Source organism: Halobellus sp. H-GB7 (assembly GCF_030848585.1).
GTDB lineage: Archaea > Halobacteriota > Halobacteria > Halobacteriales > Haloferacaceae > Haloquadratum > Haloquadratum inordinatus.
Map to the genome: position 1 here is coordinate 107,142 of NZ_JAVDDW010000007.1, position 55,757 is coordinate 162,898.

At 64.3% G+C, this 55,757-nt stretch carries 56 protein-coding genes and 1 pseudogene (1 of these 57 only partly in view); 34 read left to right on the forward strand and 23 right to left on the reverse strand.

All coding sequences use genetic code 11. The features are described 5' to 3' along the window. The 4 genes from RBH22_RS12595 to RBH22_RS12610 all read right to left on the reverse strand — a co-directional run. A protein-coding gene (locus RBH22_RS12595) for a DNA polymerase sliding clamp (RefSeq protein WP_121568664.1) crosses the window boundary here: on the reverse strand, positions 1–418 show its 5' portion. It extends 326 nt beyond the left edge of the window; 418 of the gene's 744 nt are visible here — the first part of the coding sequence; the start codon lies at positions 416–418; its stop codon lies off the left edge, out of view. Positions 419–563: 145 nt separating this feature from the next. Next, on the reverse strand, positions 564–1,823 hold the full coding sequence (locus RBH22_RS12600; RefSeq protein WP_306677664.1) for a carboxypeptidase-like regulatory domain-containing protein: 1,260 nt from the start codon (positions 1,821–1,823) through the stop codon (positions 564–566). Further along, positions 1,823–4,270, reverse strand: a complete 2,448-nt coding sequence (ccsA, locus tag RBH22_RS12605; protein WP_306677665.1) for a cytochrome c biogenesis protein CcsA — start codon at positions 4,268–4,270, stop codon at positions 1,823–1,825. The genes RBH22_RS12600 and ccsA (RBH22_RS12605) overlap by 1 nt, the downstream gene beginning before the upstream one ends. Continuing rightward, on the reverse strand, positions 4,267–4,806 hold the full coding sequence (locus tag RBH22_RS12610) for a thioredoxin family protein (protein WP_256546046.1): 540 nt from the start codon (positions 4,804–4,806) through the stop codon (positions 4,267–4,269). The genes ccsA (RBH22_RS12605) and RBH22_RS12610 overlap by 4 nt, the downstream gene beginning before the upstream one ends. Positions 4,807–5,047: 241 nt before the next feature. Here RBH22_RS12610 and RBH22_RS12615 point away from each other — a divergent pair, with 241 nt between their 5' ends. From RBH22_RS12615 to RBH22_RS12635, 5 genes are all read left to right on the forward strand, one after another. After that, positions 5,048–6,412 carry a c-type cytochrome gene (locus RBH22_RS12615; protein ID WP_306677666.1) on the forward strand — a complete coding sequence of 455 codons (1,365 nt, stop codon included), beginning with the start codon at positions 5,048–5,050 and terminating at the stop codon, positions 6,410–6,412. 24 nt (positions 6,413–6,436) lie between these two features. After that, a complete protein-coding gene (locus tag RBH22_RS12620) occupies positions 6,437–7,129 on the forward strand; it encodes a cytochrome c biogenesis CcdA family protein (RefSeq protein ID WP_306677668.1) in 693 nt (230 codons plus the stop codon). A gap of 3 nt (positions 7,130–7,132) precedes the next feature. Further along, complete coding sequence (gene ccsA, locus RBH22_RS12625; RefSeq protein ID WP_256546044.1) at positions 7,133–7,906, forward strand: cytochrome c biogenesis protein CcsA; 774 nt, start codon at positions 7,133–7,135, stop codon at positions 7,904–7,906. A gap of 2 nt (positions 7,907–7,908) precedes the next feature. Beyond that, positions 7,909–8,028, forward strand: coding sequence for a CcmD family protein (locus RBH22_RS12630; protein WP_121568659.1), 120 nt, complete (start codon positions 7,909–7,911; stop codon positions 8,026–8,028). A gap of 63 nt (positions 8,029–8,091) precedes the next feature. Next, complete coding sequence (locus RBH22_RS12635) at positions 8,092–8,838, forward strand: halocyanin domain-containing protein (RefSeq protein ID WP_306677669.1); 747 nt, start codon at positions 8,092–8,094, stop codon at positions 8,836–8,838. Positions 8,839–9,081: 243 nt separating this feature from the next. Here RBH22_RS12635 and RBH22_RS12640 read toward each other — a convergent pair whose 3' ends face one another. From RBH22_RS12640 to RBH22_RS12650, 3 genes are read right to left on the reverse strand one after another with little or no spacing between them, the layout of a single operon-like run. Continuing rightward, positions 9,082–9,756, reverse strand: a complete 675-nt coding sequence (locus RBH22_RS12640; protein WP_256546042.1) for a heme exporter protein CcmB — start codon at positions 9,754–9,756, stop codon at positions 9,082–9,084. Next, positions 9,753–10,520 (reverse strand): heme ABC exporter ATP-binding protein CcmA, encoded by a 768-nt coding sequence (gene ccmA / locus RBH22_RS12645; RefSeq protein WP_306677670.1) that lies wholly within the window; start codon positions 10,518–10,520, stop codon positions 9,753–9,755. Before ccmA ends, RBH22_RS12640 begins: the two co-directional genes overlap by 4 nt. Continuing rightward, the gene (locus tag RBH22_RS12650) at positions 10,517–10,897 is read right to left on the reverse strand and encodes a cytochrome c maturation protein CcmE (RefSeq protein ID WP_306677672.1); all 381 of its coding nucleotides are present in this window, start codon (positions 10,895–10,897) and stop codon (positions 10,517–10,519) included. Before RBH22_RS12650 ends, ccmA begins: the two co-directional genes overlap by 4 nt. Before the next feature lie 309 nt (positions 10,898–11,206). On the opposite strand from RBH22_RS12650, the gene RBH22_RS12655 reads away from it, so the two are divergent. Continuing rightward, the gene (locus RBH22_RS12655) at positions 11,207–11,980 is read left to right on the forward strand and encodes a 23S rRNA (uridine(2552)-2'-O)-methyltransferase (RefSeq protein WP_256546039.1); all 774 of its coding nucleotides are present in this window, start codon (positions 11,207–11,209) and stop codon (positions 11,978–11,980) included. Between the two features lie 57 nt (positions 11,981–12,037). Here RBH22_RS12655 and RBH22_RS12660 read toward each other — a convergent pair whose 3' ends face one another. From RBH22_RS12660 to RBH22_RS12670, 3 genes are all read right to left on the reverse strand, one after another. Beyond that, positions 12,038–12,751, reverse strand: a complete 714-nt coding sequence (locus RBH22_RS12660; protein WP_256546038.1) for a queuosine precursor transporter — start codon at positions 12,749–12,751, stop codon at positions 12,038–12,040. Further along, positions 12,744–12,917 carry a ribbon-helix-helix domain-containing protein gene (locus tag RBH22_RS12665; protein WP_121568652.1) on the reverse strand — a complete coding sequence of 58 codons (174 nt, stop codon included), beginning with the start codon at positions 12,915–12,917 and terminating at the stop codon, positions 12,744–12,746. Before RBH22_RS12665 ends, RBH22_RS12660 begins: the two co-directional genes overlap by 8 nt. 103 nt (positions 12,918–13,020) lie before the next feature. Continuing rightward, positions 13,021–15,261 carry a twin-arginine translocase subunit TatC gene (locus RBH22_RS12670; RefSeq protein ID WP_256546037.1) on the reverse strand — a complete coding sequence of 747 codons (2,241 nt, stop codon included), beginning with the start codon at positions 15,259–15,261 and terminating at the stop codon, positions 13,021–13,023. Positions 15,262–15,424: 163 nt separating this feature from the next. Here RBH22_RS12670 and RBH22_RS12675 point away from each other — a divergent pair. Continuing rightward, positions 15,425–16,957, forward strand: a pseudogene (locus RBH22_RS12675) (twin-arginine translocase subunit TatC); the annotation flags it as partial. Between the two features lie 550 nt (positions 16,958–17,507). Here the strand turns inward: RBH22_RS12675 and larE are convergent. Continuing rightward, entirely contained in the window at positions 17,508–18,482 is a 975-nt protein-coding gene (gene larE / locus RBH22_RS12680) for an ATP-dependent sacrificial sulfur transferase LarE (protein WP_306677673.1), read from the reverse strand. Between the two features lie 122 nt (positions 18,483–18,604). On the opposite strand from larE, the gene RBH22_RS12685 reads away from it, so the two are divergent. The 4 genes from RBH22_RS12685 to rpiA all read left to right on the forward strand — a co-directional run bounded on the left by RBH22_RS12685 (position 18,605) and on the right by rpiA (position 23,036). Next, positions 18,605–20,629, forward strand: coding sequence for an endonuclease MutS2 (locus RBH22_RS12685; RefSeq protein WP_306677674.1), 2,025 nt, complete (start codon positions 18,605–18,607; stop codon positions 20,627–20,629). Between the two features lie 53 nt (positions 20,630–20,682). Continuing rightward, entirely contained in the window at positions 20,683–20,982 is a 300-nt protein-coding gene (locus RBH22_RS12690; protein WP_256546033.1) for a hypothetical protein, read from the forward strand. Between the two features lie 158 nt (positions 20,983–21,140). Continuing rightward, on the forward strand, positions 21,141–22,265 hold the full coding sequence (locus tag RBH22_RS12695) for an ORC1-type DNA replication protein (RefSeq protein WP_306677675.1): 1,125 nt from the start codon (positions 21,141–21,143) through the stop codon (positions 22,263–22,265). 78 nt (positions 22,266–22,343) lie between these two features. Beyond that, entirely contained in the window at positions 22,344–23,036 is a 693-nt protein-coding gene (gene rpiA / locus RBH22_RS12700) for a ribose-5-phosphate isomerase RpiA (RefSeq protein ID WP_306677676.1), read from the forward strand. Between the two features lie 144 nt (positions 23,037–23,180). Here rpiA and RBH22_RS12705 read toward each other — a convergent pair whose 3' ends face one another. Next, positions 23,181–23,348 carry a DUF1931 family protein gene (locus tag RBH22_RS12705; RefSeq protein WP_121568646.1) on the reverse strand — a complete coding sequence of 56 codons (168 nt, stop codon included), beginning with the start codon at positions 23,346–23,348 and terminating at the stop codon, positions 23,181–23,183. Positions 23,349–23,690: 342 nt separating this feature from the next. Between RBH22_RS12705 and larB the strand changes: the two genes are divergently transcribed. The 3 genes from larB to RBH22_RS12720 all read left to right on the forward strand — a co-directional run bounded on the left by larB (position 23,691) and on the right by RBH22_RS12720 (position 26,090). Further along, positions 23,691–24,449, forward strand: coding sequence for a nickel pincer cofactor biosynthesis protein LarB (gene larB / locus RBH22_RS12710; protein ID WP_256546031.1), 759 nt, complete (start codon positions 23,691–23,693; stop codon positions 24,447–24,449). A gap of 495 nt (positions 24,450–24,944) precedes the next feature. Continuing rightward, positions 24,945–25,796, forward strand: coding sequence for a 5'/3'-nucleotidase SurE (gene surE / locus RBH22_RS12715; protein WP_306677678.1), 852 nt, complete (start codon positions 24,945–24,947; stop codon positions 25,794–25,796). Between the two features lie 42 nt (positions 25,797–25,838). Continuing rightward, the gene (locus RBH22_RS12720; RefSeq protein ID WP_306677680.1) at positions 25,839–26,090 is read left to right on the forward strand and encodes a GIY-YIG nuclease family protein; all 252 of its coding nucleotides are present in this window, start codon (positions 25,839–25,841) and stop codon (positions 26,088–26,090) included. Between the two features lie 133 nt (positions 26,091–26,223). On the opposite strand, the gene RBH22_RS12725 is transcribed toward RBH22_RS12720, so the two are convergent. Continuing rightward, positions 26,224–26,790 (reverse strand): NAD(P)H-dependent oxidoreductase, encoded by a 567-nt coding sequence (locus RBH22_RS12725; RefSeq protein ID WP_256288668.1) that lies wholly within the window; start codon positions 26,788–26,790, stop codon positions 26,224–26,226. A 132-nt stretch (positions 26,791–26,922) separates the two neighbouring features. Between RBH22_RS12725 and RBH22_RS12730 the strand changes: the two genes are divergently transcribed. Continuing rightward, positions 26,923–28,296 (forward strand): phosphoglucomutase/phosphomannomutase family protein, encoded by a 1,374-nt coding sequence (locus tag RBH22_RS12730; RefSeq protein WP_306677682.1) that lies wholly within the window; start codon positions 26,923–26,925, stop codon positions 28,294–28,296. Here the strand turns inward: RBH22_RS12730 and RBH22_RS12735 are convergent. Beyond that, positions 28,289–28,945: a GNAT family N-acetyltransferase gene (locus RBH22_RS12735; protein ID WP_306677684.1), complete on the reverse strand. Its 657-nt coding sequence runs from the start codon at positions 28,943–28,945 to the stop codon at positions 28,289–28,291. The two genes, RBH22_RS12730 and RBH22_RS12735, sit on opposite strands and share 8 nt — an antisense overlap. 66 nt (positions 28,946–29,011) lie before the next feature. Continuing rightward, a complete protein-coding gene (locus tag RBH22_RS12740) occupies positions 29,012–29,212 on the reverse strand; it encodes a ubiquitin-like small modifier protein 2 (RefSeq protein ID WP_256546027.1) in 201 nt (66 codons plus the stop codon). Between the two features lie 125 nt (positions 29,213–29,337). On the opposite strand from RBH22_RS12740, the gene RBH22_RS12745 reads away from it, so the two are divergent. From RBH22_RS12745 to RBH22_RS12765, 5 genes are all read left to right on the forward strand, one after another. Continuing rightward, the gene (locus RBH22_RS12745) at positions 29,338–30,318 is read left to right on the forward strand and encodes a replication factor C small subunit (protein WP_121568639.1); all 981 of its coding nucleotides are present in this window, start codon (positions 29,338–29,340) and stop codon (positions 30,316–30,318) included. 103 nt (positions 30,319–30,421) lie between these two features. Then, positions 30,422–33,190, forward strand: coding sequence for an alanine--tRNA ligase (gene alaS, locus RBH22_RS12750; RefSeq protein WP_306677686.1), 2,769 nt, complete (start codon positions 30,422–30,424; stop codon positions 33,188–33,190). Positions 33,191–33,292: 102 nt separating this feature from the next. Next, positions 33,293–33,880 carry a hypothetical protein gene (locus RBH22_RS12755; protein WP_306677687.1) on the forward strand — a complete coding sequence of 196 codons (588 nt, stop codon included), beginning with the start codon at positions 33,293–33,295 and terminating at the stop codon, positions 33,878–33,880. A gap of 89 nt (positions 33,881–33,969) precedes the next feature. Continuing rightward, positions 33,970–34,740, forward strand: a complete 771-nt coding sequence (locus RBH22_RS12760; RefSeq protein ID WP_306677688.1) for an alpha/beta hydrolase — start codon at positions 33,970–33,972, stop codon at positions 34,738–34,740. A gap of 192 nt (positions 34,741–34,932) precedes the next feature. After that, positions 34,933–35,646, forward strand: a complete 714-nt coding sequence (locus tag RBH22_RS12765; protein ID WP_306677689.1) for a type 1 glutamine amidotransferase — start codon at positions 34,933–34,935, stop codon at positions 35,644–35,646. Between the two features lie 5 nt (positions 35,647–35,651). Here the strand turns inward: RBH22_RS12765 and RBH22_RS12770 are convergent, their stop codons facing one another. Next, a complete protein-coding gene (locus RBH22_RS12770; RefSeq protein WP_306677690.1) occupies positions 35,652–36,137 on the reverse strand; it encodes a cupin domain-containing protein in 486 nt (161 codons plus the stop codon). 96 nt (positions 36,138–36,233) lie between these two features. On the opposite strand from RBH22_RS12770, the gene RBH22_RS12775 reads away from it, so the two are divergent. Further along, entirely contained in the window at positions 36,234–36,554 is a 321-nt protein-coding gene (locus tag RBH22_RS12775) for a ferredoxin family protein (RefSeq protein ID WP_121568634.1), read from the forward strand. A 162-nt stretch (positions 36,555–36,716) separates the two neighbouring features. Further along, on the forward strand, positions 36,717–37,169 hold the full coding sequence (locus RBH22_RS12780; RefSeq protein WP_121568633.1) for a ferritin-like domain-containing protein: 453 nt from the start codon (positions 36,717–36,719) through the stop codon (positions 37,167–37,169). A 76-nt stretch (positions 37,170–37,245) separates the two neighbouring features. On the opposite strand, the gene RBH22_RS12785 is transcribed toward RBH22_RS12780, so the two are convergent. The 3 genes from RBH22_RS12785 to RBH22_RS12795 all read right to left on the reverse strand — a co-directional run bounded on the left by RBH22_RS12785 (position 37,246) and on the right by RBH22_RS12795 (position 39,379). Then, complete coding sequence (locus tag RBH22_RS12785; protein WP_306677691.1) at positions 37,246–37,962, reverse strand: energy-coupling factor transporter transmembrane protein EcfT; 717 nt, start codon at positions 37,960–37,962, stop codon at positions 37,246–37,248. Then, positions 37,956–38,714 (reverse strand): ABC transporter ATP-binding protein, encoded by a 759-nt coding sequence (locus tag RBH22_RS12790; protein WP_306677692.1) that lies wholly within the window; start codon positions 38,712–38,714, stop codon positions 37,956–37,958. Before RBH22_RS12790 ends, RBH22_RS12785 begins: the two co-directional genes overlap by 7 nt. 83 nt (positions 38,715–38,797) lie before the next feature. Continuing rightward, entirely contained in the window at positions 38,798–39,379 is a 582-nt protein-coding gene (locus tag RBH22_RS12795; RefSeq protein WP_306677693.1) for a biotin transporter BioY, read from the reverse strand. A gap of 85 nt (positions 39,380–39,464) precedes the next feature. On the opposite strand from RBH22_RS12795, the gene RBH22_RS12800 reads away from it, so the two are divergent. The 7 genes from RBH22_RS12800 to RBH22_RS12830 all read left to right on the forward strand — a co-directional run bounded on the left by RBH22_RS12800 (position 39,465) and on the right by RBH22_RS12830 (position 47,124). Beyond that, positions 39,465–40,178 carry a conditioned medium-induced protein 4 gene (locus RBH22_RS12800; RefSeq protein ID WP_306677694.1) on the forward strand — a complete coding sequence of 238 codons (714 nt, stop codon included), beginning with the start codon at positions 39,465–39,467 and terminating at the stop codon, positions 40,176–40,178. Positions 40,179–40,271: 93 nt separating this feature from the next. Beyond that, on the forward strand, positions 40,272–43,955 hold the full coding sequence (locus RBH22_RS12805) for an LAGLIDADG family homing endonuclease (protein ID WP_306677695.1): 3,684 nt from the start codon (positions 40,272–40,274) through the stop codon (positions 43,953–43,955). A 1-nt stretch (position 43,956) separates the two neighbouring features. Beyond that, positions 43,957–44,241, forward strand: a complete 285-nt coding sequence (locus RBH22_RS12810; RefSeq protein ID WP_306677696.1) for a hypothetical protein — start codon at positions 43,957–43,959, stop codon at positions 44,239–44,241. 38 nt (positions 44,242–44,279) lie between these two features. Next, entirely contained in the window at positions 44,280–44,618 is a 339-nt protein-coding gene (locus RBH22_RS12815) for a hypothetical protein (RefSeq protein WP_256288685.1), read from the forward strand. Beyond that, on the forward strand, positions 44,615–45,526 hold the full coding sequence (locus RBH22_RS12820; protein ID WP_306677697.1) for a hypothetical protein: 912 nt from the start codon (positions 44,615–44,617) through the stop codon (positions 45,524–45,526). Before RBH22_RS12815 ends, RBH22_RS12820 begins: the two co-directional genes overlap by 4 nt. Before the next feature lie 57 nt (positions 45,527–45,583). Continuing rightward, the gene (locus tag RBH22_RS12825) at positions 45,584–46,459 is read left to right on the forward strand and encodes a hypothetical protein (protein ID WP_256546015.1); all 876 of its coding nucleotides are present in this window, start codon (positions 45,584–45,586) and stop codon (positions 46,457–46,459) included. Further along, positions 46,456–47,124, forward strand: a complete 669-nt coding sequence (locus RBH22_RS12830) for a chromosome partitioning protein ParA (protein WP_256546014.1) — start codon at positions 46,456–46,458, stop codon at positions 47,122–47,124. The genes RBH22_RS12825 and RBH22_RS12830 overlap by 4 nt, the downstream gene beginning before the upstream one ends. Before the next feature lie 90 nt (positions 47,125–47,214). On the opposite strand, the gene RBH22_RS12835 is transcribed toward RBH22_RS12830, so the two are convergent. Then, positions 47,215–48,105, reverse strand: coding sequence for a transcription initiation factor IIB family protein (locus tag RBH22_RS12835; protein ID WP_306677698.1), 891 nt, complete (start codon positions 48,103–48,105; stop codon positions 47,215–47,217). Between the two features lie 163 nt (positions 48,106–48,268). Between RBH22_RS12835 and RBH22_RS12840 the strand changes: the two genes are divergently transcribed. After that, the gene (locus RBH22_RS12840; RefSeq protein ID WP_121568622.1) at positions 48,269–48,790 is read left to right on the forward strand and encodes a hypothetical protein; all 522 of its coding nucleotides are present in this window, start codon (positions 48,269–48,271) and stop codon (positions 48,788–48,790) included. 154 nt (positions 48,791–48,944) lie between these two features. Here RBH22_RS12840 and RBH22_RS12845 read toward each other — a convergent pair whose 3' ends face one another. Together RBH22_RS12845 and RBH22_RS12850 are read right to left on the reverse strand one after the other, a co-directional pair. After that, complete coding sequence (locus RBH22_RS12845) at positions 48,945–49,706, reverse strand: AAA family ATPase (RefSeq protein WP_306677699.1); 762 nt, start codon at positions 49,704–49,706, stop codon at positions 48,945–48,947. 78 nt (positions 49,707–49,784) lie between these two features. Continuing rightward, positions 49,785–50,213, reverse strand: a complete 429-nt coding sequence (locus tag RBH22_RS12850; RefSeq protein ID WP_306677700.1) for an HIT family protein — start codon at positions 50,211–50,213, stop codon at positions 49,785–49,787. Between the two features lie 192 nt (positions 50,214–50,405). Here RBH22_RS12850 and RBH22_RS12855 point away from each other — a divergent pair, with 192 nt between their 5' ends. Continuing rightward, positions 50,406–51,716, forward strand: a complete 1,311-nt coding sequence (locus RBH22_RS12855; RefSeq protein ID WP_306677702.1) for a tyrosine-type recombinase/integrase — start codon at positions 50,406–50,408, stop codon at positions 51,714–51,716. On the opposite strand, the gene RBH22_RS12860 is transcribed toward RBH22_RS12855, so the two are convergent. After that, positions 51,699–51,905 carry a hypothetical protein gene (locus tag RBH22_RS12860; protein ID WP_306677704.1) on the reverse strand — a complete coding sequence of 69 codons (207 nt, stop codon included), beginning with the start codon at positions 51,903–51,905 and terminating at the stop codon, positions 51,699–51,701. The genes RBH22_RS12855 and RBH22_RS12860 overlap by 18 nt on opposite strands. 2,101 nt (positions 51,906–54,006) lie before the next feature. On the opposite strand from RBH22_RS12860, the gene RBH22_RS12865 reads away from it, so the two are divergent. The 3 genes from RBH22_RS12865 to RBH22_RS12875 are packed head-to-tail and all read left to right on the forward strand — an operon-like array spanning position 54,007 to position 55,411. Continuing rightward, positions 54,007–54,387, forward strand: coding sequence for a hypothetical protein (locus tag RBH22_RS12865; RefSeq protein WP_256545078.1), 381 nt, complete (start codon positions 54,007–54,009; stop codon positions 54,385–54,387). Between the two features lie 53 nt (positions 54,388–54,440). After that, positions 54,441–54,944, forward strand: coding sequence for a hypothetical protein (locus RBH22_RS12870; protein ID WP_256545079.1), 504 nt, complete (start codon positions 54,441–54,443; stop codon positions 54,942–54,944). After that, the gene (locus tag RBH22_RS12875) at positions 54,944–55,411 is read left to right on the forward strand and encodes a hypothetical protein (protein WP_306677705.1); all 468 of its coding nucleotides are present in this window, start codon (positions 54,944–54,946) and stop codon (positions 55,409–55,411) included. The genes RBH22_RS12870 and RBH22_RS12875 overlap by 1 nt, the downstream gene beginning before the upstream one ends. Positions 55,412–55,757 lie beyond the last annotated feature (346 nt).

Sequence of the window (55,757 nt, forward strand, 5' to 3'; positions counted from 1 at the left end):
GGTCGAGCTGTGCGCCCTCGAGTACGATCTCCGCGGCGAGATCCAGGTCGGGGATGTCGGGCTCCTGACGGATCGAGTCGGGGTCGATGAGCGCGAGCGTCGAGGAGAGGCCGTCCATCCGAATGTTGAGCTTCCGGGTCTCCTCGTCGAGTTCGAGTTCGACGAGCTGATCACCGCTCGCCATCCCGACGAAGTCTTCGAGCTTCGCGAGGTTGACGCCGATGACGCCTCCGTCGGCCTCGTAGGACTCGAAAGCGGCGGCGTCGAGCGAGAGATCCACCATTCCGACGTTCGCGGGATCGACGGCGCGAATCGACAACTCGTCTTCGTTCAGCCGGATCTTGCACTCGTCCACCAACACGCTCACCGAGTCGAGCGCATCCTGGAGCGTAGACGCGCTCACGATGGCCTTGAACATATGAGCGGGGCTACGACAGCGGGCTTAAAAATACTCCTGATTTTTGTTCGCGCGCGCGATGACGAAAAGGTGCTGTCAGTCGTGGACGGCAGCCGTCAGTCGTAGATGCCGCCGTCCGTCGTCCTCGCAGAGCCTACGTGCTGGATCAGTCTTCGCCGGTATTTGACAGCCCAGCGTCGGCGACGCGGTACGCGCCGAGTCCGACGATCACTGTCCCGAAGATCCCGCCGAGGATCGGTACGCCGGGGAACGACGGGATCGATCCGCTCTCCGAAGAGGACGTCTCGACTTCCGAGGACGACGCGCCGGCGCTGGATCCGGAGTCGGACGTGGCGCCCGCTCCCGCCGCCGCCTCCATCTGCGCTCCCGAGACGTCGACGCTTATCGTCTCACCCGCGTCGAGCGACCCGGTTGTCGTGAGAAGCGAAATCGGCGAGGAGCCGACCCGGAGGTTCTCCGAGTGGCTCACCTTCGAGGTGTTGTAGCCCTGCAGGACGACCGCGAGCGACGACGTGTTGCGGACGACCTGCTTTTCGAACTGCCGTCCGGTGAGGTCGTAGGCCGCGCCGATCTGCGTGGTGCCGTTCGCCGGCACGCTGACGTTCAACTGGACGCCGGTATCGGTGCGTCTGTACTGCGCCTGCTCGCCGCCGACCATCGCGGCGTACGGCGACGCGTCGGCCGGGAGCCCGATGGTCACCGTGCCGACGAACGGCCGGTCGGTCGGGTTCTCGAAGGCGACCGTCTCCACGACGCTCGGGTTCGTCGAGGCGTTCTGCGCCGGAAGCATCTGCACGACGTGGCCCGTCGGCGAGCGGTTCGCGACGTTCAATATCGAGGTGTCGCTCGTCGGCGGCTGCGCCGTGATCGTCACGCTGTCGGTCGTCGACGGGTCCACCGTGCGTCGGTACTCGGCATCGCCGACGGCCGCCCGAATCTCGTAGGTCTCGTCCGATTCGAGCGGTCCGAACGCGAACGAACCGGTCGCGTTCGTCCGGTAGGTGTCGACGACGAACTCGTCTTCGTCGACGACTTCGATGACCGCTCCCTCGGTGCCGCTTCCGTCAGGATTGCGGATCGTTCCAGACACGCCCTCTGTGAGGTCCATCGACACCTGCGTCTGATTCTGTAGTATCTCGTAGTGCGTCGCGCCGCCGTAGCTGACGCGAACGGCGTAACTCGGCGCGTCCGGTGCGTCGACGCTGAACGACGAGCCGTCGATGGTCGTCGTGACCGAGCCGTCGGCGCGTTGTTGCTGCTGCGTGAGCGGGACGACTTCGACGCGAGCGCCGTCCGCATTTCCGTCCTCGGCGGTGACCGTTCCGCTGACCGTCGTCGTCGCGGAGGCCACGGGAACGAACGCCAGACAACTGACGACGACGAGGAGCGCGATGAGACGCCGCATCAGTCGCTCACCTCCTGGACGGCACCGGCGTCACTGCTCGTCTGCTGCGTCGATCTCCGATCGCTCGTTCCTGCGCTCGCACTCGTCCGCACGCCGTGTCGCGGATCGAAGAACAACACGAGTAACATTCCGACGAGCAGCGCGAGGATGCTCACGCGCATCAGCGTGACGAACGGCACGCGCTTGACCGAGATCGAGGCGGTTCCGTCGCTGACGCCCGCGATGACGTAGGTGTCGACGAGCGGTCCGCGGTCGATCAGCACGTCTCTGACCTGGAGGCCGCCCTGCTCGGGGTACTCGCGCTGTCCGGCGACGCCGGAGACGACGATGCCGTCCTCGTCGTAGACGGCGAGTGAGACGCCGTTGGCGACGACGCGCGTCGGGACAACCGACTCCGGCGGGTCGTCGGCCGGACCGATCGTCTGCGGGCCGGCGAGGACGATCGCGTCGGCGGTCGGGACGAACTCCCACATCACCTGGCCGCGTGCGACGACCTCCTGGCCGGTTTCGATGCCGACGGACCCGTTCCCGGCGACGCCGACCCAGACCTGGGAGTTGTCGAGTTGCACCACCGTCGCCTGTGGTCCCTCACGTATCGCCGTCACCGTCCCGTGGACGGCCTGTACCGAGGTGTTCAACGACTGCCCGCGGGTGAGGACCTGCGAGGACGACAGCGCGTACGTCTCGGGTTCGGGGTTGTTGGGGAACTCGTTCTGTTCGTAGCCCAGCACGCGGACGTCGTAGGGGGAGTCCCCGACGTCGCGCTGGGAAGTGTCGACCGCACCGCTGGCGACGCCCGTGGCCATCACCGATGCCTGACCGGCGAACAGGTACATAAACGGCAGCGAGAGCACGAGAAGCGCGGCGCCGACGTGAATGAGCGTGATCCCGCTTTCTTTCAGTTTCGCGTCTCGGCTCGTCGTCGCCGCGATCCGACTGCCCGTGCGCTTCACGGTCCCGAAGATGGCGTACGCCACCGGCGGCAGCACCGACAGCGCGCTCGCGTTGCCGACGAGCTGGTAGACGAAGGCGTCGCTCGGGCGAACGGACGCCAGCCGCCAGGTCTCGGAGGGCGCGACGGCAGCTCCGACGACCGTCGCGAGGCCGAACACGCCGAGGCTGATGAGACTCCGGCGCAGGCCGTCCCGCTCGTAGTCCATATAGAAGCCCAAGAGGAGAAGCACCGCGAGCACGAGCGGGAAACTCCAGAGGTTGTAGTAGCGCGACTCGACGGACACTTCGAGCCCGGTCATCGCGCTCCGCAGGACGGGGAAGGAGAGACCCCACAACGAGACGAACGTGAGGAGGCCGAACAGCAGGACGGCGAGGTGCAGCAGATTCGAGCGGTTGATCCAGCCAGCGAGGCCGGATTCGCCCGCCGCCGCTTCGGCGTCGTCGTCAGAGTCGTCGTTCTGCAACAGCCAGTAGGCGAACGGAGCGACCACGCCCAGTAGGGTCGTGATGCCCATCAGTATGAGGAAGGACGCGCCGATGCCGCCGTCGGCGAAGGAGTGGATGCTCCTGAAGACGCCGCTCCGAACGACCGAGGTCGTGTACACGGCGAGCGCGAAGACGCTCGCGGTCATCGCCGGCGCGAGGATCCGATAGCGGCCGCCGGGCCGGTAGTTCGTGACGGCGTGTAGCGTCGCCGTCAGGAACAGCCACGGGACCAAGATTGCCGTCTCGACGGGGTCCCACGCCCAGATGCCACCCCAGCCGAGGACCGTGTACGACCAGAGGCCGCCGAGCGCGACGGCGGCGGTGAGGAAGAGCCAGCTAAGCCGGAGCCAGCGCGTGACGCTCCCGATCCACGCCGAAAAGAGGCCGTCGTCGCCGCGGAACAGCGCGATGAAGTGCGCCGCTCCGATGGCGAACGGCATCGTCAGCAAGGCGTAGGAGATGAACATCACCGGCGGGTGGATCGCCATATACGGATCGACGAGGAGCGGGTTCAGGCCCTGCCCGCTCGTCGGTACGAACCCGGGCGGCGCGTTGGGGAACTCCGTTCGCACCGAGGCGAACGGGCTCTGCAGCAGCAACATCGCCGTGAAGTAGGTCACGAGACCGACGGTGAACGCGTGGATGAGCTTCCCGCGCCGGGTCGGGAACCCGCGTGAGAGGCTCGCGACCAGCGCGACGACGGCGACGATCGCCGCCCACAGGAGCACCGACCCCTCGTTGGCAGCGTACACGCCGGTCACCCGGTAGAGAAGCGAGAGGTACGAGGCCGTGTTCTCCCACACGTACGCGTTCGTGTAGTCCTGGCTGATGAACTGGTACGTGAGGTGTGCGAGTGCGGCAACTAGAAGCACCGCCGTCCCCGCGGTCAGTTTCGGGACGTACGAGAGGTACGCGTCGTCGTCGCGGAGGTACGACCGCGCGAGAATCGCCGTCCCCGACAGTCCCGAGAGGAACGCCAGCGCGAGCAGGATCGTTCCCGGATTCATACTGCGGCCTCCGTCAACCGGCCGGCCGTGTTCTCTGTGCTCTGCGACGTTCCGTTTGCTGTCTGTCCGGCCTGGTAGCGCTGCTTGGCCGTCTCCAGATACGACAGGAAGTCATCTTTCGCCGCGTAGCCAGGAATTCGGGTGAGTACCTCGCCCTCAGGCGTCACGATGACGTGCTGGGGCGGGTAGTTGATATTGTACCGTTGTTGTAGCCGGGTCGCGCTCTCGGAGTCGCTGTCGAGGTTCACTGCGACTTTGGTGAACTCGTCGAGCTCCGATTGCACTGTCGGGTCGCTGTAGACGTTCCGGTTGTAGTCCTCGCAGTAGGTACACCAGGTCGTCCAATAGTAGATCACGACCGGCTCGTCTTCCGCGGCGGCCGTCTCCACCGCGCTCGAATAGTTCGTCTGCCATTTGACCTCGCCGTGATACGAGTAGCCTTCGTCTGACAGGACCGGAGCTGCGTTCATAGAGAGGTACCCGATCCCGAGCAAGAGGGCGAAGAAGGCGATCGTCATCGCCTTTCGTGGGTTCATCGGTGTAGCCGCTTGTAGATTCCCGCAGTAAAATGTACCGTCGTAGACTTCTCTAGTCTAGCTGGGAAGTGGCAATATTCCGCACGTTTATGTCTTCTCAGTAACTCGATTTTCGCTGAGAGCCGGCGAGAAGTTGTGCAGAAGGGAATCTTTATTACTCGGCTATATTCATACGCAGATACCGTCGTAACTGAGGAATATACGAAATGATTGTAGAAAGTACGGTCACGGTGACCGAGCGATGAGTCAAGGAGATTCCACCCTCCTGCTCAAACCCGTCCTGCTCGTCTTCGGGACGGTTCTCGCGGCAATCCTCGTCGTGTTCGCCGTCAACGGCGCTATCGCCTTTATGGGCGGCCCGTCGGACGCGCCGGCGGCCGCCAGCGGTGGCGGTGGCGAGGTGCGAGAACTCCCCGGGACGTGGAACGGGAGCAAGTGGTACAGCGAGGAGCTTCGCGAACAGGAGTTCCAGTACAAGAACGCAACGGCGGGCGAAGAAGTGAACTTCGTCCCCAAGGAGATGAACAACTCGACGCTTCCGGAGAACGAAAACCGGCGCGAACTCATCCGTGAGGGCCGTGCAATCTTCGCGAACACGTCGAACGAGATGCCCGAACACGTCGGGAACGACCTCTCCTGTGCGAACTGTCACGGCGGAGGCGACCTCCCGACGACGACCGGAATGGTCGGGCAGGACATCGATATGATTCCGCTCGTCGGGACCGCGGCCGGCTACCCCGAATGGACCGGCCGAACCCAGCGGATGCGAGATATGCGGCAGCGCATTATGGGCTGCTTCCTCCGCAGTATGAACTCGCCGGGCTCCGAAGAGGGCGTCCCGGCCTACGACAGCCGTGAGATCCAGGCGATGGAGTCCTACATGGTCTGGCTCAACAAGGGGACGCCGAGCGAAACCGTCCCGTACTGGCGGCACATCGAGAAGCCCGAGGGCGACGAGAAGGTGCCCGTCCCCGAGGTCAACCCGGTCCGTGGGGCCGAGCTGTACCTCGAAAACTGCGCATCCTGTCACGGTGCTGACGGACAGGGAATCGAAGGTCAGTACCCGCCGCTGTGGGGTGAAGACTCCTTCAACGACGGTGCCGGAATGGGTCGTATCTACACCTCCGCAGGGTTCATCCGCGAATCGATGCCCTACGGCGCTGGCCACACGTTCTCCAACTGGGAGGACGTTCAGGACGTCGCCGGATATATGAACGCGCACAAGCGGCCGCACCTCCCGCGACAGCCCAAAGACTGGGCGGTCGCCGGTGCGCCCGACGAAGCGGTCTACTACAACCGCACGCAGCAGCGCTTCGGCTACGATATGAATCCGATGACCAAGAAGCTCATGCTCGCGGGGATCCCGGTCGACGATACCCCGCTCGAGGAGAGTATGATCCCGGACAACGTCGAGCGGTACGAACAGCCGCTGAAGAACGAGTCGGTCGACGGCTCGTGGGAGACGACGTGGATCCGGACCTACGAGGACGTCGGTAACTCGACGGCCGACAACTCCACAGAGCAGTCGTCGATGTCGGCGCAAGACGCAGTCACGACCGCCTTCGAGGGCGAATCGTCCGCAGCGTCCGGCGAGACGGCGAGCTAACGGATTCATCACGACTAGCATCGAATGATGGACAATCCGACGACCGCCGCGGTGTTTTTCGCGGGGGTTTTGACAATCCTGACGCCGTGCTGTCTCCCGATGATCCCCGTGTTAGTCGTCGGAGCGAACGGACACGTGCTGCGACCGATCGTCATCGTGATCGGGAGCACACTGACGTTCACCGCACTCGGGGTCGCGACCGGGATGATCGGTTCGGTAACCCCCGACTCAGTCCGCGCGCCGTTCGCGGTGCTGATGCTCGGTTTCGGGATCGTGATGGCCGACGACGACGTGAACGACCTGTACTCGCGGTACGCCTCACGGCTCGCGGGACGGGCGTCGCAGCTCACGGGCCGGGTCGACGAGCGCGAGCACCCGCTCGCGAACGCCTTCGTGGTCGGGTTGCTGCTGGGCGTCATCTGGCTCCCCTGCGTCGGCCCGGTGCTCGGCGGCGTCTTAGCGTACGTCGGGACGACCTCGGACGTGGTCGGCAGCGCCCGTCTCCTGGCGATCTACGGGACGGGCTTTTCGATCCCGCTTCTCGGGGTCGCCTACGTCGGGCAGGCCGGGAGCCGACGGCTCCTCGATTCGGTCACGAACGGCGAATCGACCGAGCTGTTCCGGACAGCGACCGGATACGCGCTCATCGCGCTCGGAATCGCTGTCCTCTTTGGGCTCGACAAACTTGCTCTTGCATCGGTAACGAACTGGCTATAACGTATGATCGGTAGTTCATCCACGGACGACGACGGCACGCGCAACCGCACGAGCATTCGGTTCGCCCGTATTTTGGGCACCGTCACGGCGTTTCTCCACCGCCTGACGCGGAGCCGGCTCGTCTCGTGGGGGGCGTTCGGATTCGGCCTCCTGTCGATGGTGCTGGTCTTCGGCTACGCCTCGGATACGATGTACGGCATCGAACACGGGGCGAATCTACTCGCGTACTGGCACATCTCGCTCGCGTGGGTCGCCGCGGCCGCGCTCGGCTCGACGTTCATCGGGAGCGCGCTGTATCTGCGCTACCGCGGCCCCTTCTGGAGCCGGCTGGCCCACAGTTCCGGCGAACTCGGATTCCTCTTCGCGACGCTGACGCTGTTGCTCGGTAGCGCGTGGGGGCGAGTCATCTGGAACTCCTGGTGGGAGTGGACCGACGTCAGGCTCGTGACGTTCCTGATCGTGTGGTTCATCTACGCCGGCTATCTGGTCGTTCACTCGGCCACGGAGGACCAGACGGGCGATCGATACGCGGCCGTCTACGGGGTCGTCGGATTCGTGACGGTCCCGCTGTCGTACGCGTCGACGCGGCTGTGGACGCCGACGTTCCACGAGACGACGATCGGTAACAGCGGCGTCAGCGCGAACATCGATCCGCTCACGCTCGTCGTGACGCTCGTCGCGGCGACGTTCCTGTATCTCTATCTCCTCGGGATCCGGATCCACCTTCACGAACTCGAACAGCAAGTACGCAGACTGCACTCAGCACGGAGGCGATAACGATGGAACCACTACTCTTGGCCGGATACACCGCGCTCTTCGTCGCGTTCTTCGGATACGTGACGTACTTACAGCGCCGGATGTCGCGGCTGGAACGACGACTCGAAGACGCACAGACGTAACGACGCGTAGTATTGGACAGCAAACCAGAACGCACACAAAACCTCAACAACGATTCAACGACAATGGACGACACGACTGACACATCGACTGATCGACGAGCGTTCCTGCGCCGCACGGCGACGGGCGTCGGCGCAGCAGCGACCTTCGCACTCTCGGCGGACACCGCGGCCGCCCAGTCGGAACCCGACTACGGCGGCTGGTTCGACGGTGTGGGTAACTTCGAGGGCACGTACGACTTCACCGGCCAGTCCGAAGTGACGATTTCGGTCGGATCTGAGGCAAACGGCGGCTACTACGGCTTCAACCCCGCGGCGATCCGCGTCGACCCCGGCACGACCGTCATCTGGCAGTGGACCGGGAAAGGCAACAGCCACAACGTCATCGCCGAGGACGGCACCTTCGAGAGCGAGATGTACTCTGCTGCCGGCGAGACGTTCGAGTACACCTTCGAGAGCGAAGGAACGTACAAGTACTTCTGTCAGCCCCACCGCGCGCTCGGAATGCTCGGCGCGGTCGTCGTCGGCGGCAGCGGCGGGATGGACTCGAGTCAGGTCTCCCAGCCGCTGCTCGAATCCGGCGGCGGCGGTGGCGGTGGCGGCGGTAGTGGCGGCGAAAGCGGTGGCAGTGGCGGCGGCGACAGCGGCGGCGAAGGCAGCGGTCTCTCCGGTGCCTCCGGGCCGATCTCCTTCGAGGGTGCGACGTTCGTCACGACGCTCGTGCTCGGCCTGCTCTCGCCGATCTTCTTCGCTGTCTTCCTGCTGCTCAAGCAGAGCGACGAAAGCGGCGGCCCGCCGGCGAACACTAACTGAGGATTCGCGCCGCTGGCGACTGTTTTTGTACTGCCGATGCGAGCGTAGCCGACGGTTCTGAACCGTCGAAACTGTAGAGGCTGCTTCTAGCACGTCGACTGATAATGATTACTCTCGTTTCTTACCGCCGATCATCGCCACCGGGAGTGGCGCTCGGCGGTAAACAGTGAGAGTAATCACTATGAGAGTCGTTCACGACACCGTTGAGATCCTGCGACGGCGTTTCGTCGAGTCGCCGCTCTCTCACTCCTCGACGACGTACTCGAACGTCGCGATGCCGGCGAGCAGCACGATGCCGGTGTACAGCGTGAGGAGGCGGAGCCAACCACCGAGGGGCGCGCCGCTTTCGAGCGCGGTCGTGAGTTCGACCCCCGCGAGCAAGAGCGGGACGACGAGCGGCACCAGGAGGACGGGTAAGGCGAGTTCGTCCAGCCCCGAGCGGAACGTCAGGATCGAGACCACGACGCCGATGGCGGAGAAACCGACGGCCGACACGAGGAGGACGCCGACGATCGCGGCCGCGGTCGACATCGAGGGACTGTAGCCGAGGAAGACCGACGTCGCGCCCAGCGTCAACAGGCTCACTGCGAAGATGAACACGGTGGTGCTGAGGACCTTCCCGAGGTAGATCGCCGAGCGGTCGATCGGGGCGATGAGCAGGCCGTCGAGCGCGCCGTTCCGATCTTCCAGTTCGATCGTCTTCGTGACGCCGAACGTGCCGGCGAACACGAACGCGACCCACAGCGCGCCGCGTCCGAGCAGCGCGGCGCTCTGGAGCGTCTGGACGAAACTGAACGCGAACGTGAGCACGACGAGCAGCGCGAAGACCGCAACCGTGGTCGTCACCTGCTTCGTCCGGCGCTCGATCTGGAGGTCCTTCTTGAGCACCCGATAGATGGCGCCGAGGAACGAACTCATCGCACTGCTTCGCTCGTCTCTGGTTCGTCGACACCGATCGCCTGCCGATACGTCGATTCGAACGACGCCGCGCCCGATTCGTCGAGGTCGACGTCGGCTTCGATCCGTCCGCGGTCGACGACGAGCGCACGCGAGCACCGCTCGACGCCTCGTTCGAGGTCGTGCGTCGTCAACACCACCGTCCGGTCGTCGAAGCCGTCGAGGACGGTTTCGAGGTCGGCGACCGACCGCTGATCGAGTCCGGTGTATGGCTCGTCGAGGAGCAACACTTCGGGGTCGTGCAACAGCGCCCGCGCGAGTGAGAGCCGCTTTCGGAGGCCGTGGGAGAACTCGCCCGGGCGGTCGCTACCGCGGTGACTCAGGCCGACGGTTTCGAGCACCGACTCACACCGCGCCGCCGGGTCGTCGACGCCGTGGAGGCCGGCGTGAAACCGGAGGTTCTCTCGTGCGGTGAGTTCGTCGTACACCATCGTCTCGTGGGTGACGACGCCAACAGTTCGATAGGTAGTGTAATCGTCCGGTGCTAACGCGACGCCGTCGACCGAGATCGTCCCCTCAGTCGGCCGCGTGAGTCCGGCGAGCATTCGGAGGAGCGTCGTCTTTCCGGCTCCGTTCGGGCCGAACAACCCGAGCGTCGATCCGCGTTCGACCGTGAACGACAGCCGTTCGACGGCCGTGAAGTGTCCGTAGGATTTCGTCACGTCCGCGACCTCGATTGCAGGCGGGACCGCGTCAGCTTTGACCGGATCGTCTCCCGACCTCATCGAGCGCTTTTGGGCCGTTCTTCGCCCTCGTGTGCACGAACCGAGAGCTTGTTCGCGACGAGCTCGCCGCCGTCGTATCGCCCTTTCGCGACGACGACACGGCCGTCCTGAAGCGTATCGGGAACAGTCCCTTCGTAGACGACCGGGACGGTGTGGTTACCGTCCGTCACTGCGAAGGTGATCGTCTGGCCCTCGGTGTCGAGGTCCGTCGCGACTCCTTCCAGATTCACCCAGTCGTCCTGATACGTTCCCTCGTTCTCGGAGATCTGCGTCGGCGAAACGAACGCGGCCGAGGCGTTCATACTCGTCACGCCGAGCGTGGCGAGTAGCACGAGAATCCCGACCGTCGTGACGAGGAGTTTGTTCTTCCGGCGCACTACCGGAGGGAGTGGCTGGGCACTCTTGATTGTACCGAATCACCACGACTTGGGCCGCTTCTGCCTATGCTTCCCTCCTCGATAGACAACCTCGATAGTAGTTCCGCGGTCGTCTGTGGCCCCTGCCGCGTCGACGTCGCCGCCCCGACTATTCGCGGGTGGTGTTGGCGTGCCAACTCGTCCGTGTCAGTTTCTCGGGGCTCGCTCCGACGAACCTTTCCCCGCTGACCGTCTCTTAGGTCGTATGCAACCGACGCGTTCGCCCCGCGACGATCGGGCGAGAGTATCTCACGGAGGTGGGTGGTACCGATGACTGGGAAAGACCACTACTACAACAAGGCAAAGCAGGAGGGCTACCGCGCCCGCTCGGCGTACAAACTGAAGCAACTCGACGAGGAGGCGGGCCTGTTCGGTCCCGGAAACACCGTCGTCGACCTCGGTGCGGCACCCGGCGGGTGGCTCCAAGTCGCTGCCGAGGCCGTCGGCGACCGCGGCACCGTCGTCGGCGTCGACTTCCAGCGCATCCGCGACCTCGATCACGACAACGTCGAGACGGTCCGCGGCGATATGACCGACGAGGAGACGAAAGACGAACTCCGCGAGCGGATCGGCGACGACGGCGCAGACGTCGTCATCTCCGATATGGCGCCGAATATGACCGGCGAGTACTCGGTCGATCACGCGCGTTCGGTCCACCTCGCACGGCAGGCGTTCGAGGTCGCACTCGACCTGCTGCCCGCCGGCGGCGACTTCGCCGCGAAGGTGTTCGACGGCCAGGACCTCGCCGACCTGCGCGCGGAGATCGACGAGGAGTTCGAGTACGTTCGCTCGATCCGCCCGGACGCCTCTCGGGACTCCTCGTCGGAACTGTATCTCGTCGGCAAACACCGGATCACGGCGCCCGTCGAAGAAGGCGAAGAACTGGACGTCGTCGTCGACGACGTCGGCAGCGAGGGCGACGGCGTCGTCAAGATCGACGGCTACACGCTCTTCGTCGCCGGCACGGAAACGGGCGATTCAGTCCGTGTCCGCGTCACCGACCTGAAGCCGAACTTCGGCTTCGCCGAAGTCGTCGAAGAATAGCGGTCGACTCTTTCAGCGAGCGTCTTCTGAGGCGCTGATTCGCGGCGTACGAGCCGATTACTCGGCGGCCCAGGCCTCGTCCTGCGTGTCGATGTTCGACCCGCCGAAGAAGCCGACCACGACGTAGACGAACGGCGTGTCGACGAGCGCGATGAGCAGTTTCAGCACGTACTGGCCGACGATCAGCGAGAGGATCACCGGAATCTCGAACTGGGTGCCGAAGCCGAGGACCTGCGGCGCGACGTAGAACGCGATCGCGACGAACAGCACCGTGTCGATGGCCTGGCTGGTCGCCGTCGAGGCGATGTTCCGAAGCCAGAGCATCGACTCGCCCGTGGCCTCGCGGATGCGATGGAAGACGAGGACGTCCCAGTTCTGGCTGACGAGGTACGCCAGCAGGCTTCCGAGGACGATGTTCGTCCCGGGCGCGAGCACCGCGCGATACTGCGCAGCCGACTCTGGGTTCACCGCTGGTGCGAGGATCGTGCTCCAGACGAGTCCGAGGAGAATGAAGTTCATCGCGAAGCCGACGTTGACCATCACCTGCGCCGCGTGGCGGCCGTACAGTTCGGAGTAACAGTCCGACGCGAAGAACGTCAGCGCGTACGCCAGCGCTGCGCCGGGCAGGATGATGCTCGAGCCCGTCACAGGCAGTTCGACCGGGAGCCCGAACGCGAGCAGTTTCGAGGCGGTCAACTGGGCCGTCGCGAGCGCCGTCACGAACAGCGCGACGAGCGCGATCCGCCCGGTCTGTGCGCGCGTCTCACTCATCGTCGATTCGTCCGTGCCGTGCGTCGATCTCGTCTAATCTATCCAGCGTCTTGCGGATCGACGCGCGAACCGCGTCGCTCCGGTTGACGAACTTCCCGTCGTCGCCGACGTGTTCGTCGAGGTCCGCGAGCAGTTCGTCGGGAATCTCTACGCTTATCTTGGCCATATCACGGGATTCTCTCGCGAATATTTAGGGCGTTCGCTCTCGACTCCGTCGATCACGAAATCCGCTGTGTGTCGGCAGTTAACGCCGAGTGTGTCGGTTCGAGTCAGATCTCGGCGCTGCGAGACGGCGCGAGATCACGCCGTCCGCCGAGCGTGATCACGAACAGGACGCCCAGTCCGATGCCGTACGCGACCATCAGCGGGATGGTCACGAGGAACATCGTGAGCACGTCCGCGGGGGTGAAAAGCGCCGCGAAGGCGAGGATGCCGACGGTCACCTCGCGCCAGCGCCCCCGCATCGTCTCGTACCCGACGCCCGCGCTGTTGAGCAGGATCATCAGGATCGGGACGTCCGCGAGGAGGCCGATGCCGGCGGTCGTGAAGAAGATGAGCCAGAAGAAGTTGGTGATGCGGTAGGCGATCACCATATTCGCCTGGACCGCGTCGTTGACAAGCCAGGAGATGACCGAGGGCGCGATCGTCGTGTACCCGAGGACGAAGCCGCCGATCAGCCCCACCGTGAGCGCGCCCGTCCACACGAAGATCGCACGACGGCGCTGTCTGACGATGTTGCGCTCTCTGAGAGCCGGCCACGCGTAGTACGCGAGCAGCGGGGCCGTCACGAGCGCGGCGACGATCGTCGAGAACTTCACCTCGAACACGAGCGCCTCCATCGGGTGCAGCGCGACGACGTTGAGCACCTCTTCGGGCCGGACCTGCGCGGGCAGGCGGCGCAGGAAATCCTCGTAGACGCGCTTGATCCCGCCAGTGTAGAGCCAGCCGAACGTGACCGCCAGCACGGTCATAAACACCCCGACGATGCGGAACGCGTTCGAGGTGACGGAGTCGAGGATGAACGCGAGGTCGGTGTAGTACCCCTCGAAGTCGTCGTCTTCGGCGTCGCTCTCGTCTGCGTCCGCCTCCGACTCTGTGGCGTCCTCCTCGTCGCCGCCGGTGAACTCCTCGAAGAAGGCGCTGCCGGCGCGGGTGGCCCGGTCACTGATCGAGGAACCGCCGCTCTTCGCGGCCGCTCCGGACGCCGCTGCTGCGTCCCCGTCGGCCGCCTCGGCGTCCGCGTCCGCATCCGCACCGCCGTCCTGGTCGAAGCGGTCGACGATGGCCCGCGCTTTCGCCTTGTCGCCGGCGTCGAGCGCGTCGCCCGCGGCCGCCATCGCCTCGTCTTCGTCCATCGCGGCGAACACTTCCGGCGGAGCCGAGCGAACGCCCTGAACGTCGAGGTCAGCGAGGTCGATGGCGGTCGGATCGCCGATGCCGGCTTCCACGACCGCGAGGTCGTCGATGTCCTGATAGACGAAGTAGCCGACGGCGACGGCGGCAGCCAGGATCGCCGCGACGAGTACGTAGAGTCCGAGCAGTGCTAGCGAGGCCGGCGCGAAGACGACGTAGTCGCTCCCGATGGCCGCCAAGCCCTGATTAAGGTAGTCGACGCCGCCGCGCTCGAAGAAGGCGTAGACGAGGAGTCCGCCGACGACGCCGACGCCCGCGATCGAGTTCCAGTGGGCGCTGACCGTCCCCGCGACGTCCATCTGCTCGCTGCCGCGGCGGGCGGTGGTAACGATCTTCGCGAGATAGAGGCTGACGGCGTAGAGCGTCAGGACGGGAATCGCCCACATAATCTGCGTGAACGGGTCCGGCGGCGTGAACATCGCGCCGGCGGCGAAGACGCCGACGGCGGCGTGGCGCCACTTGTCGCGGAAGGTCTCGTAGGGGACAATCTCGGCGTACGAGAGCCCGGTCATCGCGAGCGGGAGTTGACTCGCGAGACCGAACGAGACGGTGAGCAGGAAGATGAACTGCGCCCACTTGACGATGGAATACGTCGGCGTGAAGCCGGCGGCGATGGCGTTCTGCGCGAGGAAGGAGAACGTGAACGGGAAGAAGACGTAGTAGCCGTAGGCCACGCCGAGCACGAATAGGCCGACCATCCCGGAGAGAACGAGCACGAGCTGCCAGACGGGGACCGGCGAGGAGGGCCAGAACCCGCGCACTTTCAGCGCGTCTCTGGCGAAGTAGACGAATGCGGGTGCGGCGAGGATGATCCCGACGGCGAGACCGATCTTCGCCTGCAAGAGGATGACGTCGAACGGCGTCTGTGCGATGATCGAGACCTCGCCGCTCACCTGTGCGGACATCTGGGCTCTCGTGACCCGTTTGAAGAAGTCCCACACGAAGAGCCGGAGCGCGTAGAACGTGCCGAGAAAGCCGATCAGGAAGAAGATGAAGACTTTCTGGAGGTCCTTCTGCGCGGCTCGAAGCATCGCGCCGGCGGTCTCCCGCCCGGCGTCGAGTGTCTCTCTCGTGTCGTCGTCGAGCGCGCTAGACATACGTGAAGTGAGCCCGCTCGCAGTTATCAATCTTTTCGACCGCCGCGCCGGCGCGTCCGGACCGCGGCGGCCGGCCGTCGTCGTCTCAGCGGGTGACAGCGTTCACATAGCAGCGCGCCGATGCGGAAAGGCCTATAAGATCCGGGCGGCGAAACTCTGGTGAATGGCCGACGATTCGGAGCACGCGGACCAGACGCCCGACGCCGACGCATCTACGGCCGATGCAGACTCGTCAGACGCTGCCGCGGATTCATCTCGCGCCGACTCGTCCCCGGACGACGCGGCGCAGTCCGACACCGACGGAGCGCCGTCTGCGGCCGACGACGTGCCCGGATCGTCTGCTCACGGCTCAACCTCAGACGCAGAATCAGGCGACGACTCCGAAACCGCGTCCGGCGACGACTCCGAACCGGGACCTGGTGCGTCCACCGACGCCGATAGCGATTCTGACTTGTCTCCTGACGCCGATAGCGACTCCGACTCGTCCACCGACGTCGAATCACCCACCGAAGTCGATTCGGCGGCGACGGTCGACGAACTGACGGCCGACGCTGACGCCGCTGACTCCGAAGACGGCGAGTCCGAAGACGGCGATTTCGACGGTTCGCCCACCGATGACGGAGACGCCGACGACACGGCGCCGGCTGACGACGCCGACTCCGAAACGGCGGACTCCGACTCCGCGACTTCGGACCCTGACGTCGACGCGGATACGACCGACTCGGACGTCGATACCGATGGTCCGGCCCCTGCGACTTTCGATCCCGACGCCGCCGCCCCCGAAGCGGCTGTCGGCGACAATCCAGCCGTTGGCGACGACCCAGCCGTCGCCGGCACGGACGGCGGCGCCCCGGCGAACGCAGAGGCCGGTCCCGGCCCCGGGGCCGCGGAGATTTCAGAGCCCGGCGTCGACGAGGGATTCGTCTCCGAAGGCCCCGAGAGCGACGAGGAGATGCCGCTTGCGGCACACATCGAGGAGATGATCCGCCGGCTGGCGGTCGTTCTCGGGATCGGCGGCATCGTCACGCTCCTGCTGTATCCCGGTGCCGACCTCGTCAACTCGGCGTTCGGTCTGAACCTCGTCAGTTCCACCGAGGTCATCGACTTCCTCTGGAACAAGCACATCCCCGGCGCGCCGGAGATGGTCGACCGCCGACCGCGCGTGTACGGCCCGCTCGAACTCCTCTTGACCGAACTGAAGGTCGCCGCACTCGGTGGCCTCGTGGTCGGCTTGCCGGCGTTCGTCTACGAGACGTATCTGTTTATGCGACCGGGACTGTACCCCAAAGAACGGCGATACTACCTCGCTGCGGTCCCGACGAGCCTGATTCTCGCGTTCGTCGGCATCTCTTTCGCGCACTTCCTCGTCCTTCCCGCGATCTTCGCGTACTTCACCTCTTACACCACCGGGACAGCGCTCGTGGCGTTCGGTCTCAAGGAGACGTTCAACCTCATCCTCATCCTGATGGGGTACAACGCCATCATCTTCCAGATCCCGCTGTTCGTGATGCTGGCGATTATGATGAACCTCGTCACGCGGCGGTGGCTCGAAGACCGCCGCCTCCTCTTTTGGGGGACGTTCCTCGGCCTCGCGTTCCTCGTCAGCCCCGACCCGACCGGGATGGCCCCGATCATCATCGGCGCGACGATGATCACGCTGTTCGAGGGGACGCTGTTCGTGCTGCGGTGGACCGGGAGAGGTTCGCTGGCTCCCACCGCCGAGGGACTGGCGGCCCGCCGCCCCTATGCTGCCGTGCTCGCGGCGCTCGTCGGGTACCTCCTCAGTCCCCTGCCGGCCCCGACGGGCTATTACGACCTTCTCCCCTCGGTGGTCGTCGAGACGCTCACGGCCAACGGCCTCGCGGTGTACACGCCTCTGATCATCGCGGGCGCCCTCGTCGGGGTGTTCGAACTCGTGTCGCTCCTCCTGCGCCGCTACGGCCGCTCGCGGCGGATGCTGCGGGCCCGTCTCGCGGTCGACACTGTCCGCCGTCCGGTGTGGCTGCTCGCCGTCGTCGTGGGGTATCTCGGTAGCCCCGATCCGGCCGTCCTCCGGTGGGTCACCGAGCTGAATCTTCGCCCGGCGCTGGCCGGCGGGATCGCGGTCGGGTTGGTGCTCGGCTACGAGGTGCTTCGTCTGCTGCTTGCGTCCCGCGAAGATCGTGCGGCCTGAGCTATCGGCTCTCTGTGCCTTCCGGACAGCCAGAATCAGGTTCACAACGCTCCGACCATCCGCTGCCGCGGCTTCACTCGCTGGCGGTCGGGTACTCGGTCCCGAACACGTCTTCGACGAGCGGTTCGTCGCCCGAATCGTCGCTGTCGGCGCCGTCCTGCTCGTCCTCGCCCGCTGGACTGACACTGCCCGTCTGATACCCGTGGAGATCGAGCGTCACGTGCTCGAAGCCGAGATCCGTGAGGTGCTCGCGCGCGGCGACGACGAAGTCGTGATTGAGCGCCGCCTCCAGTTCGTCGGCGGCGATCTCGATCCGCGCGAGACCGTCGTGGTCGCGGACGCGGAACTGCGAGAAGCCCCACTCCCGGAGCACGCGCTCGGCCTTCTCGACGCGCGTGAGCCGCTCGGTCGTCACTTCGAGCCCCGTGGGAATCCGCGAGGAGAGACACGCCATCGAGGGCTTGTCCGCGACCGAGAGCCCGTACTCGTCGGCGATCGCGCGGACTTCGTCTTTCTCGATACCGGCCTCCAAGAGCGGTGAGCGTACGTCGAGTTCGTCGACGGCGCGGAGCCCCGGCCGGTGCCCCTCGCCCGGATCGGAAGCGTTGGTCCCGTCACAGACTGTCCCGATCCCGAGGTCGCGGGCCGCCTCGTACATCCGACCCAGTCGCATCGTCCGGCAGTGATAACACCGGTTGCCGTCGTTGACGACGAAGTCGGGGTTGTCGAGTTCGGAGAACTCGACGATCTCGTGGCGGATGCCGATCTCGTCGGCGACGCGGCGGGCGTCGTCGAGTTCGGCCGCTGGGAGGGTCTCCGACTTGGCCGTGCACGCCACCGCATCGTCGCCGAGCGCGTCGTGTGCCAAGGCGGCGACCACCGCGGAGTCGACGCCGCCGGAGAACGCGATCAGGACGCCGTCGCGTTCGCCGAGCGACTCGCGGACCGCCGCTGCTTTCTCCGTCACCGACTGTGCGTCGGCGTCCTCGCCCCCAGCCGTCTCGGCAGCGGCGTCGACGTCGGCGTCCGCACCCGTCTCGGTTCGCATACCCGCACTACCGGGTGCAGTCCCAAAAGCACGTTGTCGTAGACGCCGAGGCGGATCGAGCCCTGTCACCCGAGCGTCACACCCGTAACGTTTTGTCCGATCGCGAGCGAAGGCATCCTCGAATGGAGTTCGAGGCCATCCCGGGCGTCGGCGAGAAGACGGCAGCGGCGCTGTCGGAACTCGACGACGCCGAACGGGCACTCAGCGAGGGCGACGTGGCGACGCTGGCTCGCGCACCAGGACTCTCGGAAGGACGGGCGGCCGCCGTCGCCCGCGGGGCGATCCGCCGCCGACACGACGACGACGGCGGCTTTCTTGCGACCGACCGGGCCCGAGAGATCTACGACGACGTCCTCGGTCTCCTCCGTGAGCGAACCGTCACCGACTACGCCGCAAAGCGCGTCGCGACGCTCTACCCGACGCAGTCGGCCTCGCGGATCGCGGAGGTCCGGGCGTTCGTCGACCGTGCGACCGAGCGCGACCCCGACCCCGCGGCTCTCGACGCGCTCGACGGCGTCGAACCGCTCGCGCCGCCGTCGCCTCGTCGCGTCCGCGATCGCTGTCTCGCCACGGCCGACGCCGAGCGCTTCGCGGCGGCCGAGGAGGCATTCCCCGAACTCTCCGTCGAAGTCGTCGAGGACACCCGCGGACTCGCCGAACTCGCCCGCTCGTACTCGACTGTCGTGGCCCTCGACGAGCAGTTCGCCGGCGTCGACGTCGAGGGCGACGTCCGCGTGCGCCCCGACGCGCTCGAACACCCCGACGAGATCGTCCCCGAGCGCGTTCTGGCGTTCTTCGCGGAGAACCGCTCGCGGATCCTCGCGGCCGCGGAAGTGCACGAGGCGGCCGGTATGGACGCACCGTGCGATATCGACGCCCTCCGCGACGCGCTCGCTCGGCTCGACGACGACGGGACGATCGTCGGGGACGCGGAACTGGACCGCCTCACCACCGCGGTCGACGACCTCGATGCCACGGTCGCCACCGCGGAATCGGTCGCCAACGACCGCCTCCGCGACGCGATCCGCGAGCGTGACGTCACCATCGAGGGAACGGACTTCCTCTCGCTGGTCGAACAGGGTGCGCGCGTCGACTCACTCTTGGATCGCGAACTCGACGACGAGTACGACGACGCCGTCGCGGCCGCGCGTGAGCACCTCGTCGACGCGCTCGACCTCCGTCCCGAGGAGGCGGATTTCGCCGAGCGGGCCTTCCCGAACGACCCCGCGTTTCCCGTCGAACACGAGTCGTCGGTCATCTCGCGGCTCCGCACGGAACTCAAAGCGGGCCGCGACCGCCGGGCCGCCCGCCTCAAGCGCGAACTCGCGGCGGATCTCTCGGCGCTTCGCGACCCCGTCGAGGCGCTCGTCCGCGACGCGCTCGAAGTCGACGTCGAATATGCGGTCGCCCGATTCGCTGACGACTTCGACTGCACGCTCCCCGAGTTCGTGGACGGACTGGACACCGACGCGAGCGGTACGCGAGAGGGCGGGGCTGCGAGCGACGCCCACGGCTTCCTCATCGAGGGGGGCCGCTCGCCGCTCTTGGACGTCGCCTTCGGCGAGGTCGCCCCCGTCGATTACGGCGTCTCGGGGGCGACGTTGCTGTCGGGCGTCAACTCCGGCGGGAAGACGTCGACGCTCGACCTCGTCGCGCTCGTCGTCGTTCTCGCGCAGATGGGATTGCCCGTACCCGCCGAGCGCGTCGAACTCGAACGCTTCTCGGAGTTGCACTACTACGCGAAGACGCAGGGGACACTCGACGCTGGGGCATTCGAGAGCACGCTGCGGGACTTCCGAAGCCTGGCCGACGGCGCGACGAACCGGCTCGTCCTCGTCGACGAACTGGAGAGCATCACCGAACCCGGCGCGTCCGCGAAGATCGTCGCCGGCATCCTGGAGGCGCTCGACGAACAGGCCGCGACGGCCGTCTTCGTCTCTCACCTGGCGGGCGAGATCCGCGACGCCGCAGACTTCGACGTCGCCGTCGACGGAATCCAGGCGCTGGGCCTCGAAGACGGCGAACTCGTGGTGAACCGCTCGCCGGTCAAAGACCACCTCGCGCGCTCGACGCCCGAGCTCATCGTCGAGAAACTGGCCGACGGCGACGAATCGGGCTTCTACGACCGATTGCTGCGGAAGTTCTGATTCGACCCACTTCCGAGCGGAGATTTTTCATTCAGTTCGGCGAACGAACACGTATGGCCCCCGAAACGTCCGCCGACGAGGAGAGCCGTGACGCGCCGCTCGCGCCCGACAGCGACGCCACCTACGATCTCGTCTACCGCGCTACCCGCGACGCGATCTGGGACGTACTAGGGGCGGCAACGCTCATCCTGTTTTACCTCGCGCTCGCGGCGATCAGCCTCTCGATCGCGTTTGCAGGCCTCGGCCCGTATCTCCGCGGCTCGGCGTCGTACACCGCGCTCGCGGTCGGTCTCGTTGCCCTCGGCGTCGGCTTTTTCGCCGTCTACCGCGTGTTTCGACTCGTCACCGAGTGAGCAGGTCACATCGGCCAGCGGCACTATAGTAGCACTTGCGCGTCTTCACGCACGTGGTCGCACGCGGTCGTGCGATCGGCTGCGCAATGAGTTGTAAACGCTACTATATTCGTCCCCCTGGGGAACCGTTAAGTAGACTCCTCAACGTGGTTGAATCGATGAGGGACGACCCCGACGAGGGGATGCTGTCGTGGGACGAGTCCGTCTTCCGCGACGAACACGTCTTCGAGATCGACTACGTCCCCGAGACGTTCGAGCACCGCGAGAGCCAACTGGAGAGTCTGAAGTACGCACTCAGACCGGCTGTCCGTGGCTCGCGCCCCCTGAACACGATGGTTCGGGGCCCACCGGGAACGGGCAAGACGACCGCGGTGCAGAAACTCTTCGGCGAACTCGGCGCGCAGGGCGGCGTCGAGACCGTTCGTGTCAACTGTCAGGTCGACTCGACGCGCTATGCCGTCTTCTCGCGTATCTTCGAGCACATCTTCGAGTACGAACCGCCCTCTTCGGGCATCTCGTTCAAGAAACTGTTCGGACAGATCACCGACCGACTGGTCGAGGAAGACGAGGTGCTCGCGGTCGCGCTCGACGACGTGAACTATCTGTTCTACGAGAACGAGGCCTCAGATACGCTCTACTCGCTCCTGCGGGCTCACGAGGCGCACTCGGGAGCCAGGATCGGCGTCGTCGTCATCTCCTCGGACCTCTCGCTCGACGTGATCGACGAACTCGACGGGCGCGTCCAGAGCGTCTTCCGGCCAGAGGAGGTGTACTTCCCCGTCTACGACGTCGACGAGATCGTCGACATCCTCCGCGAGCGCGCCCGTCGCGGTTTCCACGAAGGCGTCGTGGGCGCGCCCGAACTCGATCGCGTCGCCGAACTCACCGCCGAGAGCGGCGATCTCCGAGTCGGGATCGACCTCCTGCGCCGCGCCGGACTCCACGCGGAGATGCGCGCCAGTCGCACCGTCGCCGTCGAAGACGTCGAGGCCGCCTACGAGAAGTCGAAGTACGTCCACCTCTCGCGGAGCCTCCGCGGCCTCTCGGATCGCGAGCGCGACCTCGTCCGCGTCGTCGCCGAACACGACGGCAGTCAGGCCGGAGAGGTGTACGAAGCCTTCCGCGAGGAGACCGGCCTCGGCTACACCCGCTACTCCGAGATCGTCAACAAACTGGACCGCCTCGGGGTCGTCGACGCCGACTACGCCGACATCGACGGTCGCGGTCGGTCGCGGTCGCTGTCGTTGGCGTACGACGCCGACGCCGTCTTAGAGCGTCTGTAGCGCCGAACCAGCGTCACTGTCGAATGCCACCGATCGCGGAGCGGAAGCTTTGTGCCGCACGTCGCCGAGACGACGCGTATGAAGACGACCGGCGGAACCGACGATCAGAAGCGACGCGCGGGCGAACGCGCGGCCGAACTCGTCTCCGACGGCGACGTCGTCGGCCTCGGTACCGGCAGCACGGCCGCCCACGCGATCCGCGCGATCGGCCGGATGGTCGCGGACGGACTCGACGTCCGCGGCGTCCCGACATCGTTCGACTCCCGTGCGCTCGCCCGCGAAGCGGGGATTCCGCTCCGCTCGCTCGATGAGATCGACGGCGTCGACGTCGCGATCGACGGCGCGGACCAACTCGATCGAAACCTGGCGGCGATCAAAGGCGGCGGCGCGGCCCACGCCCGCGAGAAGGTCGTCGACGCGGCGGCCGACCGCTTCGTCGTCGTCGCCGATCCCACAAAAGTCGTCGAGACGCTCTCGCGCTCGGTGCCGGTCGAAGTGCTCCCAGACGCCCGGGCGGCCGTCGAACGCGACGTCGCGGATCTCGGCGGGGACGTGACGCTCCGACGGGCCGAGCGCAAGGACGGGCCGGTCGTCACCGACAACGGGAATCTGGTTCTCGACTGCGAGTTCGGCACGGTCGACGATCCTGATGGACTCGCACAGGACCTCTCCCGGCTCCCGGGCGTCGTCGAACACGGTCTCTTCGTTGACCTCGTCGACGAGGCGTACGTGGGGACGGACGACGGCGTCGACGTCCGTACTCGGGAGTAGTCGGCCTCACGACCGTCTATTGACCGCTGTTCGAGCAATCGGCGGCGCTATCGCCGGTCGCTGTCGGTATCGGGACCGCTACGATCGGCGGCGCTATCGCTGGTCGGCGTCGTGGCCACAAAAAATCGGGATCGAATCGCCGGTTTACAGGTCGCGGGGCTGGACCGTTTTGCGGTCGTTCTCTTCCGCGCGACGGGCGGCGTCTTCGAGCAGTTCGTTCACTTCTGCGTCGAGTGCATCGTAGAAGTCAGAAGCGACGTTCTTGTCCTGGAGCGCTTCCTTGACGGCTGCCTTGACAATGAGGTCTGCCATACACGTCCCCCTATATCGGCACTATATAAAAATATTTTCCAAAACGCCGGCGTCTCCGTCCATACGGGTCGTCTATGGGGTTTCCTATGGGAATAATTTATATACCCAGGGGGCACATTAACCCTTCCTTTCGATATTGGGCGATACGGGCCACAAGCGGGCCCACATCGGGTGGCCGACCGCTCGATCCGGCCGTCGTCGAGTCGCCCGCGGTGAGACGCGCTGGGACTGTCGGACGTCTGTAGCGAAGTTCGTCACTCGGGTGATGACTATCCCGAAAAATAGCTCTATCCGACAGTGTGAAGCGACAGGTACGTGACGCTCACTCCCGGAGTAGTTCGTATGCGCGAAGTACTGGAAGCCGTCGCGGCGGGCGACCTCTCGCCGACGGAGGCCGAGGCGCGGTTGGCGGGGTACGTCACCACCGATGCGGGTCGATTCGACGCCGCTCGTGAGCAGCGACGCGGCGCGCCCGAGGGCATCCTCGCCGAGGGGAAGACACCGGCGGAGGTTGCCGTGCTCGCGGCTGCCGCCCTCGATTCGACCGGCCGGGCGCTCATCACCCGTGTCTCCGAGGACCACGTCGTCGCCGTCGCCGAGGAGGTCGACGCTTCGATCGACCTGTCGCACGACGAGCGCGCGCGAACGCTGGTCGCACAACGACCCGACTTCGACCCCCCGACGCTCGATGCGACGGTCGGGCTCGTCACCGGCGGGACGGCGGACGCGGCGGTGGCCGGCGAAGCGGCGACCGTCCTCGACGCGATGGGTGCAACCGTCGAACGCGTCGACGACGTCGGCGTGGCGCACCTCGGCCGTATCCTCGATCACCTCGACGTGCTCCGCGCGGCCGACGTCCTCGTCGTCGCCGCCGGACGCGAAGGCGCACTTCCGACCGTCGTGGCGGGACTCGTCGACACGCCGGTCATCGGACTCCCCGTCTCGACCGGCTACGGCCACGGTGGCGACGGAGGCGCGGCGCTCTCGGGGATGCTCCAATCCTGTACGGTCCTCTCGGTCGTGAACGTCGATGCCGGCTTCGTCGCCGGGACGCAGGCGGGCCTCGTCGCTCGCGCCGTCAGCGACGCCCGCTCGCAGTGAAGCCCAGTACGGCGACGTCTTCGACCGCGAGCCCGCTTCCGATCTGTGTCACAAGCTCCCAAACAAACGGTCGATTTTGTGGTCCATTTCTGGACGTTCTGCACTCTCGCGCGCGTGCGCGGGAAGCCATATATGCCGTGCGCTCGTAGCGCAGGTACCGGCAATGGTGGCTGCCGGACACACGCATGCCAAGTTGTGACCACTGCGGGTCACACGTCTCCGATCGCTTCGCACGCGTGTTCGCCGACGAGTACGGGCGACTCCTCGCCTGTCCAAACTGCTCGGCGAACGCGGGTATTGCGGAGGTCGCGCGACGTCGAACCCGCACAGCGTGACCACTGAAGCGGAAATAGACCACCACGCGAAGCCGTACTCCGTATCTATCGGACGGCTGAACCCCCGTCCGATCACAATTCCCACGTCCCCAAGAGCGACAGCGTTCGCTCGACGGCGGGACCGGAAGGGCTACTTGACTCTCCACGAACGTTCTCTGCAATGAGTGAGGGCCCCGAGATCCTGTTGACGAACGACGACGGCATCGACGCGCCGGGCATTGCCACGCTCCGAACCGAACTCACCGCGCTCGGCGACGTCACCGTCGTCGCTCCGGACGGCAACCAGAGCGGTGTCGGACGTACGCGGAGCCACACCGCCGTCATCCGCGATCACCCGTGGGGCTACGCGCTCTCGGGTACGCCGGCAGACTGCGTCGCCTACGGCCTTCGCGGGCTGGAGACGGACTTCGACGTCGTCGTCTCCGGCGTCAACAACGGCCCGAACGCCGGCAACTACGTCGTCGGTCGCTCCGGGACGGTCGGCGCGGGTATCGAAGCGGCGTTCCTCGGCACCCCCGCGCTCGCCATCTCGGCGTATCACTCGACGGACTTCTTCCTCTCGCCGCCCGAGGAGTACGACTTCGCGCGCCCGGCACGGATCGCGCGGCGACTCGTCGCCCGGGCGCTCGAATCCGGCGTCTACGACGACGTCGACCTGCTGAACGTCAACGCCCCGGTGGACGCCTCCTCGCCGCCGGTCATCCTCACAGAGCCGCACCACGACTACGAGCAGGAGGTCGAACCGGCCGACCCGGTTGACGTCGACGGCCACGAGGGTCAATTGACGGAGGACGAACGCCTCGTTCGTCTTCACGACCGGACGTGGCCCGGCGTCGTCGGCTGGGAGAGTCCGTTTCCGCCGACCGACGAGCACCGACAGCGCTACCCCGTCGGCAGCGACCGGCGAGCACTCGTCGACGCCGCGGTCAGCGTCTCGCCGCTCGCAGTGAGTCACGCCTCGCCCGACAGCGCCGCGCTCGCGGACGTCGTCGAGACGATCGACGTCGAGTGACCTCGCACCCGCCGCTCTCGCCACCCACGAGTGATGTCGACGATGACTGACGACCACTACGTCTACGTCTTGGAGTGTGCCGACGGCTCGCTGTACACGGGCTACACGACCGACGTCGAGCGCCGCGTCGCCGAACACGACGCCGGCGAGGGCGCGAAGTACACACGGGGACGGACGCCGGTCGACCTCGTCCACGTCGAGTCCTTCGACTCGAAGTCGGCCGCGATGTCTCGCGAGTACGAGATCAAACAGCTCTCTCGCGCCCAGAAGGAGCGGCTGGTCGGGGTGGACTAATCGACGACGGCGTCGGGGTGGCTGAATCGGCGACGGCGTCGGGGTGGACTAATCGACGACGGCGCCAGGTCGGACTACTCTTAGGGATTATCGTAACTGTTCGAGATTCTCGCCGTATCGTCCGGCGAGAAATCTATGAGGACTTACGATAATCCCTATCTGAGACGGCCTCGGGATGGAGTCGCCGCGCCTCGGCGACGACGGCCACGCCCAGTTCTTCCAGTCGGCGGGCGACGTCGACGTCGGTGAGCGTGTCGCCATCGTACTTCTCGGAAGCGCGTCGAATCCCCACTTGTTCGGGCACCGTGTGACCGTAGACGCCGCGGATCGTGCTCCGCATATGTTCGAGCGTCGCACCGTAGGAGCCGCCACCCGCGGTCGCGACGAGGCCGACGGCGGTGTCCCGGTACTCGTCTTTCGAACAGTAATCGTGGAAGTTGCGGAACGCCGAGGAGTACGAGCCGTGATAGACGGGTGAGCCGACCACGACAGCCTCGGCGTCGCGGACGATCCGCGTCAGGCGCGCGGAGTCGCCCTGCTCGTCGACGTCGGGATGATACAGCGGAAGGTCGACCGCCCCCAGGTCGAGCAGTTCCGTCTCTACACCCTCCTGGCGGGCGGCTTCGAGCACCAATTCGAGCGACTTTCTGGTGTAGCTCATCCTGCGCCGACTGCCGCAGACTGCGACGACCGAGATCATTGTACTCACTCCGGGACCGAGGGCGAAAAGCGCGGCGGGTGTCAGATGCGAGCCGGTCCGTTGGTCGGCCGTTCCGTCGTCCAAGTGGCCGCTTCGCCGCACCTTTTTGGTCGCTGACGAGGACGGACCGATATGGACGCGATCTCCTTCGGCACGGACGGGTGGCGCGCGACCCTCGACACGTTCACCGACGAGCGCGTGCGGATCGTCGGGCAGGCGGTCGCAGACTACCTCTCGGACGAGGGCTACGACGACCCCGTCTTCGTGGGCTACGACGCCAGAGCGACCTCGAAGGGGTTCGCCGATTCGCTCGCGGCGGTGCTTGCGGGCAACGGCTTCGACGTGCTCTTACCGGAGCGCGACCGGCCGACGCCGCTCGTCGCCTACGCGATCGTCGACCGCGGGCTCTCGGGCGCGCTGATGGTGACGGCGTCGCACAATCCGCCGGAGTACAACGGCGTGAAGTTCATCCCCGACGACGGCGCGCCCGCGCTCCCCGAGGTGACCGACGCGGTCGCCGCGCGCCTCGCCGAACCGGACCTCCTCCCGGAATCCGAACACGGCACGATCGAGACGGTCGACGTCGTGACGCCGCACGCCGAACACGCCCGCGAACTCGTCGGCGCCGACCTCTCGGGGATCACGGTCGTCCACGACGCGATGCACGGCTCTGGCCGCGGCGTTACCGACGAACTCCTCCGATCGGCGGGAGCCGAGGTCGTCAGCATCCGCGACGACCGTGATCCCGACTTCGGCGGAACGCCGCCGGAACCGAGCGCAGAGAACCTCGAACCGCTCGTCGAGGCGGTCGACGCCCACGACGCGGACCTCGGCATCGCGAACGACGGCGACGCCGACCGCGTCGCGTTCGTGACGCCCGAGCGCGGCCACCTCGACGAGAATCTCTTTTACGCCGCCGCCTACGACTACCTCCTCGAATCGGACGCCGGCCCGGCGATCCGGACCGTCTCGACGACGTTCCTGATCGACCGGATCGCCGAGGCGCACGGTCAGGACGTGTTCGAGACCGCCGTCGGCTTCAAGTGGGTCGCGCAGGCGATGGCCGAGCACGACGCCCTCATCGGCGGCGAGGAGTCCGGCGGCTTCTCGATCCGCGGACACATCCGCGAGAAAGACGGCGTCTTGATGAGCCTGCTCGGAGCCGCTGCCGCCAGCGAGGAGGCGATGGACGCCCGCGTCGACCGCCTGCTCACAGCCCACGGCGACATCGTCGCGGACAAGGTCAGCCTCGACTGTCCCGACGCCGAGAAGCAGCGCGTCATCGACGACCTCGACGACACCCTGCCCGAGCGGGTCGCCGACCGCGACATCGCCGACGTCGTGACGCTCGACGGCTTCAAACTCCTCCTAGAGGACGGGTCGTGGCTCCTCGTTCGGCCGTCCGGAACCGAGCCGAAGATGCGAATCTACGCCGAAGCGCAGAGCCGAGAACGCGCCGACGCGTTGCTGTCTGCGGGTCGGGAACTCGTCGCGCCGCTCATTTGAGGACCCCGCACAGGCGGTCGTTGCGGCGGTCCTCCGCTCGGTCTGTCTCCTCGTCGTCGGTTCCCGCATCGGATTCTCCGCCACTTCTTTCCGCATCGGTCTCTCCACCACTTCTTTCCGATTCGATTTCTCCATCACTTTCCCCACCCTCGACGATCTCGAACCCGAGCGCATCGTAAAACGGACGCACCTGCTCGTGGAAGCGTGCCACGAGCGGCCCGTCTGCTCGCTCGGCGGCGGCGTCGACGAGGCGGCTCCCGATTCCGCGACCGCGGCGCGACCGGTGGACGGCGATCTGTTCGATCTCGGTCGGACCGGGGTCGTCCGCAGCGAGTGTTCGACTACACTTGCCTGCATCGTCCGCACCGTCGACGCGAGCGAGCACGCAGACGCCGACGACCCGGTCCTCCGGTGCGTCAGTCCCGTCTTTCGCGGCGGTGTCGGCACTGTCGTCGACTCGGTCTGTGTCGGCCGCTTCGGCCCGCTCTCGATTCTCAGCCCCGTATTCGGTCACAGTGGCGACGAGGACGTCGCCCGCGGCGATTCGACGGCGCACCCGCTCGGGATCGATTTCGAGCATCGCGGCGTCGAGCAGGCGGACGACGTCGTCGGCGTCCGCCGGCGTCGCCTCGCGGACGGCGTGTGTCACGTCGGAGAATAGGCGGCGGGGGTTAAGATTGCGTTCGAACGAGGCGAGCATCCGGCCCCAGTCGGTTCACCCGCCTTTGATCAGTCGCAGGACCCGCACGTGGGCGGATTCGACCGGTTGATCCTCCGGGACGGGAGTGCCGTCGACGATGACGGAGACCTCGTGGGGCGAGTAGCCGACCGCCCGGACGACGTCGGCGTACGTTTCGTCGTCGTCGACGTCGACTGCTTTCTCGCCCTCGCCGACGACTTCGACTGTCACGCGCATACGTCCCGTTCGGCGCTCGCGGGCTTGCCGGTTTCGTTCCGCGCGGTCGAAGCGCCCGGTGATGGACCGGGTGGACCGCGACCGAACGCGGGTGGTTTATGAGTCGGCGGGTCCCTCTCACGCGTATGAGTGAGGCCGACTCGTCCGAGGACGTTCCGGCGGGGCGTGAGATCTGGATCGAAAAGTACCGGCCCGAGACTCTCGAGGATATTTACGGCCAAGAGGAGATCGTCGAACGGCTGCAGTCTTACGTCGCGCAGGACGACCTCCCGCACCTGCTCTTTGCGGGTCCTGCGGGCATCGGCAAGACCACCTCGGCCACCGCGATCGCCCGCGCGATCTACGGCGACGACTGGCGGAACAACTTCCTCGAACTGAACGCCTCTGACGAGCGTGGGATCGACGTCGTCAGAGACCGCATCAAGAACTTCGCGCGCTCTTCTTTCGGCGGCTACGACTACCGGATTATCTTCCTCGACGAGGCCGACTCGCTGACCGACGACGCCCAGTCGGCCCTGCGCCGGACGATGGAGCAGTTCTCCGACAACACGCGCTTTATTCTCTCGTGTAACTACTCCTCGAAGATCATCGACCCGATCCAGTCGCGGTGTGCCGTCTTCCGGTTCTCGCCGCTCTCTGACGACGCCATTCGGCAGCAGGTCGAAGACATCGCCGAGACCGAGGGAATCGAGGTGACCGAGGACGGCCTCGACGCGCTCGTGTACGCCGCGGGCGGCGATATGCGCCGCGCGATCAACTCCCTGCAGGCGGCCGCGACGACGGGCGAGGTCGTCGACGAGGAGGCCGTCTACCTGATCACCTCGACCGCGCGTCCGGAGGACATCGAGGAGATGGTACAGGCCGCTATCGACGGCGACTTCGCGACCGCGCGCGGCCGCCTGGAGACGCTGCTCGTCGACACCGGGATGGCCGGAGGCGACATCATCGACCAGCTCCACCGCTCGGCGTGGGACTTCGACCTCGACGAGCGGACGACCATCCGCCTGATGGAACGGATCGGCGAGGCCGACTACCGAATCACTGCGGGCGCGAACGAACGGGTCCAACTGGAAGCGCTCTTGGCGTCGCTGGCAGCCGAAGAGTAGTCGCCTCGATTCCGCAGTTTTTCACCCGAAACCCCCCGTAGCCGTCCGCTCTGTCTCCTGCACCCGGAACTGTTTTACCCGGCCGTGGGTCAACTGACGGGTAATGAGTGAACTCGAAGCGGAGTATCGCCTCGATTACTTCGAGGAGGAGGGCTTCCACCGGAAGCAGTGTCCGGTGACGGGCGTCCACTTCTGGACGCGCGACCCCGACCGCGAGACGTGCGGTGAGCCGCCCGCGGACGACTACTCCTTCATCGACAACCCCGGCTTCGACGAGGAGTACTCCCTCGAAGAGATGCGCGAGAAGTTCCTCTCGTTCTTCGAGGAGCACGGCCACGAGCGTATCGAGCCGTACCCGGTCGCGGCCAACCGCTGGCGCGACGACGTGCTTCTCACCCAGGCGTCGATCTACGACTTCCAGCCGCTCGTCACGAGCGGGCAGACCCCGCCCCCGGCGAATCCGCTGTGTATCTCCCAGCCCTGCATCCGGATGCAGGACATCGACAACGTCGGCAAGACGGGCCGTCACACGATGGCGTTCGAGATGATGGCCCACCACGCTTTCAACGCCCGCGAGGAGGCCGGCGACGAGTACGCCTACTCCGGCGAGGTCTACTGGAAGGACGAGACCGTCGAACTCTGCGATCAGTTCTTCGAGCATATGGGCGCCGACCTCGAAGAGATCACCTACATCGAGGATCCGTGGGTCGGCGGCGGCAACGCCGGGCCGGCGTTCGAGGTCCTCTACCGCGGCGCGGAACTGGCCACGCTCGTCTTTATGTCGATGGAACAGGACGACGATGGCGAATACGAGATGAAAGACGGCAACCGGTACTCGCCGATGGACACCTACATCGTCGACACCGGCTACGGCCTCGAACGCTGGACGTGGGTCTCACAGGGGACGCCGACGGTCTACGAGGCCGTCTACCCCGACACCATCGACTTCCTCAAGGAGAACGCCGGGGTCTCGCTGACCGACGAGGAGGAGGAACTCGTCCACCGGGCGGCGAAGCTCTCGGGCTATCTCGACATCGACGAGGTCGACGACCTGACTGCGGCGCGCGCCGACGTCGCCGACGAACTCGACGTCGACGCCGACGAACTGACCGAACTGCTCGAACCGCTGGAGACGATCTACGCGATCGCCGACCACTGCCGGACGCTGGCGTATATGTTCGGCGACGAGATCGTCCCCTCGAACGTGGGCACGGGCTATCTCGCTCGGATGGTCCTGCGTCGGACGAAGCGGCTCGTCGACGACGTCGGCGTCGACGCGCCCCTCGACGAACTCGTCGATATGCAGGCCGAACGCCTCGGGTATGAGAACCGCGACACGATCCGCGACATCGTCCGCACCGAGGAACGGAAGTACCGCGAGACGCTCGAACGCGGCCGTCGCAAGGTCGAGACGCTGGCGGCGGAGTACGCCGAGAAGGACGAGGCGATCCCCGTCGGGGAACTCATCGAACTGTACGACTCCCACGGGATCCAACCCGAGATGGTCGAGGAGATCGCGGCCGACCACGGCGCGTCCGTCGACGTCCCCGACGACTTCTACTCGCTGGTCGCCGACCGACACGAGGGCGAGGGCGCGTCCCGCGACGCAGTCGAACGCAGCGAGCGCCTCGCGGACCTCCCCGAGACGGAGAAACTCTACTACGACGACCAAGAGCGCACGGAGTTCGAGGCGGTCGTCCTCGACGTCATCGAGCGCGAGGAGGGCTACGACGTCGTCCTCGATCAGACGATGTTTTACCCCGAAGGCGGCGGTCAGCCTGCCGACCACGGGACGATCTCGACCGACGACACCACCGTGCAGGTGACGGACGTTCAGATCCGCGACGGCGTCGTCCTCCACCGGGCCGACGGCAACCCCGGCAAAGGCGAGTTCGTCCGCGGGCAACTCGACGTCGAGCGTCGCCGTCGGTTGATGCGGCACCACACCGCGACGCACGTCATCGGGTACGCTGCTCGACAGGTGCTCGGCGAGCACGTCCGACAGGCCGGCGCACAGAAGGGAACCGGCCGCGCCCGGCTCGACGTCGCCCACTACGAGCGGATCACCCGCGAGGAGGTAAAGCAGATCGAGGCGGTCGCCAACGACGTCGTGATGCGAAATCTCTCGGTGAAACAGGACTGGCCCGACCGCCACGAGGCCGAAGAGGAGTACGGTTTCGACCTCTATCAGGGCGGGATCCCGCCGGGACAGAACATCCGCACGATCACCGTCGGTGACGACGTGCAGGCCTGCGGTGGGACGCACGTCGGCCGGACCGGCGACATCGGCGCGATCAAGATCCTCACCACCGAACCGGTTCAGGATGGCGTCGAACGCATCGTCTTCGCCGCCGGCGACGCGGCGATCGACGCCACTCAGCGCACAGAAGACGCGCTTTACGAGGCCGCCGACGTGCTGGACGTGACGCCCGAAGACGTCCCCGAGACGGCCGAGCGCTTCTTCACCGAGTGGAAGGAGCGCGGCAAGACGATCGACCGCCTGAAGACCGAACTCGCGGAGGCGCGCGCCGCCGCGGACGAGGGCGAGATCGAGATCGACGAGACGCCCGCGGTCATCCAACGTCTCGACGGCGACGCCGACGAACTGCGCGCGACGGCGAACGCCCTCGTCGAGGAGGGGAAGATCGCCGTGCTCGGCTCCGGGGCTGGCGGTAGCGCCCAGTTCGTCGTCGGCGTTCCGGACGACGTCGGCATCAACGCCGGGGAAGTCGTCGGGCGACTCGCGGCCGAAGTCGGCGGTGGCGGCGGCGGCCCGCCGGACTTCGCGCAGGGCGGCGGCCCGGACGTCGACGCCCTCGACGAGGTGCTCGAACAGGCCCCCGAAATCCTCCGCGCCGTGCAGCGCGCATAAGCCGATCTCTCTTCGTTGCCGGACTGTTCTTTCGCTGACGACCTTCCGGCAACGCCCTCGTTCGACAGAAGACTTATCGACAGATGTCGGTTAAGTAACACTGTGTCCTCGATAGAGGGTGCTGTATCCCAGATCGACGCCGTCCAAGCGGCCTTAGTACTGCGACCGCAGACGGCCGCCAGCGAGGACCTCACCTGCAAGCGCGCGCTCGTCGACGACCCCAGCGAGGTCGAACTCCTCGGTGTCTCGTTCTCCCAGCGACCCGCCCGGTGGTACGACGAGTGGTGTGATGCGCTCGGCGCGGACCCAACCGCGGCCACAGTGATCACGACGCCCGAATTGGGTGACGACGATCTCGGCGATCGCGACCTCGGCGTCGAGACGGTCGCGACGCCGTCGAATCTCACCGGCGTCGGTGTCAAAACGACCCCATATCTGAACGAGTGGTCCGACGCCGTCGTGGCTGTGGAGTCGCTGACGGTACTCCTCCAGTACACGAGCCCACAGGTCGTCTATCGGTTCCTCCACGTACTCACGACGCGGATACAGACGACCGGTTCGGCGGGACAGTTCTATCTCGACCCGACGATCCAGGACGACCAGACCGTCGACCTGCTCACAACGCTCTTCGATGTCGTCGTCGAGTGCGACGGCGGCGAGGACGACTGGACCGTTCGTCGCCGCGAGTAGCGACGCTGGGCGGACCATCGATCGCCCAGATCGCGGACCCGGCCACACTGCTCCGAGACGCATAAACCGCGCCTCGCCGATTCTCGGGTATGCCCACGACCTCGAACGGCGGCGTCGACCTGTACTACGAGACGGCTGGCACGGGCGACACCGTCGCGTTCGTCGGCGACGTCGGATACGGCGCGTGGCAGTGGGGCTGGCAACACGCGGCCGTCGCCGGTCCCTACGAGAGCCTCGTCGCGGACCTCCGCGGTGCCGGCCGCTCGGATGCGCCGTCTGGTCCGTACACCGTCGAAGACCTCAGCGACGACCTCACGACGATCCTCTCGGACGCAGGCGTCCGCTCCGCGCACGTCGTCGGCGCGGGCCTCGGCGGGATGGTCGCGCTCTACACGGCCCTGGACACTGCGCGGGTAGACAGCCTCACCCTCGTCGGCACCGCCGCTCGCGGCGACGGCCTCGATCTCGAACCACTGTGGGGTGCACCCGACGACAAAGCGGACCTCGAACGCTCGCTCGGCGCCGGACTCTCCGAGCAGTTCGTCGACGCCCACCCCGACGCTGTCGAGCAGATAGTCGGCTGGCGCGCCGCGGAAGACGCGAGCCGCAGTGCCTGGGAGGCGCAGGCGGCCGCCGTTGCCGACTTCGACGTCTCGGATCAGCTCTACGAGATCACCGTCCCGTCGCTCGTCGTCCACGGGAGCGCAGACGCGGTCTGGCCGCCTGCCCGGGCCGAGGCGCTCGCGACGGGGCTCCCGCGCGGTACGTACCGCGAGATCGACGGGGCGGGGCACCTCGTTCACGTCGAGGCGTCTCGCCGCGTCAACGACGACCTACTCGGCTTCCTCGCCGACGTCTGATACTGTCGGACAGAAGTCCGTGAATCGTTTTGGCCCCCTTGGGGTGCCGATACGCTTCACATAGTTCTGTCCGACAGTATGAGCCGCTTTTTCGCCGCTGGAAGGTTCTCCACAGCGACTCGCCGTCCGCGAGACCGGCAGGACCCACCACGGGCGCAAGGCCTTTTTCGCCCCGTTGCCTTCGAGATGACGATGAGAGAGGGGAGCGACCGACTTCGATTTGCCCTGCTGGACGCGTCTCACGGCGACGAGCACACGCCGCGGAACTTCCGCCGCGAACTCGACGCCGACCTCGTCGAGTTCGACGTGACGCAACACGAGCGGCCGGCGCACTTCGACTTCGACGCCGTCGTCGTCACCGGGTCGCGCTCGTCGGTCTACTGGGACCGCGACTGGATCCGGCCGCTGATCGAGTACGTCGCGGCCGCCGACGAGCACGGCGTGCCGATCCTCGGCGTCTGTTACGGCCACCAGGTCCTCGCGTCGGCGCTGGGCGGCCGCGTCGAGGATATGGGCGAGTACGAGATCGGCTACCGCGAGATCCGACAGACGAGCGACGACGACCTGTTCGAGAGCGTCCCCGAGTCGTTCACCGCGTTCACGTCCCACTCGGACGCCGTCACGGAACTCCCGCCGGGTGCGGACCTGCTCGCCGAGAACGACTACGGAGTGCACGCCTTCCGCCGCGGCGACGCTTGGGGCGTCCAGTTCCACCCGGAGTACGACCCCGAAACGGCGACCGCCATCACGAAAGAGAAGGACCTCTCCGAAGAGCGCCTGCAGGCGGTTCTGGGCGGCATCACCGCCGAGAACTACGACGCGGCCTGCCAGACGAAGCGGCTCTTCGAGAACTTCACCGCGTACGTCCGTCGCGCGCGCCGGACCCGCGAACCGGCCACGCAGTAATCAGACTAGGATTCGCCCTCCCAGTAGTCGACGTCGTCCTCCCGGCGGAAGTACCCCGAGACGACGCGTTCGTCTTTGTCGCCGCCGGGCGGCGCGCCGGCGTACACGCCGATCTTCTCCGAATCCGGATAGACCGTCACGTCCGGATCCTGCATCGTCGACACCGCGAGAAAGCGGAGCGGCTCCGTCCCGTCGTTGTAGAAGCGGTGCGCGCCGTCGGGGTCGGCCGCGAACGCACAGTAGTCTCCCGGTTCGACGCGCGTCTCTCCGTCGGGCGTCCTGAGGAGTCCGGTCCCCGACAACACGTACACGGCCTCCGCGTTCCCGGTGTGGAAGTGATACGGCCACGAGGCGGCCTCCGGCGGGAGTTCGTAGAGACTCGCCCCGATGTCGTCGACGTCGGTTTCGGCGCCGAGGGTCTTCCGCCGGAAGTGCGTCTCCCCGCGCTCGACGTCGGTCCACTCGAGTTCTCGCTCGTTGACGTGTCCCATAGCGAGGTTCGTGCGGCGTGGATCTTAACATCCTGGTTCGACCCCGCTGTCGGCTTACCGACGGTGTTTTTGTTCCCTCGCAAGTAGTCAACCCCAATGGGAATCGATCCGAACTTCGACAGCAACCGCGAGAAGGTCGGCGAGGAGAACGGCGTCGACGTGTGGGGACCGGTCGATCCGCCGGAGAAACTGGGGATCCACGGGATGCACGTCGCGGTCGATTACGACCTCTGTGTCGCCGACGGCGCGTGTCTGGAGAACTGTCCGGTCGACGTGTTCACGTGGGTCGACACGCCCGGCCACCCCGAGTCCGAGCAGAAAGTCGAACCGACGCGCGAGGATCAGTGCATCGACTGTATGCTCTGTGTCGACATCTGCCCGGTCGACGCCATCGACGTCGACGGCTCGCGCGTCTGATAGGGATTGTCGTACGTCTCCATAGATTTCTCGCCGGACGATACGGCGAGAACCTCCGAACAGTTACGATACTCCCGATGACCTGCGCCGTCGCACACCCGACCCGTCTCACCTCTCCTCGCCGACAGTATCTTGTCGCCGGCCGTCGAACGTCCGGACGTTATGTCAGACGAGGTTACCCGGTTGTTGAAGAAGGCCTATCAGGACGAGATCGAGACCGTGATGAACTATCTGTCGAACTCGATCGTCCTCGACGGCGTCCGCGCAGAGGAGATCAAAGAGTCACTCCAGCAAGACATCCAGGAGGAGCTCACTCACGCCGAGCAACTGGGGAACCGGCTCAAGCAACTCGACGAGCAGCCGCCGGGATCCGCCGAGTTCGAGGCGAACCAGATGAGCCTCCAGCCGCCCCAGGACAGCACCGACGTCCTCTCGGTCGTCGAGGGCGTTCTCGACGCCGAAGAGGACGCGATCGAGACTTACCGCGCCCTCATCGATGCCGCCGAGGAAGCCAACGACCCCGTGACAGAGGACCTCGCGGTGACGCTGCTCGCCGACGAAGAGGCCCACCGCACGGAGTTCCGCGGCTTCGAGAAGGAGTATCTGCAGGCGTAACTGCCCGATCGAGTCGGCAGGTCCGAACACGTCCCTGTTTTTGCAGCGGTGTCTCTCTCATCCGACACACGACCGATCACAGCAGCGCCGCCCCGACGAGTGCGGCGACGACGACGAATCCGAGCGCGTCGGCCCGTCCGAATCGGAGTTCCGGAAGCGTCGGGTTCCACGCGAAACAGCGCGCCCGAAGCGCGAGCGCGAGTCGGTCGGCGCGGGCGAACGCTCGGCGGATGCCGGCAGCCCCGACGAGTCGCATCCGGTCACGCAACGGACGCTCGTCGCCCAACCGCGTCGTCGAGGCCTCGCGGACGCGCCGAAGGTCCGCACGCAAGAGCGGGAAGAACCGGAATACGAGCGCGACGCCGACACCCAGGAGGCGGCCGACGCGACCCGGCACGAGCCGCTGGATCGCCGCACGCGAGTCCCGAACGGGCGTCGTGTGGAGGTACACGGCCGAGACGAATAGGATGAGGAGCACCCGATAGCTCGCTAGCAGCGGGTCGACCGCCGCGTTCGCCTCGATACCAGCAGAGAGCGCACTGACGTCGATATTCACCGCGGCGATCAGCGGCCCCGCAGCCAGAAACGGGAGCGCGGGGAGGTAGCCGCGGATGGCGCGCGCAGGCGACAGTCTCCCGGCCGCGAGAAACGCGGCTGTGAGGACGGTGAGAACGGCGAGCCCCCGCGGCGCCGTGTGCGCGAACGCCGCGGCCGCGAACGCCGCCTGCGCGAGCAGTTTCGTCCGCGGATCGAGTCGATGAGCGAGCGAGTCGCCGGGGTGGTAGGTCAGCATCGGCGCTGGGGGGCCTGGTGGTTGGCGCTCCGCCGCTCGGCGTCGACTGCGCTGTCGGGCACGCGGACGTCGTGCTCGGGTAGCGACGCGAGGGCGTCAGCGGGGGCGGCGTCGACGACGGCGCGACCGTCAGCCATCGCGACCACGCGGTCCGCCAGCCCGAGGACGTCGCGGAGGTCGTGAGTGACGATCACCACGCCCGTTCCCGAGTTGGTGAGCGTCCGCAGTCGGTCGAGCACGGACTCGCGAGCCGGTGCATCGAGGCCGGTGAACGGTTCGTCGAGGACGAGGTGGTCCGGCTCCATCGCGAGTGCGCCGGCGATGGCGACGCGCTCGCGCTCGCCGCCGGAGAGTTCGCCGACGCGCTCGTCCTCGCGGCCCTGCAGATTCACGGCCGCCAGCGCGTCCTCGACGCGGCGATCGATCTCCGCGCGCGAGAGGCCGAGGTTCTCCGGTCCGAAGGCGACGTCCGCGCCGATCGTGGCCGCGACGAGTTGATCTCGGGGGTCCTGAAACACCATCCCGATCGCGGTCCGGGCGGCGACGAGGTCGTCGCTCACTGGACGGCCGTTCACTTCCACGGTCCCCTCGTCCGGTTCCAGCAGGCCGTTGAAGTGGCGGACCAGCGTCGTCTTTCCGGACCCGTTCGCGCCCGCCAGCACGACGCACTCGCCGTCCGGAATCGTGATCGAGACGTCGTCGACGGCGACGACGTCCCCGTAGCGGTGGCGGAGTCCGTCCGTGTGGATCATCGTTTGTTGGGGGTCATCGTTTGCTCCGAATCATCGTTTGCTGCGGGTCGTTGCCGCCGAGACTCGACATCTTCCATCGCGACTCAGGCCGCTGCGGCGGCGTCACTGCGGACGACGCCGACGGCCGCGGCGATCTTCACGGCCTCAAAGGGGACGAACGCGAGCGCGCTCACGGTGAACGCCTCCACGAGACCGACGTTCTGGACGACAGCGAAGCCGACGGTCCCGAGCGCGTAGATGACGACCGTCCCCGCCAGCATTCCAGCGACGAGACGGGTCGTGGCGACCACTTCGGGGTCGTCGAGGCCGTCGAATCCGTGGACGACGGCGCCAACGAGCGCCGCGGCGATCGGGTACGACCAGAGGTAGCCCGCGGTGTAGCCAACCAAGGGGCCGATTCCGGCCGACCCGCCGGCGAAGATCGGCGCGCCGGCGGTCCCGGCGGCGAGATAGAACACGATCGATACGCCGCCCCAGACCGGTCCGAGGAAAATCCCGGCGAGGAAGACGCCGAGGACCTGGAGACTCACCGGGACGGGCGAGATCGGATTCGGAAACGATACGTACGCGAACGCGCCGGTGAGCGCCGCGAACAACGCCGCCCGCGCGACGTTGCCGACGACGTCCTCGCCGACGAGTTCGACTGATTCCGTCTCTGCTGCCATACCCGCCACTGTCTCGTAAACCTGTATGAATGATTCGGTTTACGACGCCACGCTTTAGTACGCCGGACGCTCTTAGGAACGCCTGATGGACGATAAGACGGCCGAACTCCGGGACATCTTCGTGGAGACGACTGGCGAGGAGAGCGTGACCGAGTCGCAGTCGGATTCACGGGGCTCCCTCTCGTCGACGACCGACGACGCGACCGTCGAGGAGCGACTCGCGGAGTTGGTCACGACGATGCGCGAGCGCTACGACTTCGCCTCGTCGCTGTCGGGCGCGGACCTCCGCCGCGTCGTTCGTGGCTTCTTCGACCCCGACGCGGTGGGTGCAGACGCCGACTCGTGGTCGTCGGCCGCTGACGCCGCGCTCGCGGAGTCGCTGTCGGCGGACGTCGACGCCGACGAGGTGTTCCGCGCGCGGATGGACCTCCACCTCGTCGCCGACGCGGACCGCGCCGCGCCGTTTTCGTTCGATCGGTTGCGGAGCCTCCTTCAGCAGCGCTCCGCCGAGGCCGTCGACGACGACGCGGTGGCCGCCGAAATCGCGCGCGATGCCGACGCCAAATCAGACGCTGACGCTGCGGCGGACGCGGATACCGACCTCGACGCCGAAACGGTCCGCCGCTACCGCCGCGTCGCCGAGTCCGACCTCGCTTCTCGGCAGGTGAATCACCGCTTCCGCGACGCATTCTCCGATCTGCTTACCGACGCCGATCTCTCGGTGCGACTCGCCGAAGACGCCCGTCGCGACGGCCTCGAAGAGGCGACCGAGGACATCGAAACCGACGTTTCGCTGTAGGATCGCTTTGCTGCGGGACGTCGTCTTGGCATCCAATCACTTTCGCTCCGGGTGGCGAAGACTCTTACCCGATGAGAACCCTACTCCGGTGCGATGGCGCAGGCCCCCCAGGACTCACGCGACCTCACCGACCGGTTCATCCAGTTCTACCGCAAGTACTACCGCGACGAGATCGGCAAGCTCGCCCAGCAGTACCCGAACGAACAGCGGTCGCTGTACATCGACTACGAGGACCTCTACAAGTTCGATACGGAACTGGCCGAAGACTACAAGAAGAAACCCGACCAGATCCGCGAGTACGCCGAGGAGGCGCTCCGCCTCTACGACCTCCCGGCGGACGTCAAACTCGGCCGCGCGCACGTCCGGCTCACGCACCTTCCGGAAACGGTCGACATCCGCAGCATTCGCGTTCACGACGATCACATCGGGCGGATGATCGCGGTCCAGGGGATCGTCCGCAAGGCGACCGACGTCCGACCGAAGATCACCGAGGCCGCTTTCGAGTGCCAGCGCTGCGGGACGATGACGTACATCCCGCAGTCCGACAGTGGCTTTCAGGAACCGCACGAGTGCCAGGGCTGTGAGCGCCAGGGACCGTTCCACGTCGACTTCGACCAGTCCGAGTTCATTGACGCACAGAAGGTTCGCGTCCAGGAGAGCCCCGAGGGCCTGCGGGGCGGCGAGACGCCACAGAGCATCGATATCGACCTCGAAGACGACATCACCGGCGAAGTCACGGCCGGCGACCACGTCACTGTGACGGGCGTCCTCCACATCGAACAGCAGACCTCCGGCAACGAGAAGACCCCTATCTTCGACCTCTATATGGACGGCGTCGCGGTCGAAATCGAGGACGAGGAGTTCGAGGATATGGACATCACCGAGGAGGACGTCGCAGAGATCGTCGACCTCTCGAACGACCCCGACATCTACGAGAAGATGGTCGGCTCGGTCGCGCCCTCGATCTACGGCTACGAGCAGGAGAAACTCGCGATGATCCTCCAGCTCTTTTCGGGCGTCACCAAACACCTCCCGGACGGCTCGCGGATCCGCGGCGACCTCCATATGCTCTTGATCGGGGACCCTGGTACGGGTAAGTCCGCGATGCTCCAGTACATCCGGAACATCGCGCCCCGATCGGTGTACACCTCCGGGAAAGGAAGTTCGTCCGCCGGCCTCACGGCGGCCGCCGTCCGCGACGACTTCGGCGACGGCCAGCAGTGGACGCTCGAAGCCGGCGCGCTCGTGCTGGCAGACAAAGGAATCGCGGCTGTCGACGAGCTAGATAAGATGCGATCGGAGGACCGGAGTGCAATGCACGAAGCGCTGGAACAACAGTCATACCATCCGAACTCGGAGGTTTTACTCTCAGACGGCCGTCGCGTCGAGATCGGTCCGTTCGTGGACTCGATGATGGACGAGCGCGAGGGGGACGTCGTCGACGGCGTCGACTGCGAGATCCTCCCGGTCGAGGATGTCGGCGTCCACACTGTCGATCTCGACACGAACGACACCGAGAAGACCTCGGTCGATCGCGTGAGCAGGCACGAAGCCCCAGAGGAGTTCGTTCGGGTGTCCTTCTCGAACGGTCGCTCGGTTCTCGTCACTCCCGAACATCCGATGTTCGTCGACGACGACGGAGCGGTCGGAACGGTCGATGCCGCGGCGATGTCTGTGGGCGATTTCGTCCCTGCGCCGCGAAAACTCCCGAACTCTGCAGCCCCACGGCCGCTCACTGACGAGGAGCACCGCGGCAAAGAGCGCGACGTCGACCTCCCGGACGAGATGTCGCCTGACCTCGCGGAGATGCTGGGGCTCTTGACAGCCGAAGGACACTCGTACTCCGGCGGTCGCACGCACGAAATCGGGTTCTCGAACCAAGACGACAGGCTCCTCGATCGGGCAGCGCAGTTGATGGCCGACATCTTCGGTCTCGAAAGCACGGACGCGGTGAACGGTGCTGGGACCACGACGAAGCGATGGGTATCGACGAAACTGTACCGGTGGTTCGAGTCCAACTTCCCGGGCGTGATGCGGAAATCGAGGGACAAACGGATGCCGGACGCCGTCCTCGGTGCCTCCGAAGAAGAGATTCGCCGGTTCCTCGTCGGTGCGTTTGCGGGCGATGGCGGCGTCGAGAGTGAAGCGATGTCGTTTTCGACCGCTTCCGAAGGTCTCGCAGCGGATTACGCCGATGCGCTCGCGAAGCTTGGTATCGGGTCGCGAATTCACTATGATTCGGCCGAAGACGCCTGGAAGACGTACGTGATGGGCGACTCCACCGAACGGTTCGTGTCGGCGGTCGTCGATCCTGCCGACGACCGTCACGAGAAGGCCCAAGCGTTCGCCGAGCGGAGCAACGAGACCGAACGGCACCACGACGTTCTGCCGACGAGCGCAGCGCGAGAGATCAGATCGCTCAAACGACTGCTCGGTGTCCCCCTCGACGGTCGATTCCGCCCCGCACTCGACGAGGGCTACGGCGTCCAAATTAGCACTGTTCAGGCAGAAGTCGAGTCGCTCCGAGATCGCATCGAAACAATCCGAAACGAGCTCGATTCGGCAGCGACGCTCGCAGAAGCCAGAGATCTTATCGGCTGGTCCGGCAGACAGCTCGCCGAGCAGCTCCCGGACGCGACGACGAGCGCGGTTCACTACGCTGAAGACGGCGGCTACACCGCTGCGAGACGGGCATCGCTCCGCACAGGTGCCCTGGACGCGATCGCGGAGGCGCTCGACGAAGCGGACGAGCGGCTCGATGCCCTCGAATCGCGATGCGACCTCCGATACTACCGCGTGACCGACGTCGAGACTGTCCCGAACGAGGGGGAACACGCCTGTGAGTGGGTCTACGACGTGACTGTCGAACCGACGAACACGTTCGTGAGCAAGGGCGTCGTCCTCCACAACTCTATTTCGGTATCCAAGGCCGGCATCAACGCGACCCTGAAATCCCGGTGTTCGCTGCTCGGCGCGGCAAACCCGAAGTACGGCCGCTTCGACCAGTACGAGCCGATCGGCGAGCAGATCGACCTCGAACCCGCGCTCATCTCGCGGTTCGACCTGATCTTCACGGTGACGGACAACCCCGACCCCGAGAGCGACGCCGAACTCGCAGAGCACATCATCAACACGAACTACGCGGGCGAACTCCACACCCAGAAGTCGAAGGTGCCGAGTTCGGAGTTCACCGATGGCGAAGTCGAGGATGCGACCGAGGAAGTCACGCCCGTCATCGACGCCACACTCCTGCGGAAGTACATCGCCTACGCGAAGCGCAACTGCTACCCGACGATGACCGACGAGGCGAAAGCGGTCATCCGCGACTTCTACGTCGACTTCCGCGCGAAGGGAGCCGACGACGACGCGCCGGTGCCGGTCACGGCCCGGAAGCTCGAAGCGCTCGTCAGGCTCTCGGAGGCGTCGGCGCGGCTCAGACTCTCCGACACCGTCGAGCGAGAAGACGCGGTCCGCGTCACCGAGATCGTCGAGTCCTGCCTCCGCGACATCGGGATGGACCCTGAAACCGGCGAGTTCGACGCCGACATCGTCGAGACCGGGACCTCGAAGAATCAGCGCGACCGCATCAAGGACATCAAGCACCTCATCGAGGAACTCGAAGACGAGTACGAGGAGGGCGCGCCGGTCGACGAGGTCATCGAACGGGCAGGCGGTGATCTCGGACTCGAAGAGTCGAAGGCCGAAGACGAGATCGAGAATCTCAAACGAAAGGGAGAGCTCTACGAACCGCGGCAGAACTACCTGCGGACGACGTAGAATGGACCGCATCTCTGCCCTCCGGAACGTCGAGGAGGCCCTCAGCGACTTCGAGGCCGGCGAATCTGACCTCGCAGCGACCGAACAGCGCGTCGTGACCGTCCTGCGGACGTACGCCACCGACTTCGAGGGCGAAGGTGGGCTCCGTGCGTATCAGGCGACCGGCTCGGGCCGTGCGCACGGGCTCGTCGTCGTCGCCGAGAGCGAGAGCGATGCGCGCGAGCGGATCGCCGACCTCCTCGGCGAACGACCGGACCACATCGACGCCGACATCTCGCCGGTGTAAGTGGGTTTTTATCGCCGCCCGGAAATTGAGGCGTAGTCGTGTTGTTGGTAGTGACGTATTCGCGTCGGGCACGCGAGACGCTGCGAAACGCCTGTCGAGCACACGAAGAGACCGTCGTCCGGAAATTCGGTCGCGCCGCGCTCCTGCGGGAAACGGAGTACGGCGCCTTCTTGGCCTGTCGGCTTCGCGAGCGACACGCCGCCGACGTGCAAGTCGAACGCACGGAACCGTTCAACGAGTTCGCCGACGCGCCCGACGCGGTGCGAGAAGCCGCTGCCGCATACGAAAACCGGGAGTCGCCGAGCACGCCGTACGACCGATTTGCCGCCGGCACCGACCATCCGGAGTCGGACGCGATGCGCGAGCGGGAACTGTGAGCGGCCGGTTCGATGCCGTCGCCGACACCGCTGTCCGTCTTCCCGACGGTTCGACGCGCGACGGGCCGATCGTCGACCTTCGCGACGTTGAACTCGGTCCCTCACGCGGTGCGCTCGACCGCGTGGTCTGCGCTGGCTGCCCGACGACGAGCGGCACGCTGGCCGTTCACTCGCCGCCTCCGCAGTCGGTCCACCGGCACGTGTCGCCACTCACGCCCGCAACGACGCTCGATCGTCGCGCTGCGCTGGCGGCGCTCGCCGCGGCGCGCGGCGTCGAGACGCCCTACGACGACGATCTCCGAACTGCGAGACGATCGCTTCGCTCCGCGGCGCCCGCGGCGGTCGGCGTCGCAGAACTGCGTACCGCCCGTCGCCGCGCCGCAGAGGCCGGTGCCGAAACCGAACGGCTTCGGGAACGGGTCGCGACTATCCGCGGCCGGGTGAACGCGCTTCGCGACGCGGATCACGGGACGAGTGACGACGGACTCGCAGAAGCCGAAGCGTCGCTCTCGGAGACGACCCGGCGGCTCTCCGAGGTCGCGACCGAGCGCGTCGCCGCCGCCCAGCGGCTGGAACTTCTCGAACGCACCGCACGGTCCGCACGCGACACCCGCGACGCACGACTGCGACTCGAAGACCGCGTCGGAAACCTCGAACGAGCCGTTCGTGACGCTCGTATCGCGGCCGTCGAGGACGACGTTCTCGCCGCGCGCCGAACGGTTTCCGCTCGACTCTCGCGGACCCGACCCCCTGACCCCGCCGTCTCGACCGGCGTCTGCGACGCCCTCGCGGTGGCCCGGGGCGCGCCGATCCGCGCACCGGTGGTCGTCGCGCCGGACCTCGTCGGCGCACTCGGCGGACCGACGTCGACACACGACGTCCTCGACGCGCCCATCCTGATCTGCTGACGAGTCGGACCCGTTCTGAGACGACAGTTTATGTACCTGCCCGCGGCCAGACCGCGCGTGCAGACCGACGCTCACGCCGCACCCGCCGATACGCCGCCAGTTCGAACGACGACCACCACCTCTCGCGTCGCGGGCGTGACGCTCGTGCGCGTCGAACTTCGTAGCGACCTCGCCGTCGAGATGCGCGTACGCGTCTCGAACGAACTCGATGGGCCCGTTCTCCCGCCGCGTCGTGCGGGCGTCCCGTCTGCCGGCTGGGATGCGGACGGATTCTCGGGGACGATCCCCGCCTCGGGACGACTCGGCATCGGATACGCCTGTCCGGCGGTGAACGATCCGGATCGCTCGCCGGCTGCATCTGCAGACGACCCGGGAGAATCCTCGGACGAATCCCCGGGCGTATCCTCGGATAATCCGGACGCGTCTGTCGTCTCCGTCGACCTCCTCGGCCCCGCGGACGCCGACACCGACGAGCGTGACCTAGTCAGTTCGGCCGTCCGGACGCTCGGGCGTGCGACTCCGCCCGCCGACGCCGTGCCGACTGAGACGGCCGCTGCGTCGCATCCGGAGCATTCGAACAGTGAACCGGATGATGATGGCGGGGCTGACGCTCCGCTTCCCGACCCCCTCGACGCGTGGCTCGACGCGGTCGAAACGCGCGTAGAACACGCCGAGCGACTGACCGACGCGTCTGTTTCCGAGGCGACTGCGGTGCTCGACGCCTGCGGCGGCATCGATCCGGTTTCAGAGCTCCCCGACTCGCTCGCTGCCGATAGAAGAGCACTCCGGACCGTCGCGGCGCGGATCGACGACCTCGCCGCTCGTGCGGCTGTTGCTGACCCCGACCCAGTCGTCTCGGCGCTGGCAGAGGCTGCCGAGGGGCCAGCGGTGCGAGAGACCCCGACGGCGTCGCCGTCCACGGAGGACCGATGATCCTCGCCGTCACCGGCGGCAAAGGCGGCGTCGGCAAGTCGACGCTCTCGGTCGAATGCGGTGCGGCGCTCGACGCGACGGTCGTCGACGCCGACCTCGGGATGGCCGATCTCCCGACCGGTCCCGGCCCGGACCTCCACGACGTGCTGGCCGGCCGTGCCGATCCCCTCGAAGCGGTTCGTGAGGGGCGCGGTCCGGTACGCTTGCTCCCTTGCGGACGGTCACTCGCGGGCGCTCGGGCGGCGGACGTCACGGCTCTCGACGAGACGCTTCGCGCCGTCGAGCGTGCGTACGGCGACGTCGTCGTCGACTGCCCGGCGGGAATGAAAGCCGACGCGGGCGTTCCCCTGGCGGTCGCAGACGCCTGCGTCGTCGTGGCGTCACCGCAGTCGTACGCGCTCGCCGACGCCGTTCGCTCGCGGGAGCTCGCCCGCGAACTCGACGCGGGACTCGTCGCCGTCGTGATCAACCGTGCCGTCGACGACCCACCGGAGCGAGCCTTCGAGGAAGTGCTCGGCGCCCCCGCGGTCACCGTGCCCGCCGATCCACGCGTCGGAGAGACGATCGAGTCGTTCCGTCCAGTCGTGCGGTCCGCGCCGTCGACACGAGCGGCTCGCGCGGTGGTGACGATCGCCGACGCGGTCCAGCGGGCCAAGCGAGTCTAATTGGTCGCTGAGCCGCGTCGGCTGGTGCTACACCGACAGCGTCGTAGAATCAGTCGAGCGTTCGTCGTCCCATTCGTCCGCCAGACCTCACTACTCGTCGTCTCGGAGCTTCTGGTACGTCGACCGCAGCGTGACCGGCGTGACGCCGGCGGCGTCGGCGGCCTCCCGCTGGGTCAGGTCTGCGTCGCTGTCACGGGCAGCCGTATAGAGACACGCGGCGGCGACGCCGCTTGGGTTGCGGCCGACCGCGAGACCGGCGTCGACCGCTTCGGCGACGTACTCTCGTGCCCGCCGTTCGACGTCGCCGGCGAGGTCCAGTTGCGAGGCGAATCGAGGGACGTACTCCGCGGGATCGATCGGACCGACCGGCAGGCCGAGCTCGCGGTTGATCGCGTCGTAGGCGGCGGTCTGTTCGGCTTCGGTCGCTTTCGCCGCGTCCGCGACCTCGTCGACCGTCCGCGAGACGCGGGCGACACGACAAGCCGCATAGACACAGGCTGCCGCGAATCCCTCGAGGGATCGTCCGCGGAGGAGATCCTCCGACTGCGCGGAGTCGAACAGCGAGCAGGCGTGATCGCGGATCCGTTCCGGCAACGAGAGCGCGCTGGTGAGGCGGCGGATCTCGGTGAACGCGTACACCTGATTCCGCTCGCGCTTCGTCGAGATACGGGCGCGGTTGTGCTGGCGGCGCATCCGAGCGAGCCGGCGCCGCTTCCGTCCTTTCACGCGCGTCGAGCGGCCGATTTCGGTCGAGAGGCCGCGGTCGTGTCGCGAGCGCGTCAGCGGCGCGCCCGTCCGTTTCGGGTCCGTGTCGTCGTCGGCGAACGAGCGCCACTCGGGCCCGTGGTCGATTCGGTACTCCGAGAGCACGAGTCCGCAGTCGCCACACACCGTCTCCCCGCGCGCCGTCTCGGGGCGACCCTCGCATTCGGGGCAGGCGTTCGTCGTCGTGCTGGCGTCGGCGGTGGGTGCTTCACTCATCACAATTGAAACTCGGTCGCGAAGGCATATTTAAAGACGGGAGAATGCGGGGTGTTGAGCCCGCTGACGCCGCATAGTACCTACCGGTAAACGATAGGTAGTAGTATCGAATCTGATATTTAGGTCGAAACCTCTTATTCGGACTGGCGGAAACGACTCGACGATGGGTTTGTCGGAGATCGCAGCGGGGTTGGAACTGACGACGAAGCAGACCGAGCGCGGCGTCGCGACTGTCGACGACACCGACGTCGATCTCGACGCGCGGCTCAGAACGTTCGAAGACGACCTCCCGTGTACGGCCGCGGCGGCGTCGACCGTCCTCGATCGCTACGACGCGGGCGTGAGCGTCGGCGACGCCGGAGAGGCTGCCGCGCTCGCACCGGTCACGGCCGCGAAGCTCCTCCACCGCTGCGGCGTCGAGGGCGTGACACCGATTTCGCCCACGGCGCGCCGCGTGCTCCGGGACTGGCTCGACGGTCGGATCGCGCGTGCGGACGCACTCGAACTGACGAACGCTGAGGAGTCGGAGTTCGCACTCGCGGCGTACGTCGAAACGCACGAACCGATTCCCGAACTGGCCGAGGCCGTTCGACGCGACGCGTCGGCACCGATCGCTGGCGACGCGCTGGTCTCGAAGCGCGACGCGCTCGCCGAGACGATGAGCGCCGGCGCCGACTTCCAGTAGTCGTTCCGGTCGCCGCGCAGGGCCTCCCTTTCGTTTTGCGGCTCTCGGAGTGGCGCTATAGTAGCATTTGCAAGTCTTCACTCATCGGATCGTACGCTGTCGTGCGATCGGATGCGCAATCAGTTGCAAATGCTACTATAGGAGTGTCTCCGCTCTACCGACCGACGTACTCGCCGACGGTACCGAGGAGCCCGCTCTGTTCGGTGTCGGCGCCCGTAATTTCACGCCCCGTCACCGCGGCCGCGACGCGCTCGATCGCCGCGGCGAATGCGCTGTCCTCGTTCGGTACCCGTGGTTCCGTCTGTACGTCGAGCGACCCCGCGTCGGGGATCGAGACGTCGGCCGTTTCGAGTTCGCCGCGCGTAGACACGACGAGCGACGCTTCCGCGCCGACGTCGGCGAGGCGCTCGTGGGTCCGCTGGATCGCGGTCGCGCCGCGGTCACTCGCCGGTGCGACGACGACGACGCGGTCTGCGACATTCACCGCGGCGACGGCCTGGTTCGCCGCGATCGGCGGGACGTCGAGGAGGACGTGGTCGAACCGCGACGCCGCAGTCGTGATGCGGGATTCTAACGCCTGTACGGCGTCCACGCGCTTTGCGCGAGCCAGGCGCTCGAAAGGCGCGTGCGCTGGACAGACGGCGATGCGACCGGCGACGTCGCGGCCGACGTCGAGTTCGGAGAGGCCGGTCGAGAGATCGGCGCCCTCCTCGTCGGTCACGAGCGCCGTCACGTCGGGATCGATTCGCCCCGTGAGGTAGTCGCTGAGTCCTTGCGTTCCGAACGCGGCGTCGACGACGGCGACCGTCCGGCCGTCGGCCGCGAGCGCGGCGGCCACCTCGACGACCGTTCGGGTCGTTCCCGCGCCGCCCGTCGCGCCGACGAACGCCGCAACGCCTGGCGATTGTGCAGACATACGCCACGTGGCCGCGCACTCGGATTTAAGTGGTCCGGTCCCGCAGTCGTGCGGTTCGACCGCTGTGTGGGACGCCCGCTACTCGCCGGACTCGATGGAGTCGGCGATGTCGTCGAGTTCGTCCTCAGAGAGGTCCGGTCGGTCGCCCGCGACGGCGTGGATCGGGCCGCCGCCGTCGCCCTCGAACCGCGGCACAACGTGGACGTGGACGTGTGGGACTTCCTGACCGGCCGCTTCGCCGTTGTTCACGCCGACCGTCGTCGCGTCGGCGTCGACGGCCGCTTCGATGCGAGGAGCCAGCTCCTGCACCGCGGCCCACAGGTCGGCGGCGACGTCCCCGGGCATCTCGTCGAGCCGCTCGTAGGGCTCTTTCGGCACGACGAGCGTGTGACCGGGCGCGAGCGGGTTCGCGTCGAGGAAGGCCGCGACGGTCTCCGTCTCGTAGACGATGCGCGCCGGGATGTCGCCGGCGATGATCTGCTCGAAGATGGTCGGGTCTCCGCTCATAGGCGTCACGTCGGACGGATCGCCGAAGTAGGTTCGGGTCTCTGAAAAATCAGTCGTCGCCGACAGCCTCGTCGATCGCGGTACAGACCGCTGCCCGGTACTCGCCGTCGTCGTAGCCGAGGCGGGCGCGCCAGACGTCTTGGTACGATTTGAGGCGATAAACCATTTATCCTAGTACCCTGTAGCATTCGTATGGCCAAGAGCAAGCGGCAAAGGTACGAGCAACTGCGAGAGGTTATCAACGAGAAGGCCGACTCCGGAGAGATATCGGAGGAAGAACGGGATTCCATCATCGGATTCCTCGATGCCAAAGATCCTGAGAGAACGACAGTCAATGATCCGGACGATGGAACAAAAGCGGATGGGACCCTCCAATCCTACGCTTACTCCCTCAAACGAATATCGGCAGAGATAGAGCTAACAGACACGACTCCTGATGAGCTAAATCGGTTGATGGGTCAATTTCGTCGGGGAGAAATTGAGGGAGTCAAAGACGAAGGCCTAGCCAAAGGGACTGTAGCCAACTACCAGAAGGCCCTACGGAAATTCTACGAATATCATACAGATTGGGGAATCGACAAGGAGGAAATCACCATTTACAAACAGGAGCCTACCTCAGTCGATGAGAGAGACATTTTCAATCGGGAGGATATCCAAGCTCTTCGTGATGCTGTAGATCATCCCCGTGATGCCGCCTTTGTCGATATGCTGATTTACACTGGGCAACGGATTAGCTGCCTTCTGAATCTCAAAAACAAGGATGTAGACCCACAGGAGGGTATCTTCTATATTCCCGAAGCTCCTGAAATGAAGGGGGCTTCAGGAAAAAGACCCCTCCTCTATGCCGAGAAATCAGTAAGAGACTGGAAACGTACCCATCCCTGTAGTGATGATCCTGAAGCCTACTTCTTCACCTCGAAGAAGGAACCCGGACCCAACGATAATTGGGAGAAAGGCGAGAAATTGGACTACAGCACCCTGTATGTCCGGCTTCAGCGAATCAAAGAGATGGCTGGCATCGACAAGCCGGCTAATCCCCATAACTTCCGGCATTCTTTCGTGACAATCGCAAAACGGGACTACGGAATGGATAATGACACCATCAAACATCTCATAGGCCACGACTTGGACTCAACCGTGATGGAGACGACATACCAACACCTCACCGACGATGATATCATACAGTCCGCAGAGGAGGCTACAGGAATAAGAGAAGAAGAGGAGGAATCCCCATTGACTCCCGATATCTGTCGGAACTGTGATGAACCCATCACCACAGAGAATGCTAAGGCTTGCCCGTCTTGTGGTATGCTCTTTACCCCCGATGCTCAAGCCGCGAAAGATCAAATTCAAGACGATATCTATGAATCCAAGGGCGAAGCCGAAGGGGAAGAGGAAGAAGCCGTAGACGAAATTAAAAAACACGTCAAAGAGAATATTGGGGAGATACTACGGGAGAATCCCGAAATCGTTGAAGAAGCTCTATCAGAAAGCGAAAACTGACTCCCCCTCATTCTCCTCTCCGACTGTGGGCGTGTCCTTCGGTCGCACAGTGACCTCCTCACTCCTCTGTCTATCTGCTACAGGAATCCCTTCGGATTTCAAGAGAGCCTGAGCGAACCAGCTAATGGGTAGATCCGACTGTGCGACCGTCTGGTACGCTTCAATTTCTTCCTCAGTGAGATCCGTCATTAAATGTCAATCCGGGGGTGATTGATAAATCGTCTGTGGCTACTAGCGAGCAAACACACATTGAGTTGTAGAATGAGGGAGGAAGGGTATGCCGCAGATCCGACCCATCTCCCCCAAAATGGCATTGGGTTAGGTGTATTATGATGAACGATGTAATCGAGAGACTTGAGGAAGCTCAGAGAACACGTCGCCCAATTGCGCTTATTTCGCCCGGCAAAAGCCGGAACAGGACGAACCAACGCCCCGTTTACTACTACGGTATGCATCCTTATAACTTTTTCGGAAATAGTTGAACATTCGTCCGGCAAATACTGATTAGAGAAAATATCTGTGTAAAATTTAGATTGGATTTTGGAAGTACTAGTAATATATTATTCTAGTATACTACTCTACTCTAACCTATTCCCTGTAGTCCCCTTTCCTTTCTCTTCTCTTCCCTCTTCTAGACTATACTACTATACTAGAGTGATCTTCTACTCCCCATCCCTGTAGTCCCTTCCCCTCTTCTCTATACTAGATTATACTATATCCTAAAAATTGGGGAAATGCTGTTTACAGATTTAATTATATGGGAAGAAGTCGTTATTTACAGTCATTACTAGGGCTTTTATTGCTCCAAAACACAACATATTTAATATATACATCAAACATTCTACAAATTCAGTACATTGTACTTACTTAGTTATAATCTTTACAAACGAAACGAATTAATCTATTCTCTATCTATTCGTTGTATATTACTCTCTATATTATTCATTTGTAACAAATCTATTCTATAGCCTTCTAAGACGTTTCTAAGATAGATGACCCAATACACTCATATCCCCCAAAGAATCCAATAGAATCACTATATGTCCTCTCTGTAGCCTTAGAAGTAGATACAGACACTCTCTTTCCTTCGACATAGACTAACTCGAAGTCAATCTTAGCGATTTGTATCAATCTTCAAACCAAAGATTTAAATACTATTCTTTAATTTCACTACCTATACTTCTTGTAATTTGGATAGAATGGATAATAGCGGCTCCATATCTAACGAATTGATTTTTACCCAAAAATTTTCGAGATTGAGGAAGGGGGAGTCCATTTCCTCGAAGGCCCGGCTTCGATCTAGATCTAGTTCTCTACCAGCGATTTGCATTCTGTCTTTTCATCATCGACAAATTAGATGAAATGAGGAAACCTATCTCATCCCTGAGGGGATTCGGGCGATTCGGGGGATTATTTCATCGTCTTAGTAGTATGGAATTAACTCAATGTCATCTCTGTACTGCGATTTCCTTAATCTGTGTTGTGTAGTTGTCTCAGCCAGACAATGACACAACACAGGTGGATCAATGCTAGTACGCCGGCTTCGATTCACAGTCTGTGTTCCCCTCTCCGGATAGAATCGATTTTGAGTTACTTATTCTGAAGCTCTGCCGGCTTCCTGAGATTCTTTGAGGTGAGATGATGTTTCCCCCTCGGAAGATAGAAATCGATTCTGAGCTTCAAAATCTGACTCTATGTGGATTTGTGGGGAAAGGGTAGATCGCCCCCAGAAGGCCCGGTTTTGGGGATAGGATGGGAGAGGTAGATACCCCACCGGGGGGTTAAAATTAAAAATCGACAGACACCACGGGGGGTTTAGTTAAAGACAAGTAAATGGTAAGTAAGATGGGTAAGGGGGATTGGGTCTCTCACGTCGCTCATCGTTTTTAGCTACCGGGGATATACCTAAACCATCGAATCCTGTAGTTTCTACGTCTGTCCCGTAGGATTAGGATTCAGCCACTTCCAAAACTCCAGACGAATCGATGATAATGGTCAATTCGATAATTCGCTAATATTTGTAGGTTTTGGGGCATCTACCCACAGAATCTCGAAATATTATGATTGGGGATGTGGCATACACTAAAACCCCTGAAAACAATCGAAAGAGAAGAGATGATTACTAGTTATTCAAAATAGAGGGAGATATCTTAGGATATTACGCGCATATTTGTCCAAACTTTCCGAAAACTTGTCTGGGGGTGACTGCTACTTGTCGCTCCGAATTGATCCGGATCGAAGGAATCCCCGGTAGGATATGTTTTTTGTCCTAAATGCTGTTTCAAATAGTATGAGGTACCCTCTACAGCGTAATGATGACAATTGGGTGGAAATTCTTCTATTGATGTATCAACATAAAATCGTTACGAACCCCGAGATTGACTCTGGAATGCTCGATGCGAAAGAGATGAGCCTGTTAACCGGCTCTGCGAACAAATTTTATAGTGAGATTGAACCAAAATTTGAGGAAGATATAGACGATAGTTTGCAATATTTGATAGAAACAGGATTAGTGGAAGTCAATAACAACACTGGGGTCAAGGTATATGGACTAACCCAAGAGGGCCTACAGCTTGCCCACCAAATCAAGGCTGAGCGGCAGAGGCGACTTACGAATATCTTCCTGTCAGGGGGAATTCTTCTTGTTTCTATTTTGGCTTTGGCCTTTTAAATTAAAATGGACCGAGAGTTACGCTTTTTAGCAACACTTGAGAGGTTTTGGGTATGATTGAGAATCTGTCAAACATCCCAATGTCTGTTAGTTTCTCTTTGGGTGGTTTCTCTGGTAGTGTCTTTGGGTGGTTTTTGAATGAAGCATTCAACCAAAGAAGAGAACGACGGAGATGGTACAGTAAGATATCAAACCTAGCTCATCGAGCCAATTCAATATCTGCAGCTTGTATTGATAAACAGTCCGTTGATTATGAAGACAAGCAAGAATTCAAAGAGCTGCGGAAAGATTTCAATTCCCGCTTAAACCCTAGTATTTCTATCTCTGACTCTGTAGTAGAGAAAGCTAACCGGATCAATAACAATCTTCAATTGCTCCAAAGCGAAATCCCGATTAACAACCTAAGTGAAGGAGAAGAGTACTCAATTCCCAAGACTACTAGTTATAACGAAGTAGAAGACATCTTAGACGAGACTCGAACCTTGGCTTTGAATCTGAATAATGAAGCGGCAGGAAAAGCCAAGAGTGGTATCGAAATCTTGGGGGTTCGGATATAATGGTTTCAATCGATTTCGGTGGTGTTCTCGCGAAAATTTTTCCATCCATTCGCCAAGAGCGAAAGGCAAGGAACCGAATAAAATCCCATTATTTCTCAAATATTCAAAGTATCGAGAGCGGCGAACCTGTTAAACTGTATTCTGAGAGATGCCCACATCAATTATGGGACTATATTGAGAAAAAGCATCTCTCTGTCGAGTCTAAGATCAAGAACTTGGGTGAAAAAAAGCGTTCTAACCATACTCGATATTCTGGGGGTAAGGAGATAAGTTCACACGACATCCCTGAAGAGCATATTGACGATCTAAAAAGCGATATGCAGTCCATCATCCTCCACATAAAAATTCAGAATTATATATTACTCGGAGCCGAGGTTCTCCTTGTTGTACTACTGATAACGGCTATTCTAGCTACCCCCTTAGTTTTGTCTGGGAAATTAGAATTATTACTTCGGTTGATATCTTAATAGCATCTGTCTAGGTGTGCTAATCCTTACAGGGGGGTGACAATGTTGCTTTAGGGTACTAAAGCAAGTCTGTCAGGGGGACTTTGGGGTCACAAGTAGTCAAAATAGATCTAGACCGCGGATGACCGGCAGGACCGCGAAATCAGTCACCACCCGATCAATCTCTCATAAGATACTACTACCATAGCGCCCACGATTAGCACAATTGCCACAATTGGCCACAGAGGACCATCTAAACTTAGTACCCACCAACTGAACGAACCCATAATTGCTATTGCTATTATTACGATAACTCCAAACCTCAATGCAGACTCAACCGGACCCATCTGAGTTGACATATTGGTTG

Coding starts and splice junctions, on each gene's coding strand:
- RBH22_RS12630 (WP_121568659.1), top strand. CDS start 7,909: ATGGAACCACTACTCTTGGCCGGATACACCGCGCTCTTCGTCGCGTTC.
- rpiA (WP_306677676.1), top strand. CDS start 22,344: ATGAAGACGACCGGCGGAACCGACGATCAGAAGCGACGCGCGGGCGAA.
- RBH22_RS12790 (WP_306677692.1), bottom strand. CDS start 38,714: ATGATCCACACGGACGGACTCCGCCACCGCTACGGGGACGTCGTCGCC.
- RBH22_RS12620 (WP_306677668.1), top strand. CDS start 6,437: ATGATGGACAATCCGACGACCGCCGCGGTGTTTTTCGCGGGGGTTTTG.
- alaS (WP_306677686.1), top strand. CDS start 30,422: ATGAGTGAACTCGAAGCGGAGTATCGCCTCGATTACTTCGAGGAGGAG.
- RBH22_RS12780 (WP_121568633.1), top strand. CDS start 36,717: ATGTCAGACGAGGTTACCCGGTTGTTGAAGAAGGCCTATCAGGACGAG.
- RBH22_RS12805 (WP_306677695.1), top strand. CDS start 40,272: ATGGCGCAGGCCCCCCAGGACTCACGCGACCTCACCGACCGGTTCATC.
- surE (WP_306677678.1), top strand. CDS start 24,945: ATGAGTGAGGGCCCCGAGATCCTGTTGACGAACGACGACGGCATCGAC.
- RBH22_RS12695 (WP_306677675.1), top strand. CDS start 21,141: ATGAGGGACGACCCCGACGAGGGGATGCTGTCGTGGGACGAGTCCGTC.
- RBH22_RS12800 (WP_306677694.1), top strand. CDS start 39,465: ATGGACGATAAGACGGCCGAACTCCGGGACATCTTCGTGGAGACGACT.
- RBH22_RS12830 (WP_256546014.1), top strand. CDS start 46,456: ATGATCCTCGCCGTCACCGGCGGCAAAGGCGGCGTCGGCAAGTCGACG.
- RBH22_RS12870 (WP_256545079.1), top strand. CDS start 54,441: ATGATTGAGAATCTGTCAAACATCCCAATGTCTGTTAGTTTCTCTTTG.
- RBH22_RS12600 (WP_306677664.1), bottom strand. CDS start 1,823: ATGCGGCGTCTCATCGCGCTCCTCGTCGTCGTCAGTTGTCTGGCGTTC.
- RBH22_RS12615 (WP_306677666.1), top strand. CDS start 5,048: ATGAGTCAAGGAGATTCCACCCTCCTGCTCAAACCCGTCCTGCTCGTC.
- RBH22_RS12685 (WP_306677674.1), top strand. CDS start 18,605: ATGGAGTTCGAGGCCATCCCGGGCGTCGGCGAGAAGACGGCAGCGGCG.
- RBH22_RS12745 (WP_121568639.1), top strand. CDS start 29,338: ATGAGTGAGGCCGACTCGTCCGAGGACGTTCCGGCGGGGCGTGAGATC.
- larB (WP_256546031.1), top strand. CDS start 23,691: ATGCGCGAAGTACTGGAAGCCGTCGCGGCGGGCGACCTCTCGCCGACG.
- RBH22_RS12850 (WP_306677700.1), bottom strand. CDS start 50,213: ATGAGCGGAGACCCGACCATCTTCGAGCAGATCATCGCCGGCGACATC.
- RBH22_RS12610 (WP_256546046.1), bottom strand. CDS start 4,806: ATGAACCCACGAAAGGCGATGACGATCGCCTTCTTCGCCCTCTTGCTC.
- RBH22_RS12655 (WP_256546039.1), top strand. CDS start 11,207: ATGACTGGGAAAGACCACTACTACAACAAGGCAAAGCAGGAGGGCTAC.
- ccsA (WP_256546044.1), top strand. CDS start 7,133: ATGATCGGTAGTTCATCCACGGACGACGACGGCACGCGCAACCGCACG.
- RBH22_RS12635 (WP_306677669.1), top strand. CDS start 8,092: ATGGACGACACGACTGACACATCGACTGATCGACGAGCGTTCCTGCGC.
- RBH22_RS12835 (WP_306677698.1), bottom strand. CDS start 48,105: ATGAGTGAAGCACCCACCGCCGACGCCAGCACGACGACGAACGCCTGC.
- RBH22_RS12770 (WP_306677690.1), bottom strand. CDS start 36,137: ATGGGACACGTCAACGAGCGAGAACTCGAGTGGACCGACGTCGAGCGC.
- RBH22_RS12795 (WP_306677693.1), bottom strand. CDS start 39,379: ATGGCAGCAGAGACGGAATCAGTCGAACTCGTCGGCGAGGACGTCGTC.
- RBH22_RS12840 (WP_121568622.1), top strand. CDS start 48,269: ATGGGTTTGTCGGAGATCGCAGCGGGGTTGGAACTGACGACGAAGCAG.
- RBH22_RS12640 (WP_256546042.1), bottom strand. CDS start 9,756: ATGAGTTCGTTCCTCGGCGCCATCTATCGGGTGCTCAAGAAGGACCTC.
- RBH22_RS12775 (WP_121568634.1), top strand. CDS start 36,234: ATGGGAATCGATCCGAACTTCGACAGCAACCGCGAGAAGGTCGGCGAG.
- RBH22_RS12730 (WP_306677682.1), top strand. CDS start 26,923: ATGGACGCGATCTCCTTCGGCACGGACGGGTGGCGCGCGACCCTCGAC.
- RBH22_RS12670 (WP_256546037.1), bottom strand. CDS start 15,261: ATGTCTAGCGCGCTCGACGACGACACGAGAGAGACACTCGACGCCGGG.
- RBH22_RS12725 (WP_256288668.1), bottom strand. CDS start 26,790: ATGATCTCGGTCGTCGCAGTCTGCGGCAGTCGGCGCAGGATGAGCTAC.
- RBH22_RS12760 (WP_306677688.1), top strand. CDS start 33,970: ATGCCCACGACCTCGAACGGCGGCGTCGACCTGTACTACGAGACGGCT.
- RBH22_RS12845 (WP_306677699.1), bottom strand. CDS start 49,706: ATGTCTGCACAATCGCCAGGCGTTGCGGCGTTCGTCGGCGCGACGGGC.
- RBH22_RS12690 (WP_256546033.1), top strand. CDS start 20,683: ATGGCCCCCGAAACGTCCGCCGACGAGGAGAGCCGTGACGCGCCGCTC.
- RBH22_RS12855 (WP_306677702.1), top strand. CDS start 50,406: ATGGCCAAGAGCAAGCGGCAAAGGTACGAGCAACTGCGAGAGGTTATC.
- RBH22_RS12705 (WP_121568646.1), bottom strand. CDS start 23,348: ATGGCAGACCTCATTGTCAAGGCAGCCGTCAAGGAAGCGCTCCAGGAC.
- RBH22_RS12765 (WP_306677689.1), top strand. CDS start 34,933: ATGAGAGAGGGGAGCGACCGACTTCGATTTGCCCTGCTGGACGCGTCT.
- RBH22_RS12740 (WP_256546027.1), bottom strand. CDS start 29,212: ATGCGCGTGACAGTCGAAGTCGTCGGCGAGGGCGAGAAAGCAGTCGAC.
- ccmA (WP_306677670.1), bottom strand. CDS start 10,520: ATGAGGTCGGGAGACGATCCGGTCAAAGCTGACGCGGTCCCGCCTGCA.
- RBH22_RS12720 (WP_306677680.1), top strand. CDS start 25,839: ATGACTGACGACCACTACGTCTACGTCTTGGAGTGTGCCGACGGCTCG.
- larE (WP_306677673.1), bottom strand. CDS start 18,482: ATGCGAACCGAGACGGGTGCGGACGCCGACGTCGACGCCGCTGCCGAG.
- RBH22_RS12865 (WP_256545078.1), top strand. CDS start 54,007: ATGAGGTACCCTCTACAGCGTAATGATGACAATTGGGTGGAAATTCTT.
- RBH22_RS12785 (WP_306677691.1), bottom strand. CDS start 37,962: ATGCTGACCTACCACCCCGGCGACTCGCTCGCTCATCGACTCGATCCG.
- RBH22_RS12860 (WP_306677704.1), bottom strand. CDS start 51,905: ATGACGGATCTCACTGAGGAAGAAATTGAAGCGTACCAGACGGTCGCA.
- RBH22_RS12810 (WP_306677696.1), top strand. CDS start 43,957: ATGGACCGCATCTCTGCCCTCCGGAACGTCGAGGAGGCCCTCAGCGAC.
- RBH22_RS12665 (WP_121568652.1), bottom strand. CDS start 12,917: ATGGCCAAGATAAGCGTAGAGATTCCCGACGAACTGCTCGCGGACCTC.
- RBH22_RS12660 (WP_256546038.1), bottom strand. CDS start 12,751: ATGAGTGAGACGCGCGCACAGACCGGGCGGATCGCGCTCGTCGCGCTG.
- RBH22_RS12875 (WP_306677705.1), top strand. CDS start 54,944: ATGGTTTCAATCGATTTCGGTGGTGTTCTCGCGAAAATTTTTCCATCC.
- ccsA (WP_306677665.1), bottom strand. CDS start 4,270: ATGAATCCGGGAACGATCCTGCTCGCGCTGGCGTTCCTCTCGGGACTG.